Annotated in this window: 51 protein-coding genes (2 of these 51 cut by a window edge); 26 read left to right on the top strand and 25 right to left on the bottom strand. The window is 61.3% G+C overall.

All coding sequences use genetic code 11. The features are described 5' to 3' along the window. The 7 genes from DFR51_RS04755 to DFR51_RS04725 all read left to right on the top strand — a co-directional run. Positions 1-315, top strand: partial view of a hypothetical protein gene (locus DFR51_RS04755; RefSeq protein ID WP_126494694.1) — the 3' portion only. The gene continues 99 nt to the left of window position 1, outside the view; 315 of the gene's 414 nt are visible here — the last part of the coding sequence; its start codon lies beyond the left edge, outside the window; the stop codon is at positions 313-315. A gap of 35 nt (positions 316-350) precedes the next feature. Then, on the top strand, positions 351-1,151 hold the full coding sequence (locus DFR51_RS04750) for a cysteine hydrolase family protein (protein WP_121047849.1): 801 nt from the start codon (positions 351-353) through the stop codon (positions 1,149-1,151). 20 nt (positions 1,152-1,171) lie between these two features. Continuing rightward, positions 1,172-2,410, top strand: coding sequence for an MOSC domain-containing protein (locus DFR51_RS04745; protein WP_121047848.1), 1,239 nt, complete (start codon positions 1,172-1,174; stop codon positions 2,408-2,410). Positions 2,411-2,439: 29 nt separating this feature from the next. After that, a complete protein-coding gene (locus tag DFR51_RS04740; protein WP_160119166.1) occupies positions 2,440-2,850 on the top strand; it encodes a 2Fe-2S iron-sulfur cluster-binding protein in 411 nt (136 codons plus the stop codon). A 122-nt stretch (positions 2,851-2,972) separates the two neighbouring features. Further along, on the top strand, positions 2,973-5,372 hold the full coding sequence (locus tag DFR51_RS04735) for a TonB-dependent receptor (RefSeq protein ID WP_160119165.1): 2,400 nt from the start codon (positions 2,973-2,975) through the stop codon (positions 5,370-5,372). A gap of 38 nt (positions 5,373-5,410) precedes the next feature. Beyond that, positions 5,411-5,857 (top strand): hypothetical protein, encoded by a 447-nt coding sequence (locus DFR51_RS04730; RefSeq protein ID WP_121047845.1) that lies wholly within the window; start codon positions 5,411-5,413, stop codon positions 5,855-5,857. Positions 5,858-5,919: 62 nt separating this feature from the next. After that, positions 5,920-6,426, top strand: coding sequence for a winged helix DNA-binding protein (locus tag DFR51_RS04725; protein WP_121047844.1), 507 nt, complete (start codon positions 5,920-5,922; stop codon positions 6,424-6,426). Positions 6,427-6,484: 58 nt separating this feature from the next. Here the strand turns inward: DFR51_RS04725 and DFR51_RS04720 are convergent, their stop codons facing one another. Next, complete coding sequence (locus DFR51_RS04720; RefSeq protein WP_121047843.1) at positions 6,485-7,228, bottom strand: hypothetical protein; 744 nt, start codon at positions 7,226-7,228, stop codon at positions 6,485-6,487. 29 nt (positions 7,229-7,257) lie between these two features. Next, positions 7,258-8,100, bottom strand: coding sequence for a hypothetical protein (locus tag DFR51_RS04715; RefSeq protein WP_126494692.1), 843 nt, complete (start codon positions 8,098-8,100; stop codon positions 7,258-7,260). Between the two features lie 326 nt (positions 8,101-8,426). On the opposite strand from DFR51_RS04715, the gene DFR51_RS04710 reads away from it, so the two are divergent. After that, positions 8,427-9,410, top strand: coding sequence for a helix-turn-helix domain-containing protein (locus tag DFR51_RS04710; RefSeq protein WP_160119163.1), 984 nt, complete (start codon positions 8,427-8,429; stop codon positions 9,408-9,410). A 507-nt stretch (positions 9,411-9,917) separates the two neighbouring features. After that, positions 9,918-11,987, top strand: a complete 2,070-nt coding sequence (locus tag DFR51_RS04705) for an oxidoreductase (RefSeq protein ID WP_121047840.1) — start codon at positions 9,918-9,920, stop codon at positions 11,985-11,987. 261 nt (positions 11,988-12,248) lie between these two features. Here DFR51_RS04705 and amaB read toward each other — a convergent pair whose 3' ends face one another. The 14 genes from amaB to DFR51_RS04635 form a co-directional block, all read right to left on the bottom strand. Next, positions 12,249-13,781: an L-piperidine-6-carboxylate dehydrogenase gene (amaB, locus tag DFR51_RS04700; RefSeq protein WP_121047839.1), complete on the bottom strand. Its 1,533-nt coding sequence runs from the start codon at positions 13,779-13,781 to the stop codon at positions 12,249-12,251. 20 nt (positions 13,782-13,801) lie between these two features. Further along, on the bottom strand, positions 13,802-15,079 hold the full coding sequence (locus DFR51_RS04695) for an NAD(P)/FAD-dependent oxidoreductase (protein ID WP_121047838.1): 1,278 nt from the start codon (positions 15,077-15,079) through the stop codon (positions 13,802-13,804). Next, positions 15,076-16,017 carry a hypothetical protein gene (locus DFR51_RS04690; protein ID WP_197723597.1) on the bottom strand — a complete coding sequence of 314 codons (942 nt, stop codon included), beginning with the start codon at positions 16,015-16,017 and terminating at the stop codon, positions 15,076-15,078. Before DFR51_RS04690 ends, DFR51_RS04695 begins: the two co-directional genes overlap by 4 nt. Continuing rightward, entirely contained in the window at positions 16,014-16,541 is a 528-nt protein-coding gene (locus tag DFR51_RS04685; RefSeq protein ID WP_243445379.1) for a peptidylprolyl isomerase, read from the bottom strand. Before DFR51_RS04685 ends, DFR51_RS04690 begins: the two co-directional genes overlap by 4 nt. Then, a complete protein-coding gene (locus DFR51_RS04680) occupies positions 16,538-17,761 on the bottom strand; it encodes a metal-dependent hydrolase family protein (RefSeq protein WP_121049783.1) in 1,224 nt (407 codons plus the stop codon). Before DFR51_RS04680 ends, DFR51_RS04685 begins: the two co-directional genes overlap by 4 nt. Positions 17,762-17,777: 16 nt before the next feature. Beyond that, positions 17,778-19,451: a hydantoinase B/oxoprolinase family protein gene (locus DFR51_RS04675; protein WP_121047837.1), complete on the bottom strand. Its 1,674-nt coding sequence runs from the start codon at positions 19,449-19,451 to the stop codon at positions 17,778-17,780. Between the two features lie 11 nt (positions 19,452-19,462). Next, complete coding sequence (locus DFR51_RS04670; protein ID WP_121047836.1) at positions 19,463-21,529, bottom strand: hydantoinase/oxoprolinase family protein; 2,067 nt, start codon at positions 21,527-21,529, stop codon at positions 19,463-19,465. 32 nt (positions 21,530-21,561) lie between these two features. Continuing rightward, positions 21,562-21,867, bottom strand: coding sequence for a cupin domain-containing protein (locus DFR51_RS04665; protein WP_243445378.1), 306 nt, complete (start codon positions 21,865-21,867; stop codon positions 21,562-21,564). Beyond that, entirely contained in the window at positions 21,864-22,469 is a 606-nt protein-coding gene (locus DFR51_RS04660) for a helix-turn-helix domain-containing protein (protein WP_121047835.1), read from the bottom strand. Before DFR51_RS04660 ends, DFR51_RS04665 begins: the two co-directional genes overlap by 4 nt. A 44-nt stretch (positions 22,470-22,513) precedes the next feature. Then, the gene (locus DFR51_RS04655) at positions 22,514-24,799 is read right to left on the bottom strand and encodes a TonB-dependent receptor (RefSeq protein WP_121047834.1); all 2,286 of its coding nucleotides are present in this window, start codon (positions 24,797-24,799) and stop codon (positions 22,514-22,516) included. Between the two features lie 484 nt (positions 24,800-25,283). After that, positions 25,284-26,162, bottom strand: coding sequence for an alpha/beta hydrolase (locus tag DFR51_RS04650; RefSeq protein WP_121047833.1), 879 nt, complete (start codon positions 26,160-26,162; stop codon positions 25,284-25,286). 65 nt (positions 26,163-26,227) lie between these two features. After that, complete coding sequence (locus tag DFR51_RS04645) at positions 26,228-27,700, bottom strand: aldehyde dehydrogenase family protein (RefSeq protein WP_121047832.1); 1,473 nt, start codon at positions 27,698-27,700, stop codon at positions 26,228-26,230. A gap of 13 nt (positions 27,701-27,713) precedes the next feature. Next, positions 27,714-29,438: a GMC family oxidoreductase gene (locus tag DFR51_RS04640; protein ID WP_160119162.1), complete on the bottom strand. Its 1,725-nt coding sequence runs from the start codon at positions 29,436-29,438 to the stop codon at positions 27,714-27,716. A 13-nt stretch (positions 29,439-29,451) separates the two neighbouring features. Further along, the gene (locus tag DFR51_RS04635; RefSeq protein ID WP_121047830.1) at positions 29,452-31,809 is read right to left on the bottom strand and encodes a TonB-dependent receptor; all 2,358 of its coding nucleotides are present in this window, start codon (positions 31,807-31,809) and stop codon (positions 29,452-29,454) included. Positions 31,810-31,924: 115 nt separating this feature from the next. On the opposite strand from DFR51_RS04635, the gene DFR51_RS04630 reads away from it, so the two are divergent. After that, positions 31,925-32,830: a LysR family transcriptional regulator gene (locus tag DFR51_RS04630; RefSeq protein WP_121047829.1), complete on the top strand. Its 906-nt coding sequence runs from the start codon at positions 31,925-31,927 to the stop codon at positions 32,828-32,830. A 43-nt stretch (positions 32,831-32,873) separates the two neighbouring features. Here the strand turns inward: DFR51_RS04630 and DFR51_RS04625 are convergent, their stop codons facing one another. Next, on the bottom strand, positions 32,874-33,590 hold the full coding sequence (locus DFR51_RS04625) for a tyrosine-type recombinase/integrase (RefSeq protein ID WP_121047828.1): 717 nt from the start codon (positions 33,588-33,590) through the stop codon (positions 32,874-32,876). Positions 33,591-34,030: 440 nt separating this feature from the next. Here DFR51_RS04625 and DFR51_RS04620 point away from each other — a divergent pair, with 440 nt between their 5' ends. Further along, positions 34,031-34,501: a cupin domain-containing protein gene (locus DFR51_RS04620; protein WP_121047827.1), complete on the top strand. Its 471-nt coding sequence runs from the start codon at positions 34,031-34,033 to the stop codon at positions 34,499-34,501. Positions 34,502-34,631: 130 nt separating this feature from the next. On the opposite strand, the gene DFR51_RS04615 is transcribed toward DFR51_RS04620, so the two are convergent. After that, on the bottom strand, positions 34,632-35,423 hold the full coding sequence (locus DFR51_RS04615; protein ID WP_121047826.1) for a citryl-CoA lyase: 792 nt from the start codon (positions 35,421-35,423) through the stop codon (positions 34,632-34,634). 153 nt (positions 35,424-35,576) lie between these two features. Here DFR51_RS04615 and DFR51_RS04610 point away from each other — a divergent pair, with 153 nt between their 5' ends. From DFR51_RS04610 to DFR51_RS04595, 4 genes are all read left to right on the top strand, one after another. After that, positions 35,577-36,713 carry a CoA transferase gene (locus DFR51_RS04610; protein ID WP_121047825.1) on the top strand — a complete coding sequence of 379 codons (1,137 nt, stop codon included), beginning with the start codon at positions 35,577-35,579 and terminating at the stop codon, positions 36,711-36,713. 68 nt (positions 36,714-36,781) lie between these two features. Next, the gene (locus DFR51_RS04605; RefSeq protein ID WP_121047824.1) at positions 36,782-37,597 is read left to right on the top strand and encodes an IclR family transcriptional regulator domain-containing protein; all 816 of its coding nucleotides are present in this window, start codon (positions 36,782-36,784) and stop codon (positions 37,595-37,597) included. Between the two features lie 80 nt (positions 37,598-37,677). Further along, a complete protein-coding gene (locus DFR51_RS04600) occupies positions 37,678-38,208 on the top strand; it encodes a VOC family protein (RefSeq protein ID WP_121047823.1) in 531 nt (176 codons plus the stop codon). A gap of 5 nt (positions 38,209-38,213) precedes the next feature. Continuing rightward, positions 38,214-39,038: an alpha/beta fold hydrolase gene (locus tag DFR51_RS04595; RefSeq protein WP_121047822.1), complete on the top strand. Its 825-nt coding sequence runs from the start codon at positions 38,214-38,216 to the stop codon at positions 39,036-39,038. A gap of 88 nt (positions 39,039-39,126) precedes the next feature. Here the strand turns inward: DFR51_RS04595 and wrbA are convergent, their stop codons facing one another. After that, positions 39,127-39,726, bottom strand: a complete 600-nt coding sequence (gene wrbA, locus DFR51_RS04590) for an NAD(P)H:quinone oxidoreductase (protein ID WP_121047821.1) — start codon at positions 39,724-39,726, stop codon at positions 39,127-39,129. Positions 39,727-39,796: 70 nt separating this feature from the next. Next, positions 39,797-41,044: an amidohydrolase family protein gene (locus DFR51_RS04585; protein ID WP_243445644.1), complete on the bottom strand. Its 1,248-nt coding sequence runs from the start codon at positions 41,042-41,044 to the stop codon at positions 39,797-39,799. 75 nt (positions 41,045-41,119) lie between these two features. On the opposite strand from DFR51_RS04585, the gene DFR51_RS19295 reads away from it, so the two are divergent. Then, complete coding sequence (locus DFR51_RS19295; RefSeq protein WP_170151743.1) at positions 41,120-41,380, top strand: hypothetical protein; 261 nt, start codon at positions 41,120-41,122, stop codon at positions 41,378-41,380. Between the two features lie 53 nt (positions 41,381-41,433). Here the strand turns inward: DFR51_RS19295 and DFR51_RS04580 are convergent, their stop codons facing one another. Further along, positions 41,434-43,665, bottom strand: a complete 2,232-nt coding sequence (locus DFR51_RS04580; RefSeq protein ID WP_121047819.1) for a TonB-dependent receptor — start codon at positions 43,663-43,665, stop codon at positions 41,434-41,436. A gap of 393 nt (positions 43,666-44,058) precedes the next feature. Here DFR51_RS04580 and DFR51_RS19485 point away from each other — a divergent pair, with 393 nt between their 5' ends. Beyond that, entirely contained in the window at positions 44,059-44,184 is a 126-nt protein-coding gene (locus DFR51_RS19485; RefSeq protein ID WP_276330557.1) for a hypothetical protein, read from the top strand. 92 nt (positions 44,185-44,276) lie between these two features. On the opposite strand, the gene DFR51_RS04575 is transcribed toward DFR51_RS19485, so the two are convergent. Next, positions 44,277-45,176 (bottom strand): LysR family transcriptional regulator, encoded by a 900-nt coding sequence (locus DFR51_RS04575; RefSeq protein ID WP_121047818.1) that lies wholly within the window; start codon positions 45,174-45,176, stop codon positions 44,277-44,279. Positions 45,177-45,317: 141 nt separating this feature from the next. On the opposite strand from DFR51_RS04575, the gene bdcA reads away from it, so the two are divergent. The 8 genes from bdcA to DFR51_RS04535 all read left to right on the top strand — a co-directional run bounded on the left by bdcA (position 45,318) and on the right by DFR51_RS04535 (position 53,532). Further along, positions 45,318-46,031 (top strand): SDR family oxidoreductase, encoded by a 714-nt coding sequence (bdcA, locus tag DFR51_RS04570; RefSeq protein ID WP_121047817.1) that lies wholly within the window; start codon positions 45,318-45,320, stop codon positions 46,029-46,031. A gap of 354 nt (positions 46,032-46,385) precedes the next feature. Further along, positions 46,386-47,045 carry a hydrolase gene (locus DFR51_RS04565; RefSeq protein WP_121047816.1) on the top strand — a complete coding sequence of 220 codons (660 nt, stop codon included), beginning with the start codon at positions 46,386-46,388 and terminating at the stop codon, positions 47,043-47,045. Between the two features lie 82 nt (positions 47,046-47,127). Beyond that, positions 47,128-47,964: an alpha/beta fold hydrolase gene (locus DFR51_RS04560; RefSeq protein ID WP_121047815.1), complete on the top strand. Its 837-nt coding sequence runs from the start codon at positions 47,128-47,130 to the stop codon at positions 47,962-47,964. A 22-nt stretch (positions 47,965-47,986) separates the two neighbouring features. Then, positions 47,987-48,235, top strand: a complete 249-nt coding sequence (locus DFR51_RS04555; protein ID WP_121047814.1) for a DUF1427 family protein — start codon at positions 47,987-47,989, stop codon at positions 48,233-48,235. Next, positions 48,232-50,160: an amidohydrolase gene (locus DFR51_RS04550; RefSeq protein WP_121047813.1), complete on the top strand. Its 1,929-nt coding sequence runs from the start codon at positions 48,232-48,234 to the stop codon at positions 50,158-50,160. The genes DFR51_RS04555 and DFR51_RS04550 overlap by 4 nt, the downstream gene beginning before the upstream one ends. A gap of 2 nt (positions 50,161-50,162) precedes the next feature. Continuing rightward, positions 50,163-50,576 carry a DoxX family protein gene (locus tag DFR51_RS04545; RefSeq protein ID WP_243445376.1) on the top strand — a complete coding sequence of 138 codons (414 nt, stop codon included), beginning with the start codon at positions 50,163-50,165 and terminating at the stop codon, positions 50,574-50,576. Continuing rightward, positions 50,573-52,153, top strand: coding sequence for an MFS transporter (locus tag DFR51_RS04540; RefSeq protein ID WP_121047811.1), 1,581 nt, complete (start codon positions 50,573-50,575; stop codon positions 52,151-52,153). The genes DFR51_RS04545 and DFR51_RS04540 overlap by 4 nt, the downstream gene beginning before the upstream one ends. Before the next feature lie 2 nt (positions 52,154-52,155). Further along, the gene (locus DFR51_RS04535; RefSeq protein ID WP_121047810.1) at positions 52,156-53,532 is read left to right on the top strand and encodes an alginate export family protein; all 1,377 of its coding nucleotides are present in this window, start codon (positions 52,156-52,158) and stop codon (positions 53,530-53,532) included. Here the strand turns inward: DFR51_RS04535 and DFR51_RS04530 are convergent. Beyond that, positions 53,529-54,458, bottom strand: a complete 930-nt coding sequence (locus tag DFR51_RS04530) for a LysR family transcriptional regulator (protein ID WP_121047809.1) — start codon at positions 54,456-54,458, stop codon at positions 53,529-53,531. The genes DFR51_RS04535 and DFR51_RS04530 overlap by 4 nt on opposite strands. A gap of 118 nt (positions 54,459-54,576) precedes the next feature. Here DFR51_RS04530 and DFR51_RS04525 point away from each other — a divergent pair, with 118 nt between their 5' ends. Then, positions 54,577-55,281, top strand: coding sequence for a pirin family protein (locus tag DFR51_RS04525; RefSeq protein WP_121047808.1), 705 nt, complete (start codon positions 54,577-54,579; stop codon positions 55,279-55,281). Between the two features lie 1,206 nt (positions 55,282-56,487). On the opposite strand, the gene rtcA is transcribed toward DFR51_RS04525, so the two are convergent. Continuing rightward, complete coding sequence (gene rtcA / locus DFR51_RS04510; RefSeq protein ID WP_121047805.1) at positions 56,488-57,501, bottom strand: RNA 3'-terminal phosphate cyclase; 1,014 nt, start codon at positions 57,499-57,501, stop codon at positions 56,488-56,490. Between the two features lie 26 nt (positions 57,502-57,527). Further along, a protein-coding gene (locus DFR51_RS04505) for an RtcB family protein (RefSeq protein WP_121047804.1) crosses the window boundary here: on the bottom strand, positions 57,528-57,671 show its end. It continues 1,086 nt past the right edge of the window; the window shows 144 of its 1,230 coding nt (coding positions 1,087-1,230); its start codon lies beyond the right edge, outside the window; it ends in the stop codon at positions 57,528-57,530.

Genomic DNA, 57,671 nt, shown 5'->3' with positions numbered 1-57,671 from the left:
GGCAACCAGCTCGTCTGGGTGTCCGTCGAAACCGATCCGCAGGGCAAGATTTCGGTGCGCAGCTTCGACGGCATCTATGGCGGCCCCGCGACAACCGTGCAGGGCAACGGATTTGTGGTGTCGCTGCGCAGCCCCGCGCCCCGAAAAGTTGAGGTGTCCGGCGAGGTTCCGGGCATGGGCCCGTTCGTCGAGCGCAGCGAAATCTCCGAGGATGGACGCAAAATGATCGTCCACGGCGAGGTGCGCGCCGGGGCCGAAACCACGACTTGGTATGAAGAACTCAACTGGCAGGGCCCGAGCCCGCACGGGCTTTGAGCCTGGCCGGCCGCCCCTGCCCAACGGAGACTCCGATGACCACCAGCACGATTCCGGACACGCGCACCTGGGCCACGCTCGGCACGGAGGGGCGCAACACCTACCGCGTGAGCGATGCGGTGATCGATATGCGTCGCCCCGCGCCGTCGGGCCCAACCACAAGGTTGACCGCCGAGCCCCAGGACGTGCTGATCGATCTGGCGCGAACCGCGCTCGTCATCGTTGATATGCAGAATGATTTCTGCAGCAAGGATGGCTGGATCGCCTCGCTCGGCATCGATTTCGCCGCAGGGCGCGCGCTCGTCGACCCCATCAACCGCGCGGCGGCGGCCATGCGCGCATGCGGCGCCCCCGTGATCTGGCTGAACTGGGGTGTCCGGCCCGATCGGGCCAACCTGTCGCCCGGGACACAGCATCCCTTCAATCCGAACGGACAAGGCCCGGGCCTCGCCGGATCGACAACGTTCGGCGGGCGAACTTACAAGGTGCTTCAGCAAGGGGAATGGGGCGCACAGCTTATCGACGGGCTGACCCGGGAAGCATCGGACATTTGCGTGGACAAGCACAGAATCAGCGGCTTTTACGATACGCCACTCGATTCCATTCTGAAGAACCACGGCATTTCGACCGTGCTTTTTGCCGGTGTGAATGCCGATCATTGCGTACTCGGCACGTTGATGGATGCCAATTTTCATGGCTACGACACGATCATGCTGGAAGACTGCGTGGCCACGACATCTCCGGATTTCTGCATGCAGGCGACACTGCACAATGTGCGCTTCTGCTTCGGCTTCACGACAACATCCACGGTGCTCGCCGAAGCGCTGAACCCGTGATCTGCGGCACCTGACAAGCCATGCATCTTCTCAATGTCTCGGCAGGCGGTCTGCACGCTGTCCAGATCGGCACCGAGGTCGTGACGACGGGGCATTTGAAAGTTCCCCAACCCGAACCCTGGCATGTGACGGACGATGGGATTCCCGGTGACAAACGCGCGGTTCACCCGGACAAGATCTACGCTTTCTCGCGACAGGCTTATGCCTATTGGGGTGAGCAGCTCGGCGTTGAAGCTGCGCGATGGCCCGACGGCTTCTTCGGCGAGAATTTAACCTTCGATACGCTCGATGAGAGCGATCTCAGGATCGGCGACGTTTTCACCCTCGGAGAGGAGGTTCGCCTGTTCGTCGCGGGTGCGCGCAGCCCGTGCCTGAAGCTCTCGTGGCGGCTCGGGCAGCCGCCGGCGTTCCAACGGGCATTTGCAAAATCGCGGTACGCGGGTGTCTATTTTGGCGTTGAATCCCCGGGGCGCGTCCGCCCTGGCGATCGGCTTCGTCGCATCGCACACAACCCCGCGATGCCGAGCGTTGCCGATGTCAGCGATTTTCTGATCGAGCGCGATCCTCCGCCGCTGGAACCCCTGCAGCGCCTGCTCAGCTTTGCGCGTCTCAGCGGCACCAACCGACTGTTGCTTTCCGCTAAACGTGAAGCGGCCGAACGCGCGCAGGACCGGCAGGAAGGCCGGTGGCGGGGATGGCGCCCGTTTATCGTGAGCAAGGTGACCCAAGAGGCGCCGGAAATTCGCTCCGTTGAATTCTCCCCAGCCGACGGCGGCCGGTTGCCCCGTGCAAAGCCGGGGCAGCACGTGCAGGTGCAGTTCGAACATGAAGGCGCAACCCTACGTAGGGCCTGGAGCCTCTCAGCCTTCTCCTTCACGCCGGAATGCTATCGCGTCACGGTCCGTAAACAGCGGGGCAAAGGCTCGCAGCGTCTGCATGCACTGCGCCCCGGCGACACCGTTTCGCTCAGCGCTCCAGCCGGTGACTTCACGCTCGACATGGGCAGCTACCGGCCACTCGTGCTCATCGCGGCGGGGATCGGCATCACGCCGCTGAAGGCAATGCTCGATGCGCATTTCAGCCGCCGCGACGCACCTCCGGCATACCTGATTTACGGGGGCGCAGCCCGGAAGACCTCGCCTTTCGAGAGGACCTCGAAGCACTGGCCGCCGCGCGCAAGGACTTTTCTCTCACGCTCATCTACAGCCGCGCGGAGGTTCCCGGCGCGCTTCACGGAAGGATCACGCCGGACCGGGTAATTGCCGCCCTGTCCGACCTCAGCGTGGTTGTGAACGGCCATCGCCACACGCTGCCCTGGTTCGAGGCGGCAATCCATATTTGTGGACCCGGAAGCCTTTGCACGGACCTGAAGGACGCGCTGGTGGCGCGCGGCGCGAATGCGAACACCGTTCTGTTCGAGCAATTCGGGCGAACTGTAGAGCGCAGCGAGATCGCGGAGGCCAGTGTCCGCTTCGCGAAAAGCGGGCAAACCGTTCGCTGGTTTGCCGGAGATGACTTTTCGCTTCTTGAGCTCGCCGAAGCGGCTGGAATTGCGGTGCCAAACAGCTGCCGGAGCGGCACATGCCTCACCTGCCGCTCGGCGCTTATCAAGGGAACCTCCACCGCCGACCTCGGCGACGGCACATGCCTTCCGTGCATTGCGCGCCCACAAGCCATTGATCTTGTTGTTGATATATAAAACGACAACGTTTTGATGATAATTTACTTGCGAATCGCATTTGTTATGTCATTCTCATGCACGGTATCGTGGACCTGACGCAGGAACGGCGCGGCCCGATCCGTTCAAAAGGGGGAACGGGAATGATGAACAAAAAAAACTCGATGCGCGGCCGCGGCCTTACGCTTTGCACCACGGCGCTTGTGCCGCTCGCAATCCTCGCCGAACCGGCGAGCGCGATGGCCGCCGAGCAGGAAAGCGCTGTCGCCTCCGAACCCGATGTGACAGGCAATGAGATCGTCATCACTGCGCAGCGCCGAGCCGAACGGCTGCAGGATGTTCCGGTTTCGGTTGAAGTGGTCGGCGCGATCGAACTTCGCACTGAAAATCTGACGTCGCTCGTCTCGCTGGCGCGGCAAAACCCCTCGATCAAGGTTCAGGGCAGCGGGCGATCCAGCAATTTCTTCATTCGCGGCACCGGCTCGGGCGAAAGCCAGTCGTTCGATCAGTCGGTCGGTACGTTCGTCGACGACATCTACCATGGCCGCTCGCGCAACTCGGAAGCGACGTTCCTCGACATCGAACGCGTCGAAATCCTGAAGGGGCCGCAGACGACGTTTTTCGGCAACAACGCCATCGCCGGCGCCTTCAATATCGTATCGGTCAAACCCTCCGACGATCTGACAGGCTGGGCACGGGCACTGCTGTCGCCGACGAGCGGCGAGAGCGGCGGTCAGTATGCGCTGGAAGGCGCCGCGACACTCCCGTTCACCGACAGTTTCCAGCTTCGCGTCGCGGGCACGATGAACGGCCAAAAGGGCGTTTACCGCAACGTCGCCACCGGAAAATCCGCTCCAGACCTGGAGAATTTCGCGTTTCGCGCAACGGCCCGCTACGCGCCGACTCCGGGCTTCGAAGCCCTGCTGAAAGGGGAAATCAGCGAGAGCGTGAACAAGGGCGGGCTCGTGCTGCGGCAAACGCTGTGCCCACCGCCCGCGCCGTTCGCGGCCGCCGGCTTCTGCGCACTCAATCTTGCCGCAGGGGCGCCCACCGGCCTCGACAACAGCCTCTATACGTCCAATCCGGGCAACTACAGCCGGCTCCGCAACAAGGAAACGGTGCTGACGCTGAACGCGGACGTTGGAGATCTCACCCTCAGTTCCGTCACCGGTTATTACGAATATGATTTCACACTCTTGCTCGACAATGATGGCACCGCCACACAACTGCTGAACGTGCACGCGCCGGAAGACTACCGGCAGTTCAGCCAGGAGCTGCGCCTGACGTCTCCCGTCGGCCAGCCGCTGGAGTTCATGGCGGGCCTCTATTTTCAGGACGATAAACTCGACATCCAGCAGGACATCGGATTTTTCTTTCTGACCCCCAACCTTTCCGCGCCGCCGGTGTTCGCACCGCTCGTGCCCTACCTGCCGGTCGCGCAGCAGGTGCTGGCAACCCAGAACGGACGCACCTATTCCGCGTTCGGTACGCTCACCTACAATGTGACCGACGCTTTCAAGATCAGCGCGGGCCTGCGCGGCTGCATCATCGAAAAAAGCTTCGATTGGATGTTGCAGTTCGGTACGGCAACCACCGCCTACGGGAACATCGCGCCCTTCCCCTCCTCGCTCCAGTCGCTCGCCGGGCTTATCGGAATCGGCACGCCGGGCAGCGTCAGCCTGAAGCGCACCGACAGGCAGCTGATGCCGTCGGCGCGCATACAATACGATATCTCCGACGATATCATGGCCTACGCGTCTTACGCGCACGGTTTCAAGGCGGGTGGTTTCAGCGTCGCGGAGCTTTCCGCCAATCCGGCGAACTATCCCTTTGAACCGGAGAAGGTCGATGCTTACGAAATCGGCCTGAAGGGTGAATTCCTGGATCGCCGCCTGACGGTCAACCTCGCCCTGTTCCGCAACGATTTCTCAGACCTTCAGGTCGTCATCAACGGCACCAACGCCGCCGGCGCACCGGTGAACTTCGTACGCAATGCGGCGCAGTCCCGTGCGCAGGGTGTAGAACTGGAAACGGCGCTGGCAGTCACGGATTATTTCCGCGTTTCCGCCTCAGGAACATACCTGGACTCGAAGTACCGCAACTATCGGGATGCCGGTGCGACATACGCACAGCAGCTGGCCGCCATTCTGGCGGGGCGGAACCCTTCGGCCGAGAGACAGGATCTGAGCGGCCGACAAACGCTCTATGCGCCGAAATGGAGCGGTTCGGTTACGGGTACGTTGACAGTGCCAGTGGCAAGCGAGACGGAGTTGATCGCAGAGGCGACCGGCATATTCTCTTCACGCTACCACACGATCTTCACGCTTGATCCGCTTGCCGAACAGGATGGCTACGCCAGGCTGGACGCACGCCTGTCCGTTGAATTCATGGACGGCAAGCTCGGCTTCGACATCATCGGCAAGAATTTGACGAACACGATCGTACGCACGTTCTCGGGCTATCAGCCGAACTCCCGCGGAAGCTTTTTCCAGGACCGTCAGCCCTTCCGCAGCGTCGCCTTTCAGGCCCGCTACAGCTTCTGACGGGCTTGGCCCCATATTTCTCAAGAGGAACCAAGTTCGTGGCTGATCAGGCACTGTCCGAGGAATTTCAGGAACTTTATACGGCATGGGGCGATGCGATCGCCAACAAGCGGCACGACTGGCTGGAAGCCTTCTTCGCGGAGGATTTCCTCGGAACGGCGCAGCCATGGCCTACGCTTCGGGTCAACAAGCAGCAGATGATCGATCTCGACAAGGCGATCGATGCGATGGAAACCAAATGGGTCAAGGTCGAGGCCCAGCGTATCGGCGATGAAGTGCTCACCATCGGTCACGTCCGGTACATGCGCGAGGAGTTCCGTGAAGGCGCATCCATCGGGGACGGGATGCCGAGCGGACAGCAGATCGCCGAACTCACCAAGGGCAAAGTTGCCGTCTATCTGAACGCCTGGCGGCATAATGGCGACCATTGGCAGTGCTATGACCACCATCTGGTCGCGGTCATCGAAGACAAGGGCTTTGAATGAGGCCCCGTGCACAGGTTGACGCTTTCAACGGCACCATGCAGGAATGACAGCCTCATAGAAGCATGGATGTTGAGATCGTGAAAAAAGAAGGCACCATCGGCCCCGAACAGCTCTCGGAACTGGAGCTTGGGCTCACCGTCCTGTGGAACTCGGTGCGGCGCTGGATGAACCAGCGGAGCAAGGCCAGCCTCATCGCCGGACTTTCCGACCTCGACACGTTCCTACTCCACCTTCTCGTCTACCGGGAGCGCCCGCTACGGGCTACCGACCTCGCCTTCGCCCTCTCGATCGACGACATGCATCTCGTCTCCTACTCGCTGAAGAAGCTCGTCCGGCTAGAAGCCGTGAAGACAGCGCGCCTCGGCAAGGAGATGGTCTATTCGGCAACGGAAAAGGGGCAGCAGCACTATGCCGAATATCTGGCAGACCGGAAACGCTACCTGGAACCTGCAATGCGCTATTTCAGTGCGGGCGAATTCGATGCCGAGGGACTGAAAGATCTCTTCCGCGCCATGTCCGCCGTTTATGAGCAGGCTGCAAGGGCAGCAGCGTCAGAGAAAGGCTCCTGAACCGCACGGTGAGAATAGCTCTGCCACGCGCTTCCTTGTTTCACTTCCCAATTTTGCCTCAGCCGCCAGTAACGAGCATATCGGGAATCTCGTACCGCTCCCCAGCACCGACGGTGACGATGGAGGTGTCGCCATCCCGGGTCACCGAGAATTTCGGCGTTCTCGCGTCCGACGATGACGCATTGCCGTTGTTGAAATAGATATTGCGCTCACTGCCGCCGGGAAGCGTGATACGAACAGTCGCCTCGCCACCAGGCGAGCGTATGACCCCGGCCTTGCACTGTCGCGTGGGCTGACCAGGGGCCGCCTTGCAAGGAATTGAAGTGACCGCGTGGAATTGCGTACCCGGAACAACAGCGTCTACCGATGGCTTGGGGGCAACCGCGGCAGGCCGGCCTGTCACACCGATCGCAAGCGCGTAGTTCGCGGTTTCGTTACGCCGGGCTGCACTTCGCATCAAATAAACCCTGATCGTGTAGTCCCCTGAAACCGGCAGCGTGCCGCGGAAGCTATTCCCGCTGGTAGATCCGACAAAAATCGCGGTGTCCGACCCGGCTGGGGTTACATTGAAATAATTGGCTGTGTTAGGCGTCGTGAGCTTTACCGTCATCGTCTGACCGGCGCGTGCACCGACGACGTAATCCCTGATCGCGTAACCCTTGATCGTGCCCTTGACGGTCGCCGAAGATGCGCCACGCGCAAATTGGACACGCTGCGATTGAATGTCGGTTTGCCCCAAGGCGGGCGAGAACTGCACGCTGGCGAAAGCCAACGTGCAGGCGCCGATAAGCCGCCAGTTCATGTTCAATTCTCCCCTATGAGAGCATCGGCTTATCTGCAATTTTTCTTCTTGATCGAATGCGCATCGTAGACCGATCCCGAGCGTGTCCGTACGGAAATGCACTGCTTCGTGCGCGCATTCCAATATGTCCGCTCATGGCCGGAACCATCTGACGTATCCTTGCCGAAATAGGCGAAACCACGGGACCGGAGCATATCGTCCGCGTCTGCATTGTTTCGACCGACCACGTCGCCGAAGCCATTATAGGCCGCATATCCCCCCGCATACGCATAGCCGTCCCGATGCGGAGCTTCATGTCCGCGCTGCGACGTTCCTGCGCCATAACCATCTGAATACGCATTGCTGCGCGAATAGTTATGATAGCTGTAGTTGTAGAGACCATCACGATAGCCGCGTTCATACTCGGCTTCGTCCGCACTGTTGCTGTAATGGTTTCCGTCGTCGTGGTTATGCGATTTATGGGAAAGCGCCACCGCGCCAATAATCGCCGCGGCACCCACCGCAGCAGCGACACCGGCGGCGTTATTGTCTGCCTTGTGGCCGCAATCGGAATTGGGGGCCTCCGTTATCGCGGAATAGCGCCCGTCCATTGTAACCACGGAAAGACATTTCTTCTTGGAGCCATTCCACCAATAGCCCCAGTTCCGATCATCGCCCGGACTCGTGTGATGAAGCGAATATCCTCGCGCGTAGAGTTGACTCTCTCCGGAACTGGCCCGCGCATCGACAAGATCCGAAACATCTCCGGGCGCTTTTGCAAAGCCGGCGGCGCTCCCACCCACGAGTACAGCCAACAGGCTGCCCGTGATCGCATGTCTAAGTCCCTGCATTCCCATTCTCCCCTCGTCAACCACCGCCACCTCGGGCCGCATGCAACGAAAAGCTTCTCAGCCGAACTGACTTCAGATGCAGGCCATGCGCGTTCAAGAAAAACCTGACGGTTTCTAAGGTTGAACGAAGTAAATCCGCGCGTGACCTCCTCTTGGCATGGGGCGCTGCAGATGCACACCCAAGCCCTTGCCCTGCCGAGACCTTTTCCGGGACGCTTACCAGGCAGAAAGGAACAAATGGACGTTAGCCGACCAAGTGGAGCCCCTGCCTCGCAATGAGAGTGCATCTAACGATCTTGACCGTCAATAACGTTTGATGCCACGCTATCGGTACTATGGTGACATCGCATCCCATACTCGGCCGTGTCATGCCGACAGCCTTTTTAGAGTTTTATTATAAAGCATTGGGCCGTCCTCGCTGGTTTTTTGGTGGCACAGCCCTGCTCTCACCGAGCGGCGATGTGCGCCATGCCATGACAATTGCCGACTACCTTCGCGTGGTAAGCAACCTCGCCCGGTTCGGAGGAAACCCGGGCTATCATCTCAATCTCTACAAGCATGGTTTTCCGCTCTTTCGCGGAGGCCTGGAACTGGCGCTTACTTATGGCCCGTCGGTCTACGACATTCTGGCGCTAGTCCAGCAGCACGGCAAGTACCGGCCAGGCTATCACGATTTCAGAATTGGCCGCGATATTGACGGCTTTTGCTATTTCGAAATCGTGGATCTGATTGAGTTTGGAGATGCCGCGTCTCCGATCGTTGAAACGCCGATGTTGAAAATCGTGGGAATGTTCACGCGTGTGCTGGGCGGAAATATTCAGCCTGCCCGCGTTTCATTTCGGCATGAAGAACCGCTCTATGCACAGAGGCTGCGCGAACTGATCGGGTGCGACGTGACATTCACGGCTGACCGGAATGCGATATGCTTTCCAACGGAATGGCTGCAGATCAGAAATATCGGCAGCGATCCTGAGCTCTGGCGCCTTGCACAAGCACGCTGCGTTTCAGAAAGCCGGGAATCCCACCAACGCGACGAACTGCGGCGGTTGAACGTCGAAATCGAGAAGCTGCTTCTCATCGAAGGACGCCCCCCGAGACTGAAAGAAGTCGCGGATCGACTTGATATTTCCGAACGCACGCTCATTCGAAGGCTGCGCCGTTTGAACCTTACCTACCAAAGCCTGACAGATGACATTCAAAAGGAACGTGCGTTGGAACTGTTTGCGCATCCGGGCGCAAGCGTGGCGGCCGTTTCCGAACGCCTAGGCTTTTCCGATCCTTCTGGGTTCCGGCGAACCTTCCGCCGCTGGTACGGGATGAATCCAAGCACGGCACTCAAGACGAAGACCTGACCCGAAACCTGCAGGCTGAAATCCCTGGCGAGCGGATTGGCAACCCGACATTTCAGGACGGGCTCTCCTTCGCCCCCTCAAAGACTGCGGCGGCCTCGATCTCGACCATATATTGGGAACCGGCGAGCCTCGGGACAATAGGCTGTATCGCGACCGGTTTGATGTCCCCGAAAACCGCGTGCTGGACAGAACGCATCTTATCCGGCGCGATCGACCACACGAGTGGACAGCTTCACGATGGCAGCGGTCGCGCGCCCCACCGCCGCATGTGAATATACCCCATAAGGCCGCAACTCTGCGGCCAGGCTGCAAAACTCCCCAAGATCAGCCACTTTTTCCCAAACACCGCACCTTCAGTGAGAAACCAAAACGCAACAATTGCCTTGATTTTAATTAAAAAGTTCAGATATTGCAACAATCGGCCTTGCACAGGTTTGGGTCGTTCGCGCACAAAGCAATTGGCGAGAGGTGGAGGGCGGCAAGCCGTCCTTGCGAGCGGGAGACGTTATGCGAAGTACACATTATGATATCTTGTTCGAACCGCTCCGTATCGGCCCGGTAACCGCCAAAAATCGTTTCTATCAGGTGCCCCACTGCAACGGCATGGGCCACCGCGCGCCTTCCGGCATGGCTGCGATGCGCCGCGTAAAGGCGGAAGGCGGCTGGGCTGTCGTGTGCACCGAGGTCTGCGAGATCCATCCCTCGGCGGACGTGTCGCCGCATTCGCATGCTCGCCTATGGGACGATTCCGACATTCCCGCACTCGCGCGGGCGGCAGAGGCTATCCATCAGCATGATGCGCTCGCCGGTGTTGAACTTGGCCATCATGGCTTTCGCGCTCAGAACAGGACCTCGCGGGAAATCCCCATGGGGCCCTCGTCGCACACGGTCGTGTCCTACGATCCCGTCCAGTCGCGCGTGATGGATAAAGAGGATATCCGCAATCTGCGCCGCTGGCATGTCGCGGCGGCCCGCCGTGCGAAACGGGCAGGTTTCGATATCATCTACGTCTACGCCGCGCACGGCCTTGTGACACCGATGCAGTTTCTCTCGAAGCGTTACAACCAGCGCACCGACGAATATGGCGGATCGCTCGAAAACCGGGTGCGACTGCTGCGCGAACTGATCGAGGAAACAAAGAGCGCCGTCGGCGACACCTGCGCCGTACCGGTGCGGATTTGCGTAGATGAATTGGTCGGCCCGGCAGGCCTCTGTTCCAATGGCGAAGGCCGTGACGTTATCGAGATGCTTGCTGACCTTCCTGATCTCTGGGACCTCACGGTTGGCGACTGGAGCAACGATTCCCGCCCTTCCCGGTTCGGGGACGAGGGGGCACATGAGCAGTACGTCAGCTTTGTGAAGCAGGTCACTGGAAAGCCCGTGGTCGGTAACGGCCGCTTCACGTCCCCGGACACGATGGTGTCGCAGATCCGCCGGGGCGTCCTTGACTTCATCGGCGCGGCGCGCCCGTCTATCGCTGACCCTTTCCTGCCCCGAAAGGTGGAGGAAGGGCGGATGGGAGACATTCGCGAATGCATCGGGTGCAACATCTGCGCCGCAGCAGACAACACCTATACACCGATCCGCTGCACGCAGAATCCCACCATGGGAGAGGAATGGCGTCGCGGATGGCACCCTGAACATATCCCCGAGCGAGAGAGCGAAGATCAGGTGTTGGTCGTCGGCGCTGGCCCCGCCGGTCTGGAATGCGCCGTTTCGCTCGGCAAGCGCGGATATGACGTATTGCTCGCAGAGGGCTCCAACGAACTCGGCGGACGATCAGCGCGTGAGCCTCGTCTGCCAGGCCTCGCAATTTGGGGCCGTGTGCGGGAATATCGGGTCGAGCAGCTCAACCAACTGCCCAACGTCCAGGTCTTTCTGGCAAGCATGATGACCGCGCAGGACGTTCTGGACACGGGCGCGAACCGTATTGTGATCGCCGCGGGTTCACACTGGCGCCGCGATGGCGTGGCCCGCTACCATCGCGCCCCGATCAGCGAGCTCGACCAGGCCGCCGTATTCACACCCGATGACGTGATGAATGGAAAGACGATCGAAGGCCCCGTCATCGTCTACGACGATGATCACTATTATATGGGCGGCGTCATCGCCGAAAAGCTGCGGTCCGATGGCTTGGACGTGACCCTGGTAACACCGGCGCCGCTTGTCTCCGCCTGGACGGTGAATACGCTGGAGCAACCGCGTATCCAGCGCCGCTTGCTGGAAATCGGAGTCCATATCCGCGCCAACGAGGCGCTTGTCGCATTCCGGGGCGGCGAAGCGACACTCGCCTGCGCATTCACCGACACAAGGCAGACTCTCAAGGCGCGATCGGTCGTCATGGTCACCGCGCGCCTTCAGAACAGCACACTCTACGACGATCTTCTCGCTCGCTCCAGCGAGTGGCCGGCGGCTGGCATCAAGACGGTGGATCGCATCGGAGACGCCGTCGCACCCGGGGCCATTGCCGCAGCAGTGTTCAGCGGGCACCGCTACGCCCGCGAACTGGATCAAACGCCTTGCGGAGATGACGTTCCATTCCGACGGGAGAACCCAGAACTGGGTTCATGGCCATGATCGCTGCTCCTTTTCCAAAGTAGCGGCGCGGCGACGAAATAGGTCCGTGCTGACACGCACAGAGAATCCAGTTCTCTCATGCGGTTGAGTTCGAGACCGAGCGCACCTTGCGCGGCCAACACCACACCATCCTCCAACCAACACTGGCTCTGCCTAGACAACCACAACGTTCATCCCCTTTCCGCATTTCCCCCCCGTTATGCCCTATCGACTGCGATCACGGGCCATCGGGTGGTGGCTTCGGGAAGCCTATTGGAAATCTTACTCGACGTGATCGGGATTAACGTCAAATGTCACGCCCTGCGCCAGCGGCAGGGTAGCGCCATAGTTGATGGTGTTGGTAGCGCGGCGCATGTAGGCCTTCCAGGAATCCGAGCCCGATTCTCGGCCGCCGCCGGTTTCCTTCTCGCCGCCGAACGCACCACCGATCTCCGCGCCCGACGTTCCGATGTTGACGTTGGCTATCCCGCAATCTGAACCACGCCCAGAGAGGAAGCGTTCAGCCTCCCGCATGTTGGTGGTGAAGATCGACGAGGACAGGCCCTGGCTGACGGCATTGTTGAGCGCGATGGCGTCCGCAAGATGCGTGTAGCGCATCACATAGAGAATCGGCGCGAAGGTCTCCTGCAATACGGGACCATCCTGAGAGGCCATCTCCACCATAGCCGGGCGGACATAGGCGGCATCGGGCCAGCCGCCGATCTCGACACGCTCGCCGCCCGTTACGACACCGCCCGACGCGGCCGCCGTTTCCAGTGCATGGCGCATGGACTCCAGCGCCCGGCCATCGATGAGCGGTCCGACCAGATTGGACTCGACGAGGGGATTGCCGACGCTGACCGATGCATAGACGGATTTCAGCCGGGCGACGAAGCCATCGTAGATCGTCTCGTGCACGAACAGCCGGCGCAGTGTCGTGCATCGCTGGCCTGCCGTTCCCATGGCCGCGAAGGCGACGCCGTGCAGCGCGAGATCGAGATCGGCGCTGGGCGTGACGATGGCGGCGTTGTTGCCGCCCAGCTCCAGAATAGCGCGGCCGAAGCGGCCGGCGAGCCGCTGGCCGACCTTCCTGCCCATTTCGGTGGAGCCTGTCGCCGAGACGAGCGGGACGCGCGGATCGTCGACCAAAGCCTCCCCGACTTCCCGCCCGCCGATCACGAGCCCGGCGAGGCCATCGGGAGCTCCCGACTGGACGAGGACGCGGTTCAGCAAGGCCTGAACCGCGAGCGCCGAGATGGGCGCCTTTTCGGACGGCTTCCAGACAATGGCGTTGCCGCACACCAGCGCGAGCGCGGCGTTCCACGCCCATACCGCGACGGGGAAATTGAACGCGGAGATGATCCCGGTAACGCCGAGCGGATGCCAGGTTTCCATCATCCGGTGATCGGGCCGCTCGGTCGCGATGGTAAGGCCGTAGAGTTGACGCGAAAGGCCGACCGCGAAATCGCAGATGTCGATCATCTCCTGCACTTCGCCGAGACCTTCCGACACGCTCTTGCCGACCTCGATCGAGACCAGCCGGCCGAGCGCCGTCTTGTGGGCGCGAAGCTCCTCGCCGAGCAGGCGGACGAGTTCGCCACGACGCGGCGCGGGAACATCGCGCCAGAGCAGGAAGGCCGCGTGCGCGGCGCCGACCGTGGCCTCCACGGTCTCCGCGTCGTGAACGGCGACGGAAGCGACCTCCTCGCCGGAGATCGGTGAGTGTACGCGAAGCGGGCCTTCGGCGGCGTTCACGCCCAGCGCCATAAGAAGCTCGCGAATTTCCGCCTTCAGATCGAGTTCCTTGGAACCCATGCGCCCCTCTCCTCTTCTTTTCAGAACCGCTCGCCCAGCGCGTGCGCGATGCCTGCGCCGTGCTCGTAAACCTGCTCCCGCACGCGGCGCAGCAGTATGCGCGCGAATGGCGTTTCCGGAAGCGGCAACGCCTCGCCGTGCAGCAGATACCGAGCCAGCGCCTTGCCGAACACCGTGCCGGGCGCAATGCCGCGGCCGTTGTAGCCCGAGATGCCGAGCACGCGCCCCATCCTGTGGAAACGGGGCAGCGCGTCGGTGGTCATGCCGATCGTACCGTACCACTCATATTCGAAATCGATGGGCCCGAGCTGCGGGAATATCCGCGCGAGCGTACGCCGCGCCCAGTTTCGGTGTGCGGCGCGCGATGCACCGCGCAGCGCGCCGACGCTGCCGACGACGAGGCGCCCGGCCGCATCCAGCCGGAAGGAACTGAGGATCTGCCGCGTATCCCACGCACCCTGTTTTCCAGGCAGGACGCTGCCGAGTGCGACGTCCGAAAGCGGCGCCGTGGCCAGATTGAAATAAGGCAGACCGGCAAGCTCGGTGCGTAACTCGCCCCACAGGCCACCGGTATAGGCATTGGTGGCCAGGATCACATGCGCGGCGGTGACGGCGCCCAATGCGGTTTCGAGCCGCATGTGTGGCCCGCGTTCGGTGCAGGCGGTGACGGGGCTCGCTTCATGGATCACTGCGCCCGTCGCGATCGCCGCCGTCGCGAGCCCGCGCGCGTAGGCGAGCGGCTGAATGGTTCCGGCCCGCGCATCCAGCAGCGCCGCGCCGTAGGCGTCGCTGCCGATCGCGGTACGGGCTTCATCCCCGCGCAGCAGCCGTACCGGCGCGCCGCGCGCGGCCCACTGCGCATGGCGGCGTTCGAGATCGCGTTCGCCGCCGCGTCCCACGGCACAGTGGAGCGTGCCGGCGCGAACCGGCTCGCAAGCGATGCCGTGCTGGCCGATGCTTTCGAAGACAAGGTCGGGGCCTTCGCCGAGCGCACCGATCAGGCGCTCCCCATCGCCCGCACCCATCCGGCGCACGACCTCGTCGGGCGGCAGCCACAGGCCCGCGTTGACGAGGCCGACGTTGCGCCCCGAACCGCCGTATCCGATGCCGGCGGCTTCGAGAACGACGACGCTGGCACCGGCTTCGGCAAGATGCAGCGCCGCCGACAGGCCCGTGTATCCCGCGCCGACGACGGCGACGTCGGTCCGCGTGTCGCCGATGAGGGGCGCGGTTTTCGGCGCGGGCGGCGCGCTTGCCGCCCACAGGCCGTGCGACAGCGGATCGCGGTCGACGGTCATGGCGCCTCCCACCGCGCCAGCAGCAGTTCGGCGGCGGCGAGGTCTTCGAGCGCGAGGCCGACGGACTTGAACAGCGTTATCTCGTCGTCGTTTCGCCTGCCTTCGGCGCGGCCGGCGAGGATGTCGTCGAACAGCTTCACCGTGGCCCGGTCCACGAGGCCTGCCGCGATGGGCTGGGTGAGATCGCCCGCCGTATCCAGCGCGCCGGGTCCATCGGCGACGATGACGGCGCGCGCGACGAGCGCATCGTCCGCCTCGCGCATCGAGGGCGTGAAGCCGCCGACGAGATCGATGTGCGTGCCCGGGCGAACATCGGCGCCGCGGATCAGCGGCGTGGTGGACAGGGTCGCGACGCTGACGATGTCCGCGCCGCGCACGGCCTCGCCGAGATCCCGCACAGGCTGCACGGAAACCCCTTCGGCTTGGAGATGCGCGGCCATGGCGTCCGCCGCTTCGCTGCGCCGCCCCCAGACCATGATGCGCTGCGGGCGAACGACCTCGGCATAGCAACGGCAAAGCGCGTGCGCGACCTGCCCGGTCCCCGCCACCAGCAGAACCGATGCGCCGGGCCGCGCGAGCGTCTGCGCGGCGAGAACCGAGGCGGCCGCCGTGCGGCGCTCGGTGAGTGCGGGGCCGTCGACGAGCGCGCGCGGCTCGCCCGTCGCCGCATCGAGCGCGACATAGAGCCCCCGCACCGCGCCGCCCGGACGCGCGGCGAGCGCCGGATGCACGCTCACCAGCTTGACGCCGATGAGGCCTTCGGGATTGACGGCGGGCATCACCAGGAAATGCTGGTCGCCCTGCTCGCCGTAGCTGATCGCCGTGCGCGGAGGCGCGATCGGCGGCGCGATGAACGCCGCGCGCAGGGCATCTATGAGCGCGGGCCAGGCGAGCAGCCGATCCACGGTCGCGGCATCGAGATAGGGTATCGAACTCACAGCAGGCGGATCCGCAAGATCGGGATTTCGGTCGAAAGCAGTTCCCGCGCTTCGGCGGCTTCGAAGAGCCTGTCAAGCACGTCGAACCCCTCCTCGAGCCGTCCGAAGGCGGGGAAGCCCTGCCCGTCGGGTTGCCGCGCGCCGCCGTGGTCGAGCGAAGGCTCGTCGCGCCGGCAGATAAAGAAGCTGTGGTACACGGCGCCCGGCGCGAACCGCGCGAGGGAAATCGTGCCGCGTTTGTGGCGAAGCCCGGTTTCCGCCGTGGATTCGTGCCGCAGACTGGGCGCGGGCGCCACCTCGGGCTGCCGAACACCACCCTGCACTACCTCGATCGTCACCGGCTGATCGTCGTCCTGATTGGCATCGGTCGCGATGCGGTAGAAGCTCGTGCCGTCGAAGAGGCCGGCGACAACGTCGCGCAGGAAATAGCCGGCAGTCTCGGGCGCATGTGCCACGTCGACATGAACGCGCATGTCGCCAAGCGGCGTGCTGATCAGAACCCGGCGATCGGCGACTTCACTCACGCGGGGAGCGCATTCTTGTGCACTGCGCCGTCCTTCATCACCATCAGGAGCGCCTCGGGCCGCGCGAGGATGCCGATGTCCGCCAGCGGATCACCGTCCACCACGAGGATGTCAGCCAGATAGCCCGGCCGGATCGCGCCCAGTTCGTCCGCCTTGTTGAGGAGCGCAGCATTTATTGAGGTTGCCGAGCGGAGGATGTCCGCCGCGCACATCACCTCGCGGCGCAGCAGGAACTCCTCCAACTGATGCGCCATCAACGGCCCGAGCAGATCGGAGCCGAAGCCGATCCGCGCGCCGCTTGCCTGCAGCAGATCGAGCGAGTGCAGCGCGTGCTTCTCAACCTCCACCGTCTTCGCGAGGCTGACCGGAGACAGGCCGAGCGCCGCGCCTTCATCGATCAGCTTGCGCAATGTCACCAGCGTCGGCACGGCATAGACATCGTCCGCGTCCGCCACGGCCTGCGCGGTTTCCTTGTCCAGCATCGTCGCGTGTTCGATCGACCGCACACCGGAGCGGATGCAGCGCATCACCGCATCCGCCGTGTGCGCGTGCGCCATCACATAGGTGCGGCGCGTCGCTGCCTCGTGCACGGCGGCAGCGATCTCCTCGTCGCAATACTGAGCCATCCAGTAGGGATCGGAGGGCGAGGCAACGCCGCCGGAGAGGAACAGCTTCACCTGCGTGGCGCCAAGACGGAGCTGCTCGCGCGCCGCCTTGCGCACTTCATCCACGCCGTCCGCGAGCATGGTCAGCGATCCGCAATAGGCGCAGCCGCATTCGATGCCCGAACCGCGCATGTCGCCGTGCCCGCCCGTCTGGCTGAGCGCGAAGCCGGAGTAAAAGAAGCGCGGGCCTCGGATGAGCCCGCGTTCGATGCCCATGGCGAGCGTGATATCGCCGCCCGCCGCATCGCGAACCGACGTGAAGCCTCGCTGCAGCGCCTCTTCGAGCGCGCGCCGCGCATAAAGCGCGCGGAGGCCCGGGCGCATACGATCGAGCACGCCGAGATTCACCTCCGCCGCATAGGCGTGGAAATGCGCGTCGATCAGCCCGGGCATCACGGTGCGGCCGCCCACATCAATCACGCGCGCGGCACCGCTGCTTTGGGGCTGCTCGTGGATCTCCGCGATACGTCCAGCGCGGATCACAAGGCTGCGCCCGGGCAGGAGCGTATCCCCCACACCGTCGAAGACGGTGCAGTTGTTGAGGATGAGGGTCACGATCCGTCCGTTCCGCTCAGCCCGGCAGGCCGCCATAATAGCGTTCCGCCTGCTCCTCGGTCAGGAAGCCGTTGCGCAGGTCTTCGGCGATCGCCGCCTTCGGGCGCGCCTTCGGATCGCCCCAGCCGCCGCCGGTCGCCGTCACCATGCGCACGACATCGCCCTTGGCGAGTTTCGCCCCCGTCACCTTGCCGTGCACCTCGCGCGTGCCGTCGGCGCGGATGATGTCGAGGTGGTTGGGCGATCCGTCGTGTCCACCGGCCATGCCCCAGGCGGGGTACTTGAAACGCCCGAAGCTGCCGGTGACGGTGAAGTCGTCGGTGCGCATCCGATAATCGAGCACAACGCCCTTGCCGCCGCGGAATTCGCCGTGGCCGCCGTCTTCGTTGTGGAAGGCGTATTGATCGACGTGGACGCCGTAGCGTGCCTCTGTGATCTCGATGGGCACGTTGTACGTCTCGCCGTCGGCCGCCGCGAACTGCCCGGATTCGCCGTCCTTGCCCGTGCCGCCGCCCCAGCCGCCGACGAGCGGCTGTACGAGGATCGTGTTCTTGCCGCTGTCCGCGTGTGTGCCGGCGAAAACGACCGAGCAGACGGACAGCATGTGCCCCGCGCCGAGCCGGTCCGGCACATGCGGCGCGAGTGCGCGCCAGATGAGGTCGACGCCGTACATCAGCGTTTCCCAATAGGTCGAAACCGGCGCGGGCCTCTCCGCCGTGAACACCGTCTTGTCCGGGCAGATGATCTCGATCGGACGGAACGAGCCGCTGTTCGCGGGCACCTGCGGATTGGTGATCGCCTTGAAGATCAGACGCACGGCGGAGGTGAGCCCGGTGCGCGAATTGTTGATCGGCCCCAGCGTCTGCGGCGCGCTGCCGGAGAAGTCGGCGATGAACTTGTCGTCGGTGATGGTCACCTTCACCATCACTTTTAGCGGCGTGTCGCTGCGGCCGTCGTCGTCGATCAGATCCTCGGCGAAGAACTCGCCCTTCGGCAGGCCGGCGAGCTCGTGCTTCACCATTGCCTCGCCGTAGTCGAGCAGCTCGTCCTTCGCGGCCAGCACCGCATCGTGGCCATATTTGTCGAACAGCTCGCGCACGCGGCGTTCGGCGACGCCGTTCGCGGCGACGCCCGCCCACATGTCGCCGACGCTTTCCTGCGGCACGCGGATGTTGGCGATGATGATGTCGAGAATGTCCTGGCGCAGCGTGCCCGCATCGATGATCTTGCAGATCGGCATCTGGATGCCTTCCTGGAAGATCTCCGTGGCATTCGTCGAGAAGCTGCCCGGCACGGCGCCGCCGACATCGAGCCAGTGCGCCTTGTTCACCGCGAAGGCGACGAGCGTGCCGTCGTGGAAGATCGGTGTGGCGATGCCGAAATCGGAAAGGTGCGTGCCGCCGCCGCGATAGGGATCGTTGCCGATGTAGACGTCGCCTTCGCGAATGCCGGCGTCGCCGAACTTTTCGAGGATGTCGCGCACGAAGCTGTCGATCATCGCGAGGAGCACGGTGGTGCCCTGCCCCTGCGCAATGAGCTCGCCCTTCGCATCGGTGATGCCCACCGAGAAATCGAGCGCCTCGTAAATGATCGGGCTCATGCTGGTCCGCGCCATCGTCAGGAACATCTCGTCGCCGATCGCGACGAGCGCGTTCTTGATGATCTCGAGCGTGTAGGGATCGGTTTTCATGGAAGGATCCTTCAGCCGTTCAGATGGACGTGGAGGTTGCCGTAGTCGTCGACGACGACGCGCCGGCCGGGGGTGACGACGAGCGTCGCCGCCGCCTCCTCGACGATACAGGGGCCGGTGAACGTCATGCCCGGTTCCAGCCGGTCGCGATCGTAGATGCTCGCCGCGTGGATGCCTTGCTCGTCGAAATCGACCGTGCGCTCGCTGACGATCGCCGTCGCGGGCACCTTGCCGGTGGCGGTGAGCTTCTCGGGCTCGTGCTTCGGCACGTCGCCGAGCGCGACGAGGTGGAAGTTCACGATCTCCACCGGCAGATCGAGGCGGAACGTGTACTCGCGCTCGTGCGTGGTGTGGAAGCGTTCGGCCGCGGCGGCGACCGTCGTCGCGTCGAAGGCGACGTCGGGCAGTTCCACCTTCACGCTGTGCTCCTGCCCGAGATAGCGCATGTCGGCGAAACGCTGGAGCCGCAGCGGCAGCTTGCCCGCCCCGGCCTCGGACGCGAAGCTCGCCTTCGCGGCGTCCGCCATCTCCACGAACAGGCTTTCGATGCGCGCGCTGTTCTCGACTGCGAGCGGCACCACCTGCGTGCGGACGAAATCGCGCCGCATGTCGGTCATCAACATGCCCCACGCGGAGAACACCGACGAATTGGTCGGGATGATCACCTTGGGAATCTGCAGCTCCTCGGCGAGCATCACCGCGTGCATGGCGCCGCCGCCGCCGTAGGCGACGAGCGTGAACTCGCGCGGATCGTAGCCCTTGTTGAGCGACACGAGCTTCAGCGCGTTCACCATGTTGGCGTTGGCAATGCGGATGATACCGCGCGCCACCGCCGCCATGTCCCCGCCGAGCTTCTCGGTGAGCGGGGCGAAGGCCGCCTTCACGTTCTCCATGTCGGGTTCGATCTCGCCGCCAAGGAAGTTCGCGGGGTTGATGCGGCCGGTGACGAGGTTGGCGTCGGTCGTCGTCGGGCGCGTGCCGCCGCGCCCGTAGGCGGCCGGACCCGGCGAAGCGCCGGCGCTCTCGGGGCCGACATAGAGCCGTCCGCCCTGATCGATACCCGCGATCGATCCGCCGCCATTGCCGATCTCGACGATCTCGATGACCGGCGTGCGGATCGGATAGCCCGGATTGGTGCGCGACCATTCGATCCGGTATTCGGTGGTGATCCGCGTCTTCGCATTCTCGATCAGCGAGCATTTTGCGGTGGTACCGCCGATGTCGAGCGCGATGATCTTGTCTTCGCTTAGCAGGCGCCCGAGCGCCGCAGCACCGAGCACACCGCTCGCGGGTCCGGATTCGACCATCGCGATTGGATTGCGCACCGCGCCTTCCACCGTATCGATGCCGCCGTTCGACTGCATGATATAGGGCTGATGCGGATAGCCCGCGGCATCCAGGCTGCGGCCGAGCGTTTCGAGATAGCGCTTGGCGGCGGGATGCACATAGGCGGTGAGCACCGCAGTCGACGTGCGCTCATACTCGCGCCATTCGCGCGAGATCTCGTGCGAGGCGATCACGGAAACCTCCGGCCAGCGCGCAAGGATATAATCGCGCGCGATGATCTCGTTTTCCGGCGAAACATAGGCGTGAAGGAAACAGAGCGCGATCGCCTCGACACCCTCCTTGCGGAAATCCTCCAGTATGGGATCGAGCCCTGAGGGATCGAGCGGCGTCATCACGTCGCCGAGATAGCTGCTGCGCTCGTCGACCTCGCGGCGCAGGTAACGCGGCACGAACGGCTCCGGCTTCTTGAAGGCGAGATTGAACAGATCGGGCCGGTTGCCGCGCGCGATTTCCAGAACGTCGCGGAAGCCATTCGTGGTGATCAGGGCGGTTTTGGAACCCTTACGCGACAGCAGCGCGTTGATGACCACGGTGGTGCCGTGTGCGAAGAAATCGAACTGCGCCGGATCGAGCCCCGCCTTGGCGACGGCGTTCATCACGCCCTGATCGAACTGCGGATAGGTCGTGTCGGTCTTGGCGGTCCGCAGACCCACCACCCGCCCGCTTGCCTTGTCCACATCATAGCAGACGAGATCGGTGAAGGTGCCTCCAACATCGGTGGCCACGCGCATGTCTGTACTCCCGAACGTTCAGGCGCGCCGCTTCAGGCGTCGCCTATGGTGAGCGTGAAGATCCGTGTGTCGGCACGGACGTGGAAGAAGTGCGGCTCGCCGGGCGGAACCATGACGAGATCGCCCTCGTTCAGGCGGGTCAGCTCGCCTCCGCTTTCGAGATCGAATGACCCCGAAAGAATGAGCGAGATTTCGGTGACGTCGTGAACGCTGAAACCGTCCTCTGGAACGCGAAGCCCCGCCGCGAAACTGGATACGATCGTTCGGCACCGCACGCCGCCATGATCCACCAGATCCCGAACGGCTTCACTGGCGAGGATCGACGGAACGACCTTCACGACGAAGGCTCCGGTTCCTCGCTCGGCGGGAACAGCACAGGCGTGCCGACCCACAGCACCTTCACCGGTTCCTCGCCGCGATTCTGCATCGAATAGCTGTGCCGCGCGTCGAAGTGCAGATTGTCCCCCGGCCCCAGATCGAAGCTTTCGTCGCCCACCTCGAAATGCAGCTCGCCCTCCAGAACATAATAGAAGGATTCGCCGTCGCGGTGGACGCGCGGAAAGATCGGCCCCGGCGGGATGATGAAGATGAAGCTGTCCATCTTCTGGTTGGTATGCCCGGCGCTGAGCCGGATGTACGTGACCGGGGAATCGATCGGGTAATATTCGGGCTCCGCCGCCCGGTGCATGATGTTGTTGGTTTGGGGCGGCGCCAGAAAGTAGCTGATGTTGACGTCAAGCGCCTGCGCGATGCGCGATAGCGACACGATCGACGGCGTCGCCTTGCCGCGCTCCGCGAGCGATATGAACGACACCGACAGGCCGGATTGCATGGCCACCTCGTTGAGCGTGAGGCGCAGCTTCTTGCGGCGGTTGCGCAGAAGCTCGCCGAACGACATCATCGGATCGCTCGTCGGCGCCGGGGCACTTGCTTTTACCATGGTTCTCCGGCTTCCTACCTGTTCACATTCCAATCAAACGCCGCTCAGAACGTCTTGATGACGTCGATACCGTAGCTGCGCGGCCGCGCCTGGAAATTATAATCGGGCACAACCACCTTATCGTAGTATTTCTTGTTCGACAGGTTCTTGCCCCACAAGGACGCGCTCCAGCCGCTATCGAGGCTTATGCGGATCTGCCCGTTGAACAGGTCGAGCGCATCGCGGATCGGCACACCGATCGCGGTGCCACCTTCGTGGAAATAGGTTTTGCCGCGATGCTCCCAGTCGCCGCGCACTAGCAGCCCCACGCCGTCGCCGATGTCTGCCGAATATTGCAGCGACAGATTGCTTTTGAACTTGGTGATGTTGGGAAGCTGGTTGCCGACCGTCGCAGGGCTCACGTCGTACTGGCGGATTTCGGAGTCGATGTAGCCGACGCCGCCCATCAGTTCGAAGCCGGCCGGCAGCAGCGCACGGAACTCGAACTCGGCGCCGGTGATGCGGGCCTTATCGATGTTGTTCACCACCTGCGCGTTGACGGCGCCGTTGAAGTTGAAGACCTGCAGGTCGTCCGCCTCGGTGCGGAACACCGCGCCGCTGATCGAAAGCACCCGGCCGAGCGGCTGCGCCTTGAAGCCCGCCTCGTAATTCTCCGAAACCTCCTTGCGGAAGATCGCGTCGGCAACGCGCGTGCCGCTCGACGGGTCGAATTCGGTGCCTGCCGCGTTGAAGCCGCCTGAACGGAAGCCCTTGGCGTAGCTGGCATAGAATGAAAGCGTTTGTAGCGGTCGGTAGTTCACTGTGAACTTCGGCTGCCAGGAATCGAACTTTTCCTTGCGCGTGCGCGGATCGGTGATCGGCCGCCAGAGGCCGTCCAGCCGATAGGCGTCCGGCCGCGGGTCCGTCTGCTCGCGGTGATCGGCATCGTAGCGCATCGCCGCCGAGAGCTCGAGCGTATCCGTGAGGTCGTAGTTCGCCTGGACGAATGCGGCGTAGGCCTTGTCGTCGTTGTTCTCTTCGAAATAGGCGCGGGTCTGGTTCGCCGTCGCGGGATCGAAGTCCAGCTTGGGAATGATCCCGAAGCCCTTGTCTTCCTGTGTCGCCGTGACGAGATCGCGCTCGCGCTTTAGGAAATAGGCGCCGACGATGTAGCGGAACGGCAGTTCGGACGGGCTCGTGAAGCGAAGCTCCTGACTGAAATTCTGCTGACCGTACACCTGGAACGTCGTGTTGAACGCCGCCGTGAAAAACGGCGTGCCGCCGTCAAGTCCGCCGAACGTGATCTGCGGCGTCGCGCAGGCATAGGGCGTCGAGAGCGGCGCGGTCAGCTCGAAGCAATTCTGGTTGTCCGAATAGTCGTAGCCATCGAATGTCGTTAGCATCGACACGTCGTCATAGGACGTGATCGACGACAATGTCCCCGCGTCCGTTTCGTAATCGACCTTGAGCGAGACGTTCTTGAGGACGCGTTTGTTGTAACCAAGGTTGTTGCTCGTCGGCGCGATCACCGTGTTCGCGACGCCGTGCGCGTCGGTGATGACAGTGCCGCCGCTGGCATTGCTCGAACGCACGAAATAGGCAGCACCGCCCGTCGTGCGGCCATAGTGCCCGCGCAGATCGAAGGTCAGCACGTCGCTCGGCTTGAACAGCAGCTTCAGATCGCCGGTGAAATTGCGGAAATCGTCGACCTTCCTATCGAGGAAGGTGTTGGTGATCCAGCCATCGGCCTGACGGTGCGAGATGCCGGCGCGGAACAGCAGCTTGTCCTTGACGATCGGGCCGGAGACCGAAGCCTCGGCGCGCGTCGCATCGCCGTTTCCGTAGCCGAAGGCCACGCGGCCTTCATATTCGTTGGTCACGGGCTTGGTGGTGATGTTGATCGCGCCGGCGATGGCGTTGCGCCCATAAAGCGCGCCTTGCGGCCCCTTCAGCACCTCGATCTGCTGGATGTCGAACAGCTCCTGATTGAACTGGAACGCGCTTGTCTGCAGCACGCCGTCAACAGAAACCGCCACGGGCGTCTCGCCGTTCGGCACCTGCGTCACGCCGCGCACCACGAGGTACGTCGTGCCCGCGTCCTGCGCGGTGTTGAAGGTGACGTTCGGCGTCAGCGCCACGAAATCGCCGGGCCGATCGATCTTGCCGTTCTCGATCTCCTTCTCCCCGAACACGGAGATCGATGCTGGCACATCCTGAAGCGATTCCGAACGAAGGCGCGCTGTGACGATGATCTCTTCAACCGCAGGCACCTCCTGCTCCTGCGCGATTGCGGCATGAGACGTGCCACATAGCATGGCAGCTGCGTAAACGACCCCGACCGATGTCTTCATTGAGACCCCCTCTTGAGCTGATTCCCGTTCTCCCGGTGGCCAACATCTCAATGTAAAACATTTACGTCAATTCAAAATTTGAGTGATTGGAAATTTTATAGCCTATCAGTGATGCACTCGCTGTCGCAGAGTTCTGAGACTATGAGGGGTCATTAAAATGGAGGGTTGCTTCCCTTAAGAAATCACGCACAAGATAAAGTGCATACACAGCCACGATGCATGAATAGTTCGCGCACCACCGCCAAATTATGAGCTATACGGAGACGAATCGGTCGATCCATCGTAAGATTGCTTAACTTTTCAGTTGGTTTGGCGTTACGGATTTACAGCCCGAGAGAGCTCGTGACATCTCCCTTCAGAAGGACATAGCGACACCAAGTGACTTTTTCATCCCCTGGTTTGAGTCCTAAAGAAATTTGGGCTCGGTCGACTCCATGGCGATTCGTGTCTGGGTTTGGAACCGGTTGGAATTGGCCGCAGGTGTTTAGTCGCGGCGCCTGCTGGCGGGCCACATATGCACCATATGAGACAGAACATGTTTCAGGAGCGCACCGTCGGAACGAACAAGCTCATTGAGAATGGACAGGTGATCAGCCCGCAAGTGAATCACTTGCTCCGAAGTCCGCCTGCCAAGCGCATTTACCATATGATCTAGCTGATCGTGAAACCCCGCAGGGTCATTCGTGGCGACAGCCAACGTAACGGACGCTTCGGTTGGTCGGACATTGAGAAGCGGGCTCAGGCGTACTGCATCGCTTTCAGAGAGTCCAAGATGCTCCTGTACATAGCTCACACGCAAAGGCAGAAGATCATAGAGACCACTAATGGACAAGACGCCTTTTATGGTATCTTCCGGAAGTTCGTAGCTTCCCAGCCAATCGGTAAACAAGAGCTCCATGGCTAGATGCCCGCCAGCAGAATGCCCGGAAATAGAAATCTGCTCTGGGTCACCGCCGTATCGCGCGATATTATCTCTTACCCAGCAAAGCATGCTACGCATCTGTTGCACGATTTCGCCGATACCAACGTTGGGGCATAGAGAGTATTGCGGAATGACTACGATCACGCCCGCGGCCGTCAGGCCCTCGGCAATGAAGCTCCATTCCGACTTGCCGAATTGATACCAATAGCCGCCGTGAATGAAGATATGTACAGGAGCGGCACAGTTTCCGTCGACGGGCTTGAAGATGTCGAGCTTCTCGTCGATATGATACCCATAGGGCACATCGAGATCCGCTTGGGCTGTTTCCCTGTATCGCCGACTACGGGCGATAAAGTCTTTCATGGCTTCGGCAGGATTCTCCACCTGGTCGATGGCCCGGTAGAGTCTGTCGACATCCTCCCTCGAAAGTGCGTTGCTCAAAACATCTCCTTTGCCGGCACGCGAGTGCGCACCAGATCTCCTGTAAGAAAAAACAAATCGCAAGACTAACCGACGAAAAACGGCTCCGGCGTCTTCGTAGCGACCGCAATGGACTTGATCTGTGTATAATGCCTCAAGGTTTCATGGCTGAATTCACGGCCAAGACCGCTCTGCTTATAGCCGCCGAACGGCGTTCCATTGCCGAGATTGAAATACTGATTGATCCAGACGCTTCCCGCCTCGAGACGGTTTGCGGTTTCCACCGCGTTGCGGAGATTGCTCGTATAAATTCCTGAAGCAAGGCCATAATTGCTATCGTTCGCTTCGGCGATCATGGTCTCATAGTCATTCCAGCGAATAACAGATAACACCGGGCCGAATACTTCTTCGCGTGCGATCCGCATCGTATTCGTTGCCTCGAACACCGTTGGTTCAAAGAACCAACCAGCGTTACATCCTGCAACGGGAATGCGTTCACCACCATGCAGGAGCTTGGCGCCCTCGCGCTTTGCCTGGTCGATATAGCCCGCAACACGTAGACCCTGCTTTTCAGAAATCAAACAGGTAAGCGTCACGCCTTCCTCGAAGGGCCCACCAATGCGGACCCGCGACAGTTGTGCTTTCAACCTGCCGATGAAATCATCGTAGATCGCTTCGTGCAGGAAGAGACGAGTGCCGGCGAGGCAGGACTGACCGTTGCAATACATGCTCGCGAACGCAGCATTATCGACCACGGCGTCGATATCCTCGATGTCGGGGAAGACGATCGCGGGGCTTTTGCCGCCGAGTTCAAGCGTGACCGGAAGCAGCGCCTCGGCGCCTGCGCCGGCAATGATACGCCCAATCTCTGTCGAACCCGTGAAGCTGAGCTTTCGAACGCCGGGATGATGTATGAGCGCCTGACCCGTCGTCGGGCCGCCGCCAGGCACAATGTTGACAACACCGGGCGGGAAGATGGCCGCGATCTTCTTGCCGAGTTCCATCGTCGAAAGCGATGCATTTTCATCAGGCTTGATGACCACGGTGTTCCCGGCAGCGAGCGCAGGCGCGATCTTGCAAGCCGCCATGATGGTCGGCACGTTCCATGGTACAACGAGCGCGCAGACGCCAAGCGGTTCATTCTTCGTAACGAACAGACCGTTTGGAATCGGCCGGCTCGTTCCTTCGAACGTTAGGATTGCCCCTGCGAAATAACGATACTGACCAATCGCAACCATTTGATCAAACGTGGTTTCATAGAGCCGCCGCCCTGTATCATGCGCATCGATGGTCGCATGCCTGGACAGGTCGCTCTCAAGCGCATCGGCGAGGCGATTGAGAAGACGTCCGCGCTCTTCAGCGCTCGTTGCCGACCACGCTGGAAAGGCGCGGGTTGCCGCGGCAACGGCTGCATCGACATCAGCCGTGTCGCAATGGACGATATCGGCAAGATGCGCGCCTGTCGCGGGGGCAATGGCGGAGAATGTCGTCGCCCCTGATTTCTCAACAAAGCCATTGTCGATGAAGGCGCCGTATGTCGCGTCAAGGCCGAGGTTCATGAAGTCTTCCCCATCATGCAGCTTCTCCCAAAATCAGCCGCGCGGCCTTTTCCCCGATGAGCTGAGCGGGCGCGTTGGTGTTGCCTGCCGTGATCGTCGGCATCACTGCGCTGTCGCAGACACGCAACCCTTCGATACCACACACGCGCAGTGTCGGATCCACGACGGCCATGTCGTCGGTGCCCATCTTGCACGTTCCGACTGGGTGATAATAGCTGGTCGCAGAATCTCGCGCGAAGTCTGCAATGTCGGCGCGGTTAAGCGGGCGACCCGGAATGGCCTCTCCTTCACTGATTTCCCGGAATGCCTTTTGCTGACCAAATTCAAGACAGAACTCGATACAGCGGATCGTGGCGTCCATATCCGCATCGGTTGAAAGAAAGCCACAATCGAGCAGCGGCATATCGCGAAAGTTCGTGCTAGACAGCTTCACCCAACCGCGGCCAGTGGGACGAACAAGACCGGGTGCGATCGTGAAGCCCTGCTCGGGCGGTTCGCCATACTTCGCAACAAGCGCAGGTGTTGCGATCGGCAACTGGATAAGGACAGGCTGGAGATCCGGCACCCCTCCCAGTGCGCTGCGGATGAAACTCGTCGCTTCCACAGCATCACTTCCCTTCGCGAGGGACGGCATCTCCCCGCGATACTTGAGGATGACACCCTCCAGAAGTGGATGATCCTGGAAATTTTCGCCTACGCCGGGCAAATCAGCAACCATTCCGATCCCGAGTTTGCGCAAATCCTTTGATGGGCCAATGCCCGAAAGGAGAAGCAGCTTGGCACTGCCCACGCCGCCAGCTGTAACAATGACCTCCCGCGACGCCGTAAAGCTCTGGCGAGCTCCCCCCGCATCTGCAATCTCGACGCCGGTGCAGCGCGTTCCGTTGAACAGTAACCGCGTGGCTGTGCTGGCAAGAAGCAAAGTCAGATTGGGCAGCCCCAACGCTGGCCTCAGATAAGCGCGTGACGCGCTCGCCCGCGATCCATCGGGGCGAATGCTGAGATTTGTGTATCCCGCCCCCTCCCGCATCGGCGCATTCATGTCGTCGAGAACGGGGAGCCCCATTTCACGCGAGGCTTCAATCCATGCGACAGCCGTCGGGTGCGGTGTTTTCGGAAGACACACATCCATCGCACCATCGGTACCGCGCCATTCGCTGGGAGGCCCCGCCCAATTTTCGAGCGCGCGATAGATTGGCATAACCTCGGCAGCGGACCATCCGGTACACCCCGCCTCGGCCCAGCCGTTGAAATCATCTTGGAAACCGTGCACCCAGAGCGAAGCATTCACGCTGGTGCCGCCGCCAAGCACACGCCCCGCACCGATCGGGATGGAACGCCCATTGAGGTGTGGGCTCGGCAGCGATGGGTAAGACCAATCGAGCGGCCCGCCGATATTGGTAAACCAGATGGAGGGATCATCCACCTGCGCGCCCGCAGCCTCATCGTCCCCGCCCGCTTCAAGCAGCGCCACATCGAAGCCGGCCCGGGCCAGACGCGCGGCAATAATACAGCCAGCAGCGCCCGCTCCCACAACAACATAGTCAAAGCTGCGCTTGCCGTTGGCTCTATTCTCGTGCTGGACAGAACCTGCTGCCAGTGCGGTTTCCGCCGCTGAAACGGAGACAATGCCGGCAAACGTACCGGTCAGAGCCGCCATGAAGCCGCGACGCCCCAGTCTGCCGCTGGCTGCAGCGTCCACAAGACACTGCGCCGCTTCAATTTTCGGATCGATCATCAGTGCCGCCTCTTCAGAACTTTGCCGTCGCCCGCAGTCCATACGTGCGCGGAAGACCATACTGGTTCAAAGTCCAACCGAACGAGAAGAGGTCGTTTACATAGGAGCGATATTCCTCGTTGCCGAGATTGTTGACGTAGGCCGTCAGGCTCCAACGATCATCGATCTCAGCAAGGCCGATCGAAGCATTGACCAACCAGTATCCCGGCTCGCGCGTCGACGGGATATTGCTCGTTTCCAGATACTGTGTGCTGCGTGCGTTCGCATTCACGTTGAGATTGAGCTTCAGCCCCTCACTTAAAGGATACGTGTAGTCGGCACTGGTGCTGAAAGTGAAGCGCGGGGAATTCACGGGTCGGTTATTGTAGAGCGAAACCCCTGCTGAAGTCAGATCGCTCTTGATCTTCGCATCCGTCCAACCTCCCGAGGCGCTGATTTGCAATCCCTGCGCGGGCGCCCATACAGCCGAAAGTTCAGCTCCAAACGCCTTTATCTTTGCAGCGTTGATAGTGACAGGAACAATCGATGTGTCCGTGTCCACGCTCAGGTAGCCGTTTTTAAACACGTAATGAAAGACGGCACCATTCAGGCGGAAACTGCGGTCCGCAAGTTCCGACTTAAAGCCGAGTTCATAGGACGTCACCTCCTCAGGTTTCAACGATGTGAAGGCTGGCTGACTGTCCGCCAGAACCGCGCTGAACCCACCGCTGCGGAAGCCGGTCGCAACATTTCCGTACAAGAGCAGGGCATCGAAGGCATTCGTTTCGGGACGCCATTCGTATCCGATCTTGAAGGACACATTGTCGTCCTTGCGAACATTGCCGCCTTCGACGAGGTCCGACGTCGAAAGAACGGCGAGACAACCGCTGGTCGGATTTTCCTCGCCGCGGTCCCGGTTACTGGGACCGCTTCCGGTCGATCCGGTGCCAAAGCAATTGCCGCCGTTAATCTCGACACGCTCGCGGTTGTAGCGCGCACCGGCAATCAGCCGCAGCGTCGGCGTCAGTTCCACATTGTTGTGCAGGAAGAATGCCAGTGCATCGAGCTTTTGCCGGAAGCTGGTCTTGACACCGCCAAGGAACGGCGATGGACCCGAACCAAAAGTCAGATAATCGCCGTCATACAAACTGTCATTCTCGTAAAAGGCGCCCACTACATAGTTCCATGGCCCGTCGCCATTTGATGTCAGCCGCAGCTCCTGCGTGTACTGTTTCATAGTCGTGTACCAATACAGCAGCGTGCCACCGTAATCCGGGCTGCCATCACCCACTTCGGACTGGTCCCGCCGGAAATATTCATAAGCCGAGAGGGATGTCAGCGTTGCACCGCCCAAATCATGATCAATCCTGAAAAGGCCGCCCGTCGAGCGATTGTCGGCATAATGCTTCTGATTGCCGTTTGATGTGTAGGGGTCGGCATCCCCTGGATAGCGTCCATCGTTGCCACGCACACAATTCGCATCTGAGGGTGAAACTCTGCCTGCCAGATACGGCGCGCATGGTGTCAGCAAACCAATATTGGCAAAGCCCCCGCCTGGATTGAAAGCCGCATACGATTCAGGTGTGTAGATGCCAACGCCCTCGTACGGCGCGAGTGTCGACTTGTCCTTGCCGTGATGCAGGCTGAGCAGGAACTGCGTCGGTCCCGTCTCGTAGGAGAGCTGACCGCGCAGCGCCCATTTGCGTTCATAGCCCTCGTCCGTACCCAACGTCAGATTGTCGTAGTACCCCTCGCCCTGGTGTATATGGTAACCGGAAACGCGGGCGTTGAGGCCTTCCGCAAGCGGTGCGTTCACATAAGCCTCAGCCCGAAGCCGTTGGTAGTTTCCGTATTCAAGCGTACCGCCGGCTCCCAACTCCGAGGCGGGTTTACGTGTGTAGATGTTGACTGTCCCGCCCGTCGTGTTCCGCCCGAACAACGTGCCTTGCGGGCCGTTCGAGACCTCGACACGCTCTATATCGAAATTGAACAGCCCGGTCATGAACACCTTGCTGATGTAAACCTCATCGACTTGTGTCGCGACCGGGGAGTCGAGGTTGGTGGAGAACTCGTTGCTACCGATACCCCGGATATTGAAAGCGACGTTGCCAACGCCATAATTCACAGACATGTTCGGCACGACAGCGGCAATGTCCTGTGTGTTGACGACACCGGATTTTGCAAGATCCGCGGCGTTCAGCGACGTGACGGCGAGGCCGACGTTCTGGATCGATTCCGACCGCCGCGTGGCAGTCACCACGATCTCTTCAAGTCCGCTCTGCTCAGCAGCCTGCTCATTCGACGATTGCGCCAACGCCGGCGCCGAGGCCAGCGCCGCAATGATTACAGCGCCACGTGCCACCGAATTCAGAAACTGATTTTGAACGGTCATACCGCACCCCTCCGTTTATTACCCACCCTTGTGCGATGCAGTATGGAAAGAAGGTCCAGTTGATGTCCAATGCGATGTTGGACATCATTTATACTCATGTAGTATAAATTGCGGCATGGAACTGAGACACCTTCGCAGCTTTGTGACCGTCGCTGAAGAGCGCAATTTCAGCAGGGCCGCAGCCCGCCTGAACATGTCACAGCCCCCATTGAGCCGCCAAATTCAAGAGCTCGAAGTGCTGCTCGGCGTGACTCTCTTTTATCGCTCGACGCGCTCTGTGGAGCTTACGGATGCCGGCCGAGCCCTACTGCCCAAAGCGCGCACGATACTTTTCGAAAGCCATTTGGCCTTAGACGAGGCCAAACGGTGGGCCGCCGGGCACAACGAAAAGATCGTGCTGGGCTTCATGAGTTCGATCATGCTCTCGAAGTTTCATGTCTTTCTTGACCCTCTACACCAAACCAAACCCGCCGCTTCGTTCAAGTTCGTACAGATGCGTTCGGACGAACAGTTCTCCGCCTTGCTGGACGAACGGATCGATGCGGGGTTTGTTGACTTCGGACTCAAGATGCTTGGTGAGCGTTTGCACGCGAACAAAGTTATCGCGCAGCACTTTCTGCGAGAAGAGCTGTGCGCGGTCGTTCCCCTTGATCACCCTCTGGCTCACAGGAAAGAAATCGACCTGGACGAACTTCGCGATGAACCCTTCGCAATCCTCGAACGCCATCTCTTTCCCGCGCATCACGACACTGTGATCGCGGAATGCCGGAAGGCGGGTTTCGCACCGCGCATTCTTCATTATGGCGATCAGATACCCACCGTTCTCACCTATGTTACGGCGCATATGGGCGTTTGCATCGCTCCACGTTTAGCCGAAACGTCCTGGGGCTCGATGCTTTCATTCGTGTCGATAAGGGGGCGCCCCTTCATCGACATACATCTCATTACTCGCGAAACCGATACAAGGGACGCGGTCAGTGTCTTACGTGCGTCAGTCAGGAGATATGGTGAACTAGAATAACCGCCCGCTGGGAAGCCCTGAATGTTGGGTGATGGTGTGACCGTTATATCCGGCAATGGCCTGCATCAGTCCCCCAAGCCTCGGCCGGATCGGTAATGGCGGCAAGGTGTTTCACCTTGGGCGCCACCAAGGCACCGCGCACGTCCACCGCAACATCCCGGTCGGCTCTCGCCGTGGCGATGGCGTAGCGGAACACCCGGCCGATGATGCTGCGCATCCTTTTGGCGCTTTCATAGTGCCTCGCCGCTTCGATGCGGCAGACCACCAGAAGCACTTCTTGTACCCCAATCTGGCAGAGCGGCCGGTTGGTGAGCATCATGCGGGCCTTGTCGAGAAGCCAGCGGTTCTTTGACAGAGTGACCGGCGACAGGCCTTCGCGCGCGTTCTTGAGGAACCATTCCTCTGCGATGGCACGGAACGTGTAGCTCGCGGCAAACTCGGAACGCATCTGTTCTAGCTTGCGTTCCTCGGAGGGGTCGAGCCCGGCGGCGAGGTATCGCTTGGTCTCTTCCCGCTTCTCACGCGCCTCGGCAAGGCCAATGAGCGGCCACACTCCGGACGACAGCGTCTTCTGCTTACCCAGATACCGGTAGTTCATCCGCCAGTACCGCGCGCCCAACGGGAGCCAAGGAGAGACCTTATCACATTGAATTATATGATCCATTGGCATCTCGAAAAAGTCTTGCACCATCACATGTACCATCAGAAAGAACCGCTTTAGCGTAACTGCCAAAAGATATTGGCGGATATGCGCCGACATGATTGCGCGAATGCCTGAAAAAGCGAATACATGGATTTCGCGTACGAGACCCCTAGCCTTTTCTTTCTCTCTCCAATTGGGTTGTCGGCATCGCCCCTCGAAAGATGTTTCTGCGTCGAACGAACCTGAACCTGATGGATCGCAGGCCTTCCGCTCCACCCCGGCGCCGATGATGATATAGTCTCACCCGGTGCTTGCTCGAGCTCTGGCGAATGACGGCGAAACGGGCACTATCACGCCCGACAGACTTCGGGCAGGTAAGTGGGCAGAAATTCCGCTAAGATACGACGCGTGCGATGGTTTCAGCAGCCTTGAATGCTGACGAAAAGCCTAGCCCCTTTGCCCAATGATCTGCGCATTTACCCGTTCCGCAGGTTTCAAGCAGGGTTCGCCTGACCTAAACATGCTTGCGGTTAGGAATAATCGGGAGGCCAGGGAGAATGGACGATATCAACCGTCGAAACCTTATTGCCGCGGCAACGTGCGGGCTGCTCATGTTTCCCGCTGCGCCGATCCGGGCAAAACCGCCGCGTTTCAAACTGGAACCGGGCTCCCAAGGCTTCCAGACCTTCAAAGCAGTTCACGAGGGGCTCGGATCGATCGATGTCAAGATTTTCGATTTCGGCGACGCGCCCGCGCCGGCCAATTTCCTGATTTACGATATTCCTGCCGGCGCGAGCGAAGGTGTCCACCTCCACAATCTCACTGACCCGAAACTTGGCGCGTTCGATGAGTATTATTACATCATTGAAGGGCGCGGCAGGATGACGATTGATGGCGAGGCCGTTCTCGTAACGGCAGGCGACCACGTTCACGCGCCGCTTGATTCCTGGCGCGGTATCGAAAATATCGACAGCAGTGATCGGCTGAAGGTTTTTCTCACGTACATTGATCGAACGCAGCGCGACTAGGGCGCGCCTCGCCTCGAGCAGACCGATTATTCAATTGCACCGCCGATTGCCCGCATCCGTCATTGCTCGACCTGAAGCGCTTGGAAACGGGGGTGCCGCCGCGGGTCCCCGATGCGCCGCCGTTCAAACCTCAGCATGTCGCAGGACCGTCATATGCAATGGCCTCAGCAGCCCTTCCCGACAGAATGAAGCCGATCGGCCGCTGAGATTCTTCTTGCAGATGCCCAATAAGGCCAGCCGTTCTCGCTAGCAGCGCGATGCCCTTCAGCACCGCCAGCGGGAAGCCGACGTCTAACATCACCGCCGGGATAGCACCGTTGACATTGACCGGCAGCGATCGCCCGACCACTGTGGGGAGCAGCCTTCGAATATCATCGACAAGCGCCGCATGCATTCCCGCGACGCCGCGTTCGCGGGCCAGGGCGAGCAGCTTCAGCGCCCGCGGGTCGCCGCCGCTATGTTGGGGATGGCCGAAGCCGGGGACCGCTTGCTTCGCCGCGCGCAGCCCGCGCAACGCATCAATGATGACGGCATCACTGTCGCCGGGGTTGTCGTTGATCGCTTCAAGGACTCCCGCATAGAAATTGCCGGCGGTTTCAGCACTTCCGAGCACAACGGAGCCGCACCCAAGCAAACCTGCGGCGACTGCTCCCTGAAACGCTTCGGGAGCAGCAGCGTATGTCATGCGGGAAGCAACCACGCTCGGCACGAGGCCATGTTCGGTGATCGCCGTGAGCACGGCGTTGGTAAGGAAAAGTTGATCCTCGTTCGGTGTCTGCCCGGTCACGAGAAGCCAAAAATAGCTCGTGAAGTCCAGCTTTCCGATAATGTCTTCGCACAAATCACGACCGCGCACGATGATCCGCTCTGCATCCGAGGTACAGATGGCACTAAAGGCGGCGTCTTGTTTTCCGATCCGCATTTCACTCTCCTTTGAAGACGCACTCCTTCGCAACCGGGTATCCTATCGCTTTACCAAATGCCAATAAATTTCGTTTGACGAATATATTTTCGATATGCGAATTGCATGATCTACGTATAATCACACGTGTTGGCCGCCTTTCGCGCGGCCCAAATGCAAGAGGATCGGATGCTTCAGGGCCTCATTGTCCTTGAAATGGGAACTTTCATTACCGGGCCCGCATGCGGCATGCTGCTCGCGGATCTCGGGGCAGACGTCATAAAGGTTGAAAGGCCTGATACTGGCGATCCATTTCGCGAGTATCAGGGCGGGCTATATGCGCCTCACTTCCAAACCTATAACCGCAACAAGCGCAGTATCACACTCGATACACGGGTCGACGACGATCTGGCGGCGTTCGACCGGCTGATTGCTGGCGCGGACGTGTTCATTCAGAACTTCAGGCCGGGCGTCGCCGAGAAACTGAACGTCGGACATGCACGCCTGCACGCACTCAACCCGCGCCTCGTGTATTGTTCGATCTCGGGCTTTGGGGCCTCGGGACCGGAAAGCGACCGCCCAGCTTTCGATACTGTCGCACAGGCAGCAAGCGGCTTTCTGCGACTCCTCATCAATCCCGCCGCGCCGCGCGTCGTCGGGCCGGCGGTTGCAGACGCCGTCACGGGGTTTTACGGCGCGCTCGGCATTCTTGCCGCGTTGCAAGAACGGCAAAGCTCAGGCAAGGGACATCTCGTCGAGACCTCAATGTTCGAGGCCATGTGCCATTTCAATCTCGATGACTTCACCCATTTCTTTTCCGCTGATACGGTCATGACACCTTTCAGTCGGCCAAGCGTGTCGCAATCCTATGTCTTCGAATGCCAGGACGGACACTGGCTCGCACTACACATGTCGTCTCCCGCAAAATTCTGGGAAAATCTCGCGGCCGCGGTCGGAGATCCGGGTATGATGCAGCGTCCCGAGTTTTGCGATCGTCAGGCGCGCATTGCGAACTACGACAAGGTGGTCGAGCACCTCGCCACGCGCTTCCGGTCAGCGCCACTGGTCTATTGGGAAGAGCGGCTGCGCGCGGTTGAAGTGCCGCACTCCCGGCTGGCGTCGCCGCCCGACGTTCTGGCCAGTGCACAGGCCCGTCACCTCGGGATCGTAGTCGATGCAGATCATCCGCTTGGCGGCCGCTTCCGAACGATCCGATCGCCGCTCCGCTTTGACGGTAACAGCATGACGTCAGTTAAAGCGCCGCCCCTCCTCGGAGCGGACAACAGGAACGTGCTCGACCGCGAGCGCTAAACCGGTGTGCCACGAACAGGGCGCCATTAAGGTTTGCGCACGCTCCCAAAGCGTTGCAAAGCTTGATTATGTCCAACGATGACGAATCAAGCGGGAAGGACCCGGAGTACCTCTCGACACTCGAGCGCGGCCTCAGCGTTCTTCGTGTCTTTGACGAACGCCATCCGGAAATGCAGCTCAGCGAGGTCGCTGTCGCAAGCGGCCTCAATCCGGCGGTTGCCCGTCGGTGTCTCAACACGCTCGTTCATCTCGGATATATCGCCAAGAATGGGCGGCGCTTCCTGCTTCGGCCCAAAGTGCTTGAGTTCGGCAACGCGTTCCTCTCGTCGATGCGCATGGACCAGGTCATCGATCCGTTCCTGCAACAGCTCCGAGACGAAACAGGTGACAGCTCGTCGATGGGTGTGCGCGCGGCGCACGATGTGCTTTATGTTGCACACGCCTCGACGAACCGGCGCATTCGCATCGGCGCGCACGTCGGTGTACGATTCCCCATTTATGCCACGTCAATGGGCAAGGTTCTGATGGCGTTCGCTGCAGGTGGAGATATCGAACGGTATCTCGCTGAGGTGAGAATGCAGGCCTTTACCGACCAGACGATCGTCGATCCCGACGCCTTTCGAGCCAGGCTGCAGCAAATCCGTAAGCAAGGCTACGATTCCGCGCTCAACGAACTCGACTACGGCATCGTGTCGGTCGCCGTGCCCGTATTCGGACCCGATCGTTCGATCGTTGCAGCAATCAACTGCTCGGCGTCCACGAGCCGCGTGACGCAGGACGACCTTGTCAAAACACGACACCCGCTTCTTGAGCACACTGCCCGCGAAATCGAGGGCGCACTGCAACGATTTCCAACGCTTATCCACGCATTGCGCTATCAATAATTTCGATATACGAAAAAAAATTCGTATATCGCCGTGCCGCGAACTGCTATCCATGGTTTCCATAATCCGGGGAGCGAAACATGGAAGAAAATTTACCGCACCGTCTGCATCACACGGCATTCGTCACACGCGACATGGAAGCGACGCGGGCGTTTTACGAAGACGTGCTAGGGCTTCCATTGGTTCAGACCTGGGCCGAACGTGACGAACTGTTCGGGCGAGAACGCATCTATTGTCACTGCTTTTTCGGACTTGCGGACGGCAGTGCACTTGCATTCTTCCAGTTTGTCGATCCCGACGACCAGGCGCTGTTCGGCCCCGACCTGCCGCCTTCGCCGTTCCGTCACATTGCGCTCAAAGTCGATCGCAATACACAGGCAGCACTCGAGGAGCGGATCGCGCGGGCCGGCATTACCGCACCCGACACATATGTTCTTGAGCACGGCTACTGTCGGTCGGTTTATGTCACCGATCCCAACGGGATGATCCTTGAGTTTACTTATGATGCGCCCGAGGCGATCGCCATGGCTGCGGAACTGCGGAGCAATGCACATAAGACGCTGCGGAACTGGCTCGTGGGCGATCATCGGTCCACCAACGTCTTTCGCTGATCGCCATGAGACACAGCACGACAGACGAAACGCACAAGGCGCAGTGGGTCGATGTCGAGGGTGGGCAGATTCCTTTATCAACACACGGCGCGGGTGCCTCTGCGATCCTGTTTCTCCATGGCTGGACGCTCGATCATCGGATTTGGCAGCCCCAGTTCGACGATCAGGCGCTTGCCCAAAGTTTCCGGCTCGTCGCCATCGACCGCCGCGGTTTCGGCGCATCCAAGGCACCTCCAGACCTCGACCGCGAGCCCGAAGATATCATTGCCGTACTTGACCATCTCGATGTGGATCGCGTCATTCTCGTCGGGCAGTCGCAGGCGGGACGTGCTGCGCTACGGTTCGCCAACCAGCACCCCGGGCGCACCGCCGGACTCGTGCTTGTTGGGTCTCCCATCGGCGGCTTAGAACCGGGCCCCGCTCCCGGCGAGGACGTCCCGCTTGAGCATTACCGCGCACTCGCTACAGCCGACCGTCTTGATGAGATGAAGCAGTTATGGGCCGCGCACCCGATGATACAGGGCGGCAGCGGTACCACTCATGCGCCGATGGCCGCCATGCTCGCCAACTATACCGGTCAAGACCTCCTCGCGCCGGCTCCGCAGCCCGGCCCCGATATTGGTGGTCTCGGAGCGATAACCGCGCCCGCGCTTGTTATAACGGGGACGCACGACACCGCTTGGCGAAGGCGTGTCGGCGATGCGATCGCAGTCGCGCTGCCGCACGGCACACGCGCCGAAATTCCCGAAGGCGGCCATTTGTGCAACGCAGACGCTCCGGCGGCGTTCAATCGCTTGCTTAGCCGTTTTGCAGAAAGCGTCTGTGTCTGAATTGGGGAATTGCACAGCCTGCAATCCGCAATAAACCGCGTACACGACACTCATTTCGAGGCGCATCTTTCCGCAGGCCGCACTCGCGTCAGCCAAACAATTTGATCGCGGTCCGGGCAATGAGTTCGCCCTGATGACGGGCGCCGTCGCACTCCGTCGCGCTCGGCAAGCGGCTACCATCGCTCCCGGTGATAGTGGTTGCGCCATATGGCGATCCTCCGACCACCTCGTCGAGGCGCATTTGTCCCGCGTGACTATACGGCAGACCCACGACGATCATGCCGAAATGCAGCATGTTGGTGATCAGCGAGAATAACGTCACCTCCTGTCCTCCGTGCTGTGCGGCCGTCGCCGTGAACGCGCCACCGACCTTGCCGTTGAGGGCGCCGCGCGCCCAGAGCCCGCCGGCCTGATCGAGAAAGGCGGCCATCTGTGAGGAGATGCGTCCGAACCGCGTGCCGGTCCCAATAACGATGGCATCGTAGCGCTCGAGATCCTCAACCTTCGCGACGGGTGCGTCCTGCTCGAGTTTGTAGCCGGCATTGCGTGCGATTTCCTGAGGCACAGTTTCAGGAACGCGCCTGACATCGACATCGGCGCCCGCGGCGCGCGCACCCGCGGCGACGGCGACAGCCATCGTCTCGACATGACCATAGCTTGAATAATAAAGTACCAGCACCTTTGCCATGATAGCCTCCGTCGGTTAGGAAATGTGAAATGCCGGCCCCGGTGCAGACGCGTGCCGGCCCCGAAGTGCTTCAGGCGAACCAGCCTTCGTCAAACATCTGCCGCCAAATTCTTTGCACGACGGTAGCGCCACGCGCGATCACGTGCGCTTCGTCATCGACAGTCAGCCGACCATCAAGGACCTGAACGCGGCCCGCCGTCATGACATTGCGCACGGCCATTCCATTGGCGTAGAGTAGATTGTTGAGCGGTTCTGGCGGCGCAAACCCCGGTCCAACCAGCAGACCCGAGACATCGATCGAAGCGAGATCGGCCTTGGCCCCCACAGCGATCCGACCCAAGTCCTCACGCCCAAGGCCATTTGCCGGGTGCAGCGTTGCCGCGGCAATCATATCGGCAACGCTCGGTCGTTTCACCGGCACCGGCGACGTGCCTGCAATCAGCGAATGCCGCGCACGTCCATACAGAAGCGCGAGCTTCATGTTCTCGACCATGTCGTTCGAATGCGTATCCACGCCGACGGCGGAATTGAACCCTGCGCCGAGCGCTTCGATGAACGGCTGGTTGGACTGACCGGAACCAGCCCCCGCCCCTGACGGACAATGGGCGAACGTGAAGTGCGGCTTCTTCGCCAGGAAGGGAGCGTCGGATACGGCATCCCATCCCGTCATGTGCGCACCGAACAGACGCTGCTCGTAAAAGCCGAATTCATCGATCCACTGAACCGGCGCTTTGCCCCACAGCTTGCGGATGCGTTCGGAATCGCCGGGGCTCGTAGCCAGGTGGGTATGGATGCCATTCCCTAGCTGCAACGCAGCCTTCGCGACCGCACGCAAGGTATCGGGCGTATGCGTCTCCGGTCCGTGCGGGGCCATCATCGGCCGTATGAGCCCTTCCTCCGCGCCGTTCACGGAAAGCGCGAACGCCAGGTTCGCGTCGATCTCCGAAAGTGTATCGGCAACAGAAGCAAAGAGCGCCTTGTCGTCCGACCGGCGCCAGATCGGCATTACGCGCCTCCAGCCGGGCACCATACCGCCGGGAAAGCCACGAACACCCCAGCGCCGCGCCACGCGAACGTAGGACTGCGCCTGCTTCAACGAGACCGATTGCTCCACTTGCGCGGTGCATCCGCTGCGAAGCAATTCGGCAAGGTTGTAAGCCGTCAGCGCATCGAGATCTGCGTCATCCAGGGTTTCCATGATTTCGAGCGGTCGTGAATAAGATCGACCGCCGCTTTCGATCAGTCCACGTGTCGGCGAGCCGCAAGCGGTGTGGGTGTGCGCTGAAATTAGGCCGGGAACCAAGAGTTGCCCTGGCATTGCAATGCGCCTGTTTTCACCGTCGATACGCCCTTCTGAGATACGCACGATAGTGTCGCCTTCAATCACGACCGAATGATCGCGCAGAAGTTCCGGCTTGCCATCACGCCATACAAGCGTCCAGCTCGGCTCGACGATGAGCGAGCCGCGCTGTTGCCGTGCGACTTTGGCGTGGCTTTGAGCGGGAGCAGCGATCAGGCCGGTCGCGGGGACGGCGGCAAATGCCGCAAGGAGGGCGCGGCGATCCAGTCCTCGATGGTCATCGGTGGTTATCGCCGCCTGGCAAATCACGCAACCGTAGCCGCGCCCCTCGTTATGGTTGTGACGCATGGCTAGGCTATTCCCCCGCTGGGTCGGCGGGCAGGGCCGCAGCCCCGCCCGCAGATAGGTTAGAAGTTGATCGTTGCGCGAAGCCCATAAGTACGCGGCGGCTGCAGATTTACGTAGTCTACACGCATCAGCGAAAATGTGCCTGCCATTGTCACCACCGCCTTGTCTTCGATGTTGTTGACGAATGCGCCAAGAGACCAGCGATTTTCCGGTGCAACATAGGTGAGTGACATGTCAGTGCGCGTGTAGCTGCCCTGTCGATGTTGGGGCAAATAGAAGATCGACGAAGAATAGCTGGAGGAGAAGCGCGACCCGATGTTGATCAGGAGCTCAGCCTCATTGCCCAGCGGGATTGTTTGATCATACGTCAACGTCCCTGACCATTTTGGCGACCGCGGCAAGTCACGTCCGCTGCAATCCACGTTCACGCGCGGGGGCGCTCCCGAAATGTCACAGGCGCTAGCTGGCACCGACGCTGGAGTATAAACGAAATCGTCCGCGGTGGCATCGAGATAGCCGATGCGTGCACCAAGCCGGATCGTGCTGGATGCCTGCACGGCAACGTCAAGATCGAAGCCCTTGATTGTGGACTTGCCAATGTTCTCGGTCACGAAGACATTGCCGACCTGCCCGGGTGCGATCTGTCCCGACGACAGGAAGCCGACCTGCTGGCCGATATAATCCCAGTAAAAACCCTCGAGGTTCACCTGCAGCCGGTTATCGAGGAAACGATTCTTGATACCGATCACGTACGCGGTGAGCTTTTCGGAACCGAATGTATTGGGCGCCACGATGGGGCTGAACCCCCCGCCCTTGTAGCCGCGCGAGACACTCGCGTAGGCCATTGATTGCGGCGCGACATCAAATTCTGCACCAACCTTCCATGATATGTTGTCGAATGAAAGATCACCGTCGAACGGCACGCGTACACCCGGCAGAGGACAAAACAGCGCTGAGCAGAATACGGTGCCAAGCTGACCTTTGTTCTCCTTAGTGTAGCGAGCGCCACCGGTTACTCGAAAATCGGGTGTGAGACTGTAAGTTGCCTGACCAAAAAGCGCGAAATTCTTGCTGTCGAGATCGCCGTAGACCTCCTGATTGAAGAGGCCCTGCGTGTATGAATAGAAGGTGTCTTGCGTTTCATGGAAATAATAGCCGCCGACAACCCAGGTGAGATTATCGCGCTTGTCCGACAGGCGCACTTCAAGGGAACGCTGCTTCGCCACGTCCTTGATCGCACCCAGCACACCGTTCGGATAGAAGATCGTATCCACCGTCGAACGGCGATAGTCCGGCACAATGGTGAGGTCGGCGAAATCGAGATCCCAGGTCAGCGTCGCCCGGATATCGAACGTGTCGTTGTCAACGTAGCCATTGTTCTGCGGTACGGGTATCTGGCTGCCGAGCGCTGGGCCATAGCGACCGAGGGCAGCGGCCGAAAACAGGGCTTGCGATCGCGGGTCGCTCGGACCGATCCAGTCGTTCCTCTGGGAGTAGATGGCCCAGCTTTGGCCCATACCTTTCTGGCGATAATAGTCGCTCGACACGAGCAGGCTGAACCTGTCTGACGGTTCAAACAAAACGTGCCCGCGCAATGATAGGCTGTCGTCATCGTTGTAGCCGTCAGACAAGTAACCGTCATGCTTGACATACTGGCCGGCGATGCGCGCTGCGCTGACGTCAGAGAGAGGCACATTGATCGCCGCGTTGAGTTTGACAGCATCGTAATTGCCGACCTCGACCAGGCCTTCCAGCCCAAACTCGCCCAGAACGGGTTTGCGGGTCACGATGTTCATCGCGCCGCCGGTTGCATTGCGTCCGTAAAGCGTACCTTGGGGACCTTTTACGATCTCGACCCGATCCAGATCGAAGAATGCGCCGCCGATTGCAGTGGGACGCGCAATATACGCCTGGTCCAGATTCACAGCGACAGCCCCTTCGGCATAGGAGCTGGCTGCATTGGCACCAACGCCGCGAACATAGACCTGCGTCAGTGTACCCGCCGATGCGATCTCGAGCCCGGGAACGAGCTTTACAAGATCGGTCACCTTGGTCACGCCTGCGCGGTCGAGGGCATCGCCTTCGACAGCAGTGATTGCGAGCGCGGAGCGCTGCGAGCTGCTTTCGACCCGCTCTGCTGTGATCACGATGTCTTCGAGTGCACCGTCATCCGCCTGCGTCGCCGCAGTCTGCTGCGCCGCCGCGGGATTTTGCGCGGCGATCAGCGCCAGCGCCGTACCGGTGATGAACGCGCCCTGTCTACGTATACGCATTTTGCCCCCCTCTCCCATTGTTATCGGACCCTGTGAACGTCTCTGAGCAAGCGACCTAACAACACAACAGAATTTCGATATGCGAAACTTTCTTCGAATAATAGTGCACCTTTAATTCGAGTCAAGCGTCCCCGTCGGCGTAAGAGGTAAAGCGAGCGGGCTGGATATCGGGCGAGTTTGCATTTGAGGCAGCAAGTGGGTCTCGATGCCCGCTGTTCAGCACGCCGGCTTGCCCCTGATCTGAGGTGACATCGTGAAAGTGGTCCAGTTGCAAAGTTAGTTTTTCCGGCGGATTTTCCATTTTTGAGGGAGGTACGTCGATGAAGAAGCAGAGGTTTTCGACAGAGCAGATTGTGTCGGTGTTGAAGCAACCGGACCAGTCATCGCGGGCAGTCCAGCTACGCCTCGACGATGCGTGTAGATCTGAAGCTAGAGGGGGACCGGCTTTACGGCGGCGTGATGGCGATCGACGATGTAAAATCGAGCAGCTTCGCTGCAGGTCTCACGTATTGGATCGACCTCGCTCGCCTACCTTGACGGCGTCAAAGCGACGTGGAGCCTGCCGATCTCAGAATGTGCTAACGGCAGCTGCTCCGAAAAGAAGCTGTTCGCCACGGGTGATTTCCAATTTAGAGGATATCCCAGTAAGGTGGATCGCCGAAACTGGCGCGCAGACTTTCACTCAAGGCTTTGATCTTCGCTGCCGCCCCATGGTCACGGGGATAAGTGAGAAAAAGCTCTGCGCCTTCGGCTGGCCAGCCAATATCCACGACCGTCAACAAGCCCTCGCGGACTTCCTTGTGGACGAAGAAGCTTGGCAGCAGGGCCAGCCCCAAACCCGCCAATGCCGCATCACGCATCACGATGCCGTTGTTGACCCGCAACGCAGATTTGGGCCGAACAACGGACCAGCCTGTTCCGACAGCAAATCGCCAATCGCCTGAACGGTTGGCGTAGAGGATACCGCTGTGGTCCTCGAGATCTTTCAGTGCTACCGGCGCGCCTCTGTTTACAAGATAATTTGGAGACGCAACGAGCAACCGGCGACTTCTTGCCAGCCTACGCGCGATCAGGCGCCCATCGCCAATTGCTCCGTGGCGCAGGACCGCATCGAACCCGCCGGTCGCGGCATCGACGAAGTTGTCATCAAGTTCGAGCGACATCTCGATGGCTGGATTGTCTTTCAGAAAGCGCGTGATCGCAGGCCCAAGATGCAGAATGCCAAAGCCAACAGGCGCGGATATCCGCAATGGGCCGGCCAGTTTCCCGGCGCTGGCATCAACCTCTGCAGCCGCTTCCTCGATCTCTCGCATGACGCGCTGCGCGCGCGACAGAAAGGCCTGTCCTGCGCTGGTCAGCGTCAGCTTTCGCGTGGAGCGCTGAAGCAAAGTCACACCGAGGCTACGCTCCAGTTCGGCCAGCCTCTCACTCACCACGGATTTTGCAAGACCAAGCCGTCTTGAAGCCGCACTGATCGAGGTTTCCTCAACCGTGGCGATGAAGGCGGCGATACCATCAAGCTTCATCATCGTTCGGCTTTTCCGTCAACTTGTTCCGGCATTGTATGGCTAGTTTGGACGATGTGCCATCGGCATCTTCAAGTCCAGACAGCGAGACGGCATCGGCACCCCCACCAGTTCCGCCGAAACCTGAACCAATGGAGACTGACCATGAATGACTTTACCGGAAAGAACGTCCTCGTCCTGGGTGGCAGCCGTGGCATCGGCGCAGCGATAGTCCGCCGCTTCAGCCAAGGCGGTGCCGCTGTCGCCTTTACTTATGCCGGCTCGGAGAGCGCAGCACAGGCCCTCAAGCGAGACACTGGCGCACAAGCAATCAAGGCAAACAGCGCAGACCGCGACGCCCTCACCTCGACTGTCGCCAGCCGCGGAGCCCTTGACGTGATCGTGATCAACGCCGGTACGCTTGTCATGGGCGATCCGCTGGAGCTTGCCGCGGACGACATCGACCACATGATCGATGTCAACGTCCGCGCCCCCTATCACGCTGCAGTCGAAGCGGCACGATGGATGAACCCGAATGGTCGCATCATCATCATCGGCTCGGTCAACGGTGATCGCATGCCTTTTGCCGGTGGCGCGGCTTACGCGATGACCAAGTCTGCCGTGCAGGGCATGGTGCGCGGCCTCGCCCGCGATTTTGGCGATCGCGGCATAACCGTAAACAGCATCCAGCCAGGGCCGACGGACAGCGACATGAATCCTGCCGAGGGTCCGATGGCATCGACCATGCACAACTTCATGGCCATCAAGCGGCACGCCAAGCCAAGTGAGATCGCCGAGTTTGCAGCATTCATCGCCGGCCCCAATGGCGCGATAATCACCGGCGCCATGCACACCATCGACGGCGGCTTCGGAGCCTAAGCCTGAAGCAAACAGGTCGACGGATGCGGCTGGCCTCTCACCGACCGCACCCGCCGACATCGCCGCCGTTCCCGCCCGTAGTTTGGCTGGCCGGAAGTTGCCATTCGTTCAGGAATTCACTGACGGCGAGAACCGGGCAGATCGCAGCCAGTCCGCTTTGTCCGCAACGCTCACACAGCGGACGATTCTTCAGCTGAACCGCACCAATCAGCGGCCCCCGCGTTTTAATCTTTTCTATTTTGTCGAACAAACAGGATAATTTTATCTGCCTGTTTCACACAAACTCTCACTCCTAAAAAGATCTCATCCCGAACCGATCGGGAGCCCGAATTAACCAACAGGAGCATTTCAGCCATGCCGATCAAAGCGACCCCGACCCCCGCCAAGGCGCTGCTCACCCCCAGCAACCACGCGCTGATCCTTATCGATTTTCAGTCGCAGATGGCCTTTGCCACCAAATCGATTGCTCCCGAGCTGCTTCGCAACAATGCGGCCCTCGTCTCGAACGGTGCCGCAGGCTTTCATGTGCCCACCATCCTGACCACGGTCGCCGAGAAGAGCTTTTCAGGCCCGATGTTCGAAGAGATTACCGACGCTTTCCCCAGCCAGACGCTGCTCGACCGCACCAGCATGAACACCTGGGAAGACGCTGCCGTGATCGACGAGGTGAACCGGATCGGAAAGGACCGCATCGTGTTTGCCGGTCTCTGGACGTCGGTCTGCATCGTCGGCCCCGTGCTTTCGGCACTGGAACAAGGCTTCGAAGTCTATGTCATCACCGATGCGAGCGGGGACATTTCCGAAGAGGCGCATGAGCGCGCCGTGGAGCGGATGATCCAGGCCGGCGCAAAGCCGATCACCTCGCTTCAGTATCTTCTCGAACTGCAACGTGATTGGGCGCGCGCCGAGACCTATGACCTCACCACGGGCATCGCCCGCAGGTGGGGCGGCGCCTACGGCCTCGGCATCACCTACGCCAAGACGATGTTCGACGCATCGGAAGGCGACCACTAGCCGAGTTGCCGCGGTCGGGCCTTCCCCCCTTGGGCCCGGCCGCACCTCTGCTTTTTCACGGTATTTTCGAGAGGAGACCACCATGAGTTACGTGACCACCAAAGACGGTGCCGCCATCTTCTACAAGGATTGGGGACCAAAGGACGCGCAGCCGATCGTCTTCCATCACGGCTGGCCGCTCTCGTCGGACGACTGGGACGCGCAGATGATGTTCTTCCTCTCTAAAGGATACCGCGTCGTCGCGCATGATCGGCGCGGCCACGGCCGGTCGGCGCAGGTGAACGAAGGCCACGACATGGACCATTATGCCGCCGATGCCGCTGCCGTCGCTGAGTATCTCGACCTCCGGAATGCCGTGCATATCGGCCACTCCACGGGTGGCGGCGAGGTGGCGCGCTATGTCGCACGGCACGGCATCCCGCAGGGACGCGTTGCCAAGGCCGTGCTCGTATCGGCCGTGCCGCCGATCATGCTGAAGACGGAGCGCTACCCGGGCGGATTGCCGATCGAGGTGTTCGACGGTTTCCGCACCGCGCTTGCCGCGAACCGCGCGGCTTTCTTCCGTGACGTCGCGGCCGGGCCATTTTACGGCTTCAACCGTCCGGATGCGAAGTTGCAGCCCGCGGTTGTCGACAATTGGTGGCGCCAAGGCATGATGGGCAGCGCGAAAGCACATTACGAAGGAATCAAGGCCTTCTCTGAAACCGACCAGACTGACGATCTGAAGGCGATCACTGTGCCGACGCTCGTGCTGCACGGCGACGACGACCAGGTCGTGCCCTACAGGAACGGGGCGCTGCTGCAGGCCGAACTGCTGCCGAACGCGACGCTGAAGATCTATGAGGGCTTCTCGCACGGGATGCTCACCGTGAACGCCGATGTTCTTAACCCCGATCTGCTCGCGTTCGTGCAGGCCTGAGGAAAGAGGGAGAGCGGATGCCATGAAACTCTACCTCATCTCGCTGGGCGCCGGGCTGCTCGTCGGGCTCGTCTACAGCCTGCTTGGTGTCCGCTCTCCGGCCCCGCCCATCGTTGCCCTCGTCGGCCTCGCGGGTATCCTGCTCGGTGAGCAACTGCTCCCGCTCGCGAAGCGTCTCGGCAACCGCCCCGCGCTTGCTGAATTCGTCCGCGGGGATTGCGCGAAGCATGTGCTCGGATCGGTTCACTCCAACGCGGAGCGTGACGCATGAAGACGATCACACGCCGACAGGCGCTCGCCGGCGCCGCCACCACCGCCCTGCTGACCGCATCGGAGAGCCTCGCCATGAACCGCGACGATATCATCATCACCAACGCCAAAGTGACGACGCTGGACCGGGAGAACCCAAGTGCCGAAGCTGTCGCGATCCGAGACGGCAAGTTCCTTGCGGTCGGGTCAGAGCAGGAGGTTCGCTCCGCCGTGCCAGGCGCCCGAGTGATCAACGCGAAAGGGCGCCGCCTCATCCCCGGCCTCATCGACAGCCACATCCACGTGATCCGGGGCGGGCTCAATTACAACATGGAGTTGCGCTGGGAAGGCGTGCCGACGCTCGCCGACGCGATGGCGATGCTGAAGCGTCAGGCCGAAAATACTCCGCCGCCGCAATGGGTGCGTGTCGTCGGCGGCTTCACAGAGCATCAGTTCGCGGAGAAACGCCTCCCGACGATCGAGGAGATCAACGCCGTCGCGCCGGAAACGCCGGTGGTCATCCTGCATCTTTACGATCGTGCGCTGCTGAATGCTGCCGCGCTGCGGGCGGTGGGCTACACGAAGGACACGCCGAACCCGCCGGGCGGCGAGATCGTGCGCGATGCCGCGGGGAATCCCACGGGCCTCCTGCTCGCCCAGCCGAACGCGACGATCCTCTATTCGACGCTTGCCAAAGGCCCGAAGCTGCCCCCCGAATATCAACTGAATTCGACGAAGCATTTCATGCGCGAATTGAATTCGCTCGGCGTCACCAGTGTGGTCGATGCCGGCGGCGGTTCGCAGAATTATCCCGACGATTACGAGATCATCGAGAAGCTGCACGCAGACGGCGAGCTGACGCTGCGCATCGCCTACAACCTCTTCACGCAGAAGCCGAAGGAAGAGCTCAAGGACTTCGCGACGTGGTCGACGATGGTGAAGCCCGGCGACGGGGACGACACTTACCGGCATAACGGCGCGGGCGAGATGCTCGTCTATTCCGCAGCTGATTTCGAGGATTTCCGCGTCGCACGGCCGGACATGCCGCAGAACATGGAAACCGATCTCGAACCCGTCATCCGCCTGCTCGCAGAGCGGCGCTGGCCGTGGCGACTCCACGCGACCTACGATCAGACGATCGACCGTGCGCTCGACGTGTTCCAAAAGGTGAACCGCGACGTGCCCTTCGATGGTCTGCACTGGTTCTTCGATCACGCCGAGACAATCAGCGAACGCAATATCGATCGCATCGCGGCGCTAGGTGGCGGCATCGCCGTGCAGCATCGCATGACGTTTCAGGGCGAATATTTCGTCGAACGCTACGGTGCGAAGGCCGCCGAGGCGACGCCGCCGATCCGGCGCATGATGGAGGCGGGCATTCCTGTCGGCGCGGGCACCGACGCGACGCGCGTCGCCAGTTACAATCCCTGGGTGTCGCTGTCGTGGCTGGTCACAGGCAAGACACTGGGCGGCCTCACCCTCTATCCGCCGCGCAATCGCCTCGACCGCGAGACTGCGCTACGCCTGTGGACCGAGGCCAATACCTGGTTCTCGAACGAGGAAGGCAAGAAAGGGCAGATCAAGGCCGGACAACTCGCCGACCTCGCCTTGCTCTCCGACGATTACTTTGGCGTCGCGGAAAGCGAGATCGTGCACCTTCGCGCGGTGCTAACGATGCTCGGCGGCAAGGTCGTGCACGGCGAAGGCGATTTCACGCCGCTCGCCCCGGCGCTGCCGAAGGCGATGCCCGACTGGTCGCCCGTCGCCACGTTCGGCGGCTATCACCGCGCGCCGGAAACGGCGAAGAAACTTGCATCCGCCTGCGGCTGTCAGTCCGCCTGTACCGTGCATGGCCACGATCATGCCGCGGCACTCGGGGCATCCGTCCCTGCTTCCGACGTCCAAAGCTTCTGGGGTGCGCTCGGCTGCGGATGCTGGGCGGTCTAGTGATGACGCCCGCACCCATCGCCGCGCTGTTAAGGAAGCGCTGGTTCGCGGTTGCCGCGACGGCGCTGCTCACGCTTCCTTACTGGACAAGCGGCCTTGCCAAGCTTGCCGATTTGGGCGGCGCACTCGCCGAGGCCGCGTACTTCGGGCTGCGGCCTGCAGCGCTCGCCGTTACGGCAACCATCCTAGTTCAGATCGGCGCATCGGCATTGCTCATCCTTGGCCGCATGGCATGGCTCGGCGCGGGTGCGCTCGGCGTGTTCACGGCGCTCGCCACGATCATTGCGCATCCCTTCTGGCAGGTTGCCGATCCGCTGGCGCGTTTCCACGAACGCAACACCTTCCTCGAGCATGCCGGGCTGATCGGCGGGCTGGTACTCGCCGCGATCCTTGCCGAGAGGGAGATTCGGTCGTGACGGCGGATTCCGCGAAAGCCGCAGGGCCCCTCAGCTTCCCGGTGTTCCGTGCGCTGTGGATCGCCACGGTCATTTCCAACATCGGCACGTGGATGCATGATGTCGGCGCGGGCTGGTTGATGACTTCGCTCAGCCCCAGTCCGCTACTGGTGGCGATGGTGCAGGCGGCGACGACGCTGCCGATGTTCCTGCTCGCGCTGCCATCGGGCGCGCTCGCCGATATCCTCGACCGGCGGCGGATGCTGCTTGCAGCACAAATGCTCGGTCTTACGGCGGCGGCCGTGCTCGCGGTGCTGACATGGCAGGGGCTGACGACACCTTATGTGCTGCTCGCCGCGACCTTCGTGCTCGGCATCGCAGCGGCGCTCAGCGCGCCGGTCTTCCAGGCCATCGTACCCGAACTCGTCGACGCGAAGACCCTGCCGGATGCGGTTGCGCTCAACAGCCTTGGGGTCAACATCTCGCGCGCCATCGGCCCGGCGCTTGGCGGCGTCATCGTCGCGCTCGCGGGAACCCCCGCCGTCTTCGCGCTCAACGCGCTCTCGGTGGTCGCGGTTCTCTTCGTGCTACTTCGCTGGCAGCGACCCGCAACCGCGCGCGCCTTGCCGCCCGAGCATTTCTTTGGCGCGCTTAAAGCCGGATACCGGTACGCGCGGCATGCGCCCGCGCTGCGACTGGTGTTGATCCGTGCGGTCGGCTTCTTCGTTTTCGGCAGTGCGCTTTGGGCGATGCTGCCGCTGGTGGCGCGGCGCGAGCTCGGGCTTGATGCGGCAGGCTACGGCGCGCTCCTCGGCTGCATGGGCGCGGGTGCGGTGATGGGTGCGCTGCTGCTGAAGCGTTTGCGTAAGCGCATCGCCACGAACACCATCTCCATCGGCGCGACAGCGCTGTTCGCGCTCGCCACGCTATCGCTTGCCCTGGCCGAGAGCGCGGTTGTTGCGGGCGCCGTGATGCTTGTTGCGGGCCTGGCGTGGATCGGGATGCTCACCTCGCTCAACGTTGCCGCGCAGATGGCATCACCCGGCTGGGTGAAGGCACGCGCGCTCGCCGTTTACCTGCTGGCCTTTCAGGGCGCGATGACGGGCGGCAGCGTGCTCTGGGGAACGCTTGCGGCCCGCACCGATGTCGCGACGGCGCTGATCGTCGCCGGGATCGGACAGGGTGCCGCGCTGCTGTTGGCGATCGTCTGGCGGCTTCCCGCCGGAGAGGCGGTTGATCTGGCGCCGTCCAACCACTGGGCGGAGCCGGTCGTCGCCGTTCCGCTTGCTGGAGACCGGGGGCCGGTGCTGATCGAGATCGAATACCGTATAGATCCCGCGCGGGCCCCCGACTTTATTGCGGCGCTGCGCCGGTTCAGCACCGTCCGCCTCCGCGACGGCGCGATCCGCTGGGACGTGTGGGAGGATGCTGCCGAACCTGGCCGTGTCACCGAGGGTTTCGTCGTTGAAAGCTGGCTTGAACATCAGCGCCAGCATGCGCGCGCCACCCATGCGGACCGTGTCGATCAGGAAACGCTGAACGCCTTCCATATCGGTGATGTGCCTCCCGTGGTTCGCCACCTGCTGCGCCCGGCCTGATCATGCGTTGGTCTCTTCTGCTGTTTGCCGTGATGCTTCCGGGCACGGCGGCGGCCGAGATGCCGGACGTCGCGCAGAGCAACTGGCGCTACGACGAGGACTGGACGGGACTGCGCGCACTACCGAAATCGGGCGATGATCCATGGTGGCGTGTGGCCAAGTATCAGCCGCTGCACGCAGACGGCTCGGGCTATGCGAGTTTCGGGCTGGAGTTGCGGGCCCGCTACGAAGGGTTTCGGGGCAACCTGTGGGGGGGCGGCGATGCGCCGGACGATTCCTATCTCTGGCTACGCGCGATACCGCATATGGATGTCCATGCTGGGCCACTGCGCGCCTTCGTGCAGCCGATCCTAGCCATGGCGCGCGGCGTCGGCGCTGGAGACGGCCCTGCCGACGCAACGGGCATCGATATGTTGCAGGCGTTCGCCGATCTCGATCTGCCGCTCGGCGAAAACGCGCACATCACGGTTCGCGGGGGTCGCGCGTTCATACCGCTCGGCAGCGAACGGCTCGTCGGTACGCGTTATGGCCCCAACGTGCCGCAAGCGTTCGACGGCGTTCGCCTGTCGCTAAGGTATCAAGGCGTGCAGGCCGACCTGATCGGCGTGAAACCCGTTGCGCCCGGTCCGGACGATTTCGATGATCGCACCTCTTCGACGAAACGCCTGCGCGGGGTCTATGCAACTGTGCCGGTCGCCGATGGGCTTGCCGTTGATGCCTACTGGCTGGACTATCGCAACGAAGCCGCCCGCTTCGTGCAGGCGGTAGCCAACGAAAAGCGGCGCACCTACGGTGTCCGCATCTTTGGCGCGCGCGGCCGCTGGGCGTGGAACTGGGAGGCGATGCTGCAGCGCGGGCATTTCGGCAGCGCGCGAATCCGTGCGTGGTCGCTCGCGACGGAAACGGCCTACCGATTCGAAGATGCACCATTTGCGCCCCGAATGCGTTTGCGCGCGAATATAGCGAGCGGGGACGATAACCCCACCGACAACAGCCTCGGCACGTTCAATCCCATGTTCCCCAAGGGCAAGTATTTCGGCGAGCTCTCGCCGATCGGCCCCTACAACATCGCCAACATCCACCCGAGCATCGACTTTGATCTCAGCGGCGGCGTTTCGTTCGATCTCGCCGGCGTCGCCTATTGGCGCGCGAGCCGGCGCGACGGCGTTTACGAGGTGCCGGGGCAATTGCTTCGAACTGGCGCGGCAAACGCGCGATTCATTGGTGCTCAGACGGAAGCCGTGCTCGGCTGGCAGGTAAGTTCGGTGTTTTCCGTCGGGCTTTCCGCATCCCTGTTCCTGCCCGGCGGCTTTATCCGCGAGACAGGTCGCGCACGCACCATCGGTATGGTCGGCTTTGAAACGATGATGCGCTTCTAGACATCTCCGAGCCCGTTTTCTTCCACATCATTGCGCCCGATCCTCACGAACTGATCGAGCAGCCATGAGGCGGCAGGGCCCGGCGGCGTGTCACGGCGCCAGACGCCTGCAAAGCGGTATATGCCGCCTGGATGGTCCGGCATGACAAGGCGGACCAACGTGCCTGCGACGAGGTCGGGTTCGATGAGCGGCAGTGGCATGTTGCCCCAGCCGATACCTTCGCGCAGCAGCGCATGCTTTGCCCCCAGATCGGCGAGTCGCCAAGTCTTGGGGCTCAATACGGAATAATCCTGCCCCTCCGTAAAGCGCGAGCGGTCGGTGAGGACGAGCTGCGTATAATCGCGCCCTGCACCCGGCGCGATGCGTTCCATGCGCCCGAGAGGGTGGTCCGGAGCGGCGACCGGCACCATTGGAACCGATCCCGCTGAAATACACTCCACGCCTTCGATCCCAGCGGCGAGCGGACCGGATATGCCGATCGCGGCCTTGCGATCGAGCACCATGGCCGTGATCGCGCCCAGCGCTTCGACGTGAAGCCTGAGCTGTACCGTCGGGAACTCCACGGCAAACGTCCTCAACACGCGGCCGACGCGCTCCGGGGGCAGCATCACGTCGATGGCAAGATCCACCTCCGCCTCGAGCCCTTCCAGAAGGCCCTTCACCGTTGCCCGCAGGCCGTCGATGCCGTGGGAAACCGCACGCACCTCCGCGAGCACGGCACGGCCCGCCACGGTCAGCTTCGGCTTTCGCGTGCCTTCGCGCTCGAACAGCGTGAGGCCCAGCTGCGTCTCGAGATTCGCGATGCCGTAACTGATGACGGAAACCGCGCGGTTCAGCTTACGTCCGGCCGCCGCGAAACTGCCGGTATCGACGATGGCAAGGAAGATACGTAGCTGATCGAAAGTCGGCGTTCCGGGACCAGCCACTATTCAATTCCTTCGAACGTTTCATGCAGGTTTATCCGTCTAAACGGTAAAGCTCGCAATCCCTATCTTGCCTTGGTGACAGAGCGAGCGGCACGGCCGCTTGATAAGGAGATTTCCGATGATCGAACTTAGACCGTTTGAAAGCCTTGGTGGCGCCAACCACGGGTGGCTGGATGCCAAGCACCATTTCTCGTTCGCAGATTACCATGACCCAAAGCGGATGCAGTGGGGCAATCTGCGCGTGTGGAACGATGACACGATCGCGCCGAAAACCGGGTTCCCGCCACACCCGCACCGTGACATGGAGATCATCACCTATGTCCGCGAGGGCGCGATCACGCACGAGGACAATCTTGGCAACAAAGGACGCACGGAAGCCGGTGACGTGCAGGTCATGTCGGCGGGCACCGGCATTCGCCATTCGGAGTATAATCTGGAGGATGTGACGACGCGCATCTTCCAGATCTGGATTTTGCCGACGCGAAGCGGCGAGCAGCCGAGCTGGGGTTCGCGGCCATTTCCGAAAGGCGATCGCTCCGGCCATTTTGTCACGCTCGCTTCAGGCTTCGACAACGACGCCGACGCGCTTCCCATCCGTACCGACGCACGTGTGATCGGAGCATCTCTGAAAGCCGGAGAAACCGCCGAATATCCACTGGGCAAGGATCGCAAGGCCTATCTCGTCCCTGCAACTGGTACAGTACGGGTCGACGACGTTCGCATCGGCGCTCGGGACGGGGCAGCGATCAGCGATGTCGAGGTCCTGCGGATCACCGCGATCGAGGACAGCGAGATTGTTCTCGTGGACACAATCCAGATTTAAGGACAAGGAGATTGCCGTTCGCATCCTGCGGATATGAACGGCAAGTCTTCTGCAAACATCGACTCGAACGCGCCTTCCGGCTGAGGCGACCGGCGGCCTGGATGTCGACAGTCGCCTGAATAGCCGCCATTGCATTGCCCTCGCATGGCCACTGAAACCGGTCATTGCGAACTTCACCGGTGTCGATATTCTAAACTCGTGAGAGCGGCGAACATCATAGCAGGCGTGGCGATCAGCCTCTGGTTCGCACTGGCACTTTTGGGTCGCGATGGCTTGAGGGGGGTCGTCGCCCAGCAGGTAGCTGGATATCCCAACATCGGACAAATAAACCTCTACATCGTCTGGCCGCTCTTTGTGGCAATTATGCTCCTTGCGTGCGCGTGGCTTTGCAATGCGTTCCTACGTCGGCCATGGGTCCTAGGATCGGTCAGCGGGGTGTCGCTCTTTGCGATACTGCCTTACATGGCAGTTTGGGGTGGTGGCGCCTGAAGCCGCCGACATAGCTGCCGTTCGCTTCCGTTGATGTGATCTTTTAAAGCTGCCGTCGGTTCAGGCTGACCGATCTCGGGCGTGCGAATGATCGAGGTCGATGGCTTAAAACTCGGGGGATCAGAACGTCGTCTTCAGGTACGATATACCTCACTTGTGGTGATCGGCATTTAACATATTGTCTCGGAATGGGCGCTCTAATCTTCTTCGGCTACTATCTATTACCAGCGCTGATCATGTGGCTGCCTGCCTTCGCGGTGGTATACTGGTGGAGGTCTTCCAAACGAATGCAGCGGAGCCACCTTTGGTTTTGGGCTTGGATATGCGCTGGGGTTAGCACGGCTTTGCTTCTGTTGGTGGCGCCGGTCCTGGGCGAAGTAGGGTACTTGAATTGGTGAGCGTGGCAGCGACGCTATCTCAACGCTAAAAGGCCATCAGACTGGCGCTGGGCCCCCTGAACATTGACAGATTTCAGATTTCTAGCCGTAATCCAAAGAAGGCCATGAAGTTGTCGTGCCCAGACAGTCCGATCTCAAGCGATTACCGCGAATAGCAGCCATTGTGGGCGGAGCAGGTTCGGTGACCAGACCCGACAACATAGCAGACGTCTGTCGGTAAGCCGCCAGAACCTGCAAGCCGACACCCCTTGATGCGGCGATCTCGTGGCGCTACCGCGCCTACAGCCATGCTCGGGAACTCCGAAGCATGACTGTATACTTACTGCACGGTGAGCAAGTGCATCCCACTGGGCCGCTGGGAGAACGCAAGCCGCCGATCCAGGAAGCGCCCAATCACGTCGATTGCCGTCAGGCTATGCTGGCTCGGCTTGACTGTCGTGAAACTGCCTCCGCCAGCGAGCGCGAAGGGAAGCAGCAACTGATCGGCCAGATAGGGGCCGGCAAAGGCTTTGGATTCCAAGAACCCAAGCATCCGCCCGACCGCCTTCTTGGCTACGCGTTCAGCGGTCACGCCCAACTGGCCGAAGCCGCTTACGATCTCAGTGCCATGTTCGAACTGCGCTTCGAGCAACAGGATGTTGCCTGGTCCCTGATCGTCGGGGAGCTCGCGGATGCCGGCCTCTCGGTCCGACCAGCCAAGTTCGCGACGCACCATTTTGATCTCGCGCTCAGCGATCTCGAACGGCAAACCTGCGAGGAGAGCCTGACCACTGACGCCAATCAGAGCGCCCCGCTCGAGACAATCAATGGGTCTCAGTGGCGCCGGGCTGATATCAACCTCGATCCTGCCGCCACCGCGCGGATAGAAACCGTGCCGGACAAGTCGAGCCTCCACCGTTGGTCCCATGCGGTTGATGACTGGCAAGAAGCATTTTTCAATGAAATCAAAAGGTGGCGCGAGCATGTTGTGCGTACCGCCCTCCAACACCACCCGCGAAGGTGCATCGGCAAGCAGCAGCGGCATGAGCACTGTCTGCAGGACAAGACCCGTCGACCCCGCCGTGCCGACCGCGAAGTGATACTCGCCCGGCGCGACGCGGCCCGGCGTGAAGCTGAGCACAGATGATCCGACATGGAGCCCCTGGCATTCAGCATTTCCAATGACACACGCGGCTTCGACTGCCGTCACATGCTGACGCATGAGCCCCGGCTTCGACCGCTTGGCGCGGACATTCTCGATCCGGACGGCCTTGCCAGTGACGAGCGAAAGCGCGCATGCATTGCGCACGACCTGCCCACCACCTTCGCCTTCCGACCCTTCAATGATGATCATGATTCCCCCTGGATGTGCGTGAAGGCTTATCCCTTCACGCACACCACCTGCTTCAACGTATGAACGATTTCCACCAGATCGGCCTGGGCGGCCATCACGGCTTCGATCGGCTTGTAGGCCTTGGGCGTCTCGTCGATGACGCTCTCGTCCTTCCGGCATTCGACGCCCGC

The sequence above is a fragment of the Sphingosinicella microcystinivorans genome, from assembly GCF_003634215.1.
Taxonomy (GTDB): Bacteria; Pseudomonadota; Alphaproteobacteria; order Sphingomonadales; family Sphingomonadaceae; genus Sphingosinicella; species Sphingosinicella microcystinivorans.
The sequence above is the reverse complement of the archived record's forward strand: the minus strand, read 5'-3'. Positions and strand labels throughout refer to the sequence as shown.

Excerpts from the sequence above, each read along its gene's own strand:
- DFR51_RS04750 (WP_121047849.1), top strand. The coding sequence starts at position 351 with ATGACCACCAGCACGATTCCGGACACGCGCACCTGGGCCACGCTCGGC.
- DFR51_RS04745 (WP_121047848.1), top strand. The coding sequence starts at position 1,172 with ATGCATCTTCTCAATGTCTCGGCAGGCGGTCTGCACGCTGTCCAGATC.
- DFR51_RS04735 (WP_160119165.1), top strand. The coding sequence starts at position 2,973 with ATGATGAACAAAAAAAACTCGATGCGCGGCCGCGGCCTTACGCTTTGC.
- DFR51_RS04725 (WP_121047844.1), top strand. The coding sequence starts at position 5,920 with ATGGATGTTGAGATCGTGAAAAAAGAAGGCACCATCGGCCCCGAACAG.
- DFR51_RS04720 (WP_121047843.1), bottom strand. The coding sequence starts at position 7,228 with ATGAACTGGCGGCTTATCGGCGCCTGCACGTTGGCTTTCGCCAGCGTG.
- DFR51_RS04715 (WP_126494692.1), bottom strand. The coding sequence starts at position 8,100 with ATGCGGCCCGAGGTGGCGGTGGTTGACGAGGGGAGAATGGGAATGCAG.
- DFR51_RS04710 (WP_160119163.1), top strand. The coding sequence starts at position 8,427 with ATGCCGACAGCCTTTTTAGAGTTTTATTATAAAGCATTGGGCCGTCCT.
- DFR51_RS04705 (WP_121047840.1), top strand. The coding sequence starts at position 9,918 with ATGCGAAGTACACATTATGATATCTTGTTCGAACCGCTCCGTATCGGC.
- amaB (WP_121047839.1), bottom strand. The coding sequence starts at position 13,781 with ATGGGTTCCAAGGAACTCGATCTGAAGGCGGAAATTCGCGAGCTTCTT.
- DFR51_RS04695 (WP_121047838.1), bottom strand. The coding sequence starts at position 15,079 with ATGACCGTCGACCGCGATCCGCTGTCGCACGGCCTGTGGGCGGCAAGC.
- DFR51_RS04675 (WP_121047837.1), bottom strand. The coding sequence starts at position 19,451 with ATGAAAACCGATCCCTACACGCTCGAGATCATCAAGAACGCGCTCGTC.
- DFR51_RS04670 (WP_121047836.1), bottom strand. The coding sequence starts at position 21,529 with ATGCGCGTGGCCACCGATGTTGGAGGCACCTTCACCGATCTCGTCTGC.
- DFR51_RS04660 (WP_121047835.1), bottom strand. The coding sequence starts at position 22,469 with ATGGTAAAAGCAAGTGCCCCGGCGCCGACGAGCGATCCGATGATGTCG.
- DFR51_RS04655 (WP_121047834.1), bottom strand. The coding sequence starts at position 24,799 with ATGAAGACATCGGTCGGGGTCGTTTACGCAGCTGCCATGCTATGTGGC.
- DFR51_RS04645 (WP_121047832.1), bottom strand. The coding sequence starts at position 27,700 with ATGAACCTCGGCCTTGACGCGACATACGGCGCCTTCATCGACAATGGC.
- DFR51_RS04640 (WP_160119162.1), bottom strand. The coding sequence starts at position 29,438 with ATGATCGATCCGAAAATTGAAGCGGCGCAGTGTCTTGTGGACGCTGCA.
- DFR51_RS04635 (WP_121047830.1), bottom strand. The coding sequence starts at position 31,809 with ATGACCGTTCAAAATCAGTTTCTGAATTCGGTGGCACGTGGCGCTGTA.
- DFR51_RS04630 (WP_121047829.1), top strand. The coding sequence starts at position 31,925 with ATGGAACTGAGACACCTTCGCAGCTTTGTGACCGTCGCTGAAGAGCGC.
- DFR51_RS04625 (WP_121047828.1), bottom strand. The coding sequence starts at position 33,590 with ATGTCGGCGCATATCCGCCAATATCTTTTGGCAGTTACGCTAAAGCGG.
- DFR51_RS04620 (WP_121047827.1), top strand. The coding sequence starts at position 34,031 with ATGGACGATATCAACCGTCGAAACCTTATTGCCGCGGCAACGTGCGGG.
- DFR51_RS04615 (WP_121047826.1), bottom strand. The coding sequence starts at position 35,423 with ATGCGGATCGGAAAACAAGACGCCGCCTTTAGTGCCATCTGTACCTCG.
- DFR51_RS04610 (WP_121047825.1), top strand. The coding sequence starts at position 35,577 with ATGCAAGAGGATCGGATGCTTCAGGGCCTCATTGTCCTTGAAATGGGA.
- DFR51_RS04605 (WP_121047824.1), top strand. The coding sequence starts at position 36,782 with ATGTCCAACGATGACGAATCAAGCGGGAAGGACCCGGAGTACCTCTCG.
- DFR51_RS04600 (WP_121047823.1), top strand. The coding sequence starts at position 37,678 with ATGGAAGAAAATTTACCGCACCGTCTGCATCACACGGCATTCGTCACA.
- DFR51_RS04595 (WP_121047822.1), top strand. The coding sequence starts at position 38,214 with ATGAGACACAGCACGACAGACGAAACGCACAAGGCGCAGTGGGTCGAT.
- wrbA (WP_121047821.1), bottom strand. The coding sequence starts at position 39,726 with ATGGCAAAGGTGCTGGTACTTTATTATTCAAGCTATGGTCATGTCGAG.
- DFR51_RS04585 (WP_243445644.1), bottom strand. The coding sequence starts at position 41,044 with ATGCCAGGGCAACTCTTGGTTCCCGGCCTAATTTCAGCGCACACCCAC.
- DFR51_RS19295 (WP_170151743.1), top strand. The coding sequence starts at position 41,120 with ATGATCGCGCAGAAGTTCCGGCTTGCCATCACGCCATACAAGCGTCCA.
- DFR51_RS04580 (WP_121047819.1), bottom strand. The coding sequence starts at position 43,665 with ATGGGAGAGGGGGGCAAAATGCGTATACGTAGACAGGGCGCGTTCATC.
- DFR51_RS19485 (WP_276330557.1), top strand. The coding sequence starts at position 44,059 with ATGCGTGTAGATCTGAAGCTAGAGGGGGACCGGCTTTACGGCGGCGTG.
- DFR51_RS04575 (WP_121047818.1), bottom strand. The coding sequence starts at position 45,176 with ATGATGAAGCTTGATGGTATCGCCGCCTTCATCGCCACGGTTGAGGAA.
- bdcA (WP_121047817.1), top strand. The coding sequence starts at position 45,318 with ATGAATGACTTTACCGGAAAGAACGTCCTCGTCCTGGGTGGCAGCCGT.
- DFR51_RS04565 (WP_121047816.1), top strand. The coding sequence starts at position 46,386 with ATGCCGATCAAAGCGACCCCGACCCCCGCCAAGGCGCTGCTCACCCCC.
- DFR51_RS04560 (WP_121047815.1), top strand. The coding sequence starts at position 47,128 with ATGAGTTACGTGACCACCAAAGACGGTGCCGCCATCTTCTACAAGGAT.
- DFR51_RS04555 (WP_121047814.1), top strand. The coding sequence starts at position 47,987 with ATGAAACTCTACCTCATCTCGCTGGGCGCCGGGCTGCTCGTCGGGCTC.
- DFR51_RS04550 (WP_121047813.1), top strand. The coding sequence starts at position 48,232 with ATGAAGACGATCACACGCCGACAGGCGCTCGCCGGCGCCGCCACCACC.
- DFR51_RS04545 (WP_243445376.1), top strand. The coding sequence starts at position 50,163 with ATGACGCCCGCACCCATCGCCGCGCTGTTAAGGAAGCGCTGGTTCGCG.
- DFR51_RS04535 (WP_121047810.1), top strand. The coding sequence starts at position 52,156 with ATGCGTTGGTCTCTTCTGCTGTTTGCCGTGATGCTTCCGGGCACGGCG.
- DFR51_RS04525 (WP_121047808.1), top strand. The coding sequence starts at position 54,577 with ATGATCGAACTTAGACCGTTTGAAAGCCTTGGTGGCGCCAACCACGGG.
- rtcA (WP_121047805.1), bottom strand. The coding sequence starts at position 57,501 with ATGATCATCATTGAAGGGTCGGAAGGCGAAGGTGGTGGGCAGGTCGTG.